This window comes from Sphingorhabdus sp. (assembly GCF_035329025.1).
Taxonomy (GTDB): Bacteria; Pseudomonadota; Alphaproteobacteria; order Sphingomonadales; family Sphingomonadaceae; genus Sphingorhabdus_B.
On the sequence record NZ_DAOLHN010000019.1, the window covers coordinates 1 to 53,058 of the forward strand.

The 53,058-nt window shown below is 58.0% G+C and carries 65 protein-coding genes; 40 read left to right on the top strand and 25 right to left on the bottom strand.

All coding sequences use genetic code 11. The features are described 5' to 3' along the window. The 26 genes from rplB to rplQ form a co-directional block, all read left to right on the top strand. A partial coding sequence (gene rplB / locus PKC81_RS06885; protein WP_324334438.1) for a 50S ribosomal protein L2 occupies nucleotides 1-403 on the top strand: 403 nt, incomplete at its 5' end. 3 nt (nucleotides 404-406) lie between these two features. Next, nucleotides 407-682, top strand: a complete 276-nt coding sequence (gene rpsS / locus PKC81_RS06890; RefSeq protein WP_324334440.1) for a 30S ribosomal protein S19 — start codon at nucleotides 407-409, stop codon at nucleotides 680-682. Further along, entirely contained in the window at nucleotides 682-1,062 is a 381-nt protein-coding gene (rplV, locus tag PKC81_RS06895) for a 50S ribosomal protein L22 (RefSeq protein WP_298605454.1), read from the top strand. Before rpsS ends, rplV begins: the two co-directional genes overlap by 1 nt. Before the next feature lie 2 nt (nucleotides 1,063-1,064). After that, the gene (gene rpsC / locus PKC81_RS06900) at nucleotides 1,065-1,772 is read left to right on the top strand and encodes a 30S ribosomal protein S3 (protein WP_298605452.1); all 708 of its coding nucleotides are present in this window, start codon (nucleotides 1,065-1,067) and stop codon (nucleotides 1,770-1,772) included. A 20-nt stretch (nucleotides 1,773-1,792) separates the two neighbouring features. Continuing rightward, nucleotides 1,793-2,230 carry a 50S ribosomal protein L16 gene (gene rplP, locus PKC81_RS06905; protein WP_298605449.1) on the top strand — a complete coding sequence of 146 codons (438 nt, stop codon included), beginning with the start codon at nucleotides 1,793-1,795 and terminating at the stop codon, nucleotides 2,228-2,230. Next, nucleotides 2,227-2,436, top strand: a complete 210-nt coding sequence (rpmC, locus tag PKC81_RS06910; RefSeq protein WP_298605447.1) for a 50S ribosomal protein L29 — start codon at nucleotides 2,227-2,229, stop codon at nucleotides 2,434-2,436. Before rplP ends, rpmC begins: the two co-directional genes overlap by 4 nt. A 12-nt stretch (nucleotides 2,437-2,448) precedes the next feature. Further along, on the top strand, nucleotides 2,449-2,721 hold the full coding sequence (rpsQ, locus tag PKC81_RS06915) for a 30S ribosomal protein S17 (RefSeq protein WP_298605445.1): 273 nt from the start codon (nucleotides 2,449-2,451) through the stop codon (nucleotides 2,719-2,721). 3 nt (nucleotides 2,722-2,724) lie between these two features. Next, a complete protein-coding gene (gene rplN / locus PKC81_RS06920; protein ID WP_298605444.1) occupies nucleotides 2,725-3,093 on the top strand; it encodes a 50S ribosomal protein L14 in 369 nt (122 codons plus the stop codon). A gap of 2 nt (nucleotides 3,094-3,095) precedes the next feature. Then, a complete protein-coding gene (gene rplX / locus PKC81_RS06925; RefSeq protein ID WP_298605442.1) occupies nucleotides 3,096-3,416 on the top strand; it encodes a 50S ribosomal protein L24 in 321 nt (106 codons plus the stop codon). Continuing rightward, on the top strand, nucleotides 3,409-3,993 hold the full coding sequence (rplE, locus tag PKC81_RS06930) for a 50S ribosomal protein L5 (protein WP_324334449.1): 585 nt from the start codon (nucleotides 3,409-3,411) through the stop codon (nucleotides 3,991-3,993). The genes rplX and rplE overlap by 8 nt, the downstream gene beginning before the upstream one ends. A 46-nt stretch (nucleotides 3,994-4,039) precedes the next feature. Beyond that, on the top strand, nucleotides 4,040-4,345 hold the full coding sequence (gene rpsN, locus PKC81_RS06935) for a 30S ribosomal protein S14 (RefSeq protein ID WP_115547718.1): 306 nt from the start codon (nucleotides 4,040-4,042) through the stop codon (nucleotides 4,343-4,345). 12 nt (nucleotides 4,346-4,357) lie between these two features. Further along, entirely contained in the window at nucleotides 4,358-4,753 is a 396-nt protein-coding gene (rpsH, locus tag PKC81_RS06940; RefSeq protein ID WP_298605437.1) for a 30S ribosomal protein S8, read from the top strand. Continuing rightward, complete coding sequence (gene rplF / locus PKC81_RS06945) at nucleotides 4,753-5,286, top strand: 50S ribosomal protein L6 (protein WP_298605435.1); 534 nt, start codon at nucleotides 4,753-4,755, stop codon at nucleotides 5,284-5,286. Before rpsH ends, rplF begins: the two co-directional genes overlap by 1 nt. Nucleotides 5,287-5,289: 3 nt before the next feature. Further along, complete coding sequence (rplR, locus tag PKC81_RS06950) at nucleotides 5,290-5,643, top strand: 50S ribosomal protein L18 (protein WP_298605433.1); 354 nt, start codon at nucleotides 5,290-5,292, stop codon at nucleotides 5,641-5,643. 2 nt (nucleotides 5,644-5,645) lie between these two features. After that, nucleotides 5,646-6,335, top strand: coding sequence for a 30S ribosomal protein S5 (gene rpsE / locus PKC81_RS06955; protein ID WP_298605470.1), 690 nt, complete (start codon nucleotides 5,646-5,648; stop codon nucleotides 6,333-6,335). Nucleotides 6,336-6,341: 6 nt separating this feature from the next. Continuing rightward, nucleotides 6,342-6,518 carry a 50S ribosomal protein L30 gene (gene rpmD / locus PKC81_RS06960; RefSeq protein WP_115547722.1) on the top strand — a complete coding sequence of 59 codons (177 nt, stop codon included), beginning with the start codon at nucleotides 6,342-6,344 and terminating at the stop codon, nucleotides 6,516-6,518. A gap of 88 nt (nucleotides 6,519-6,606) precedes the next feature. Beyond that, complete coding sequence (gene rplO, locus PKC81_RS06965; RefSeq protein WP_298605430.1) at nucleotides 6,607-7,122, top strand: 50S ribosomal protein L15; 516 nt, start codon at nucleotides 6,607-6,609, stop codon at nucleotides 7,120-7,122. 178 nt (nucleotides 7,123-7,300) lie between these two features. Next, complete coding sequence (gene secY, locus PKC81_RS06970) at nucleotides 7,301-8,677, top strand: preprotein translocase subunit SecY (protein ID WP_324334455.1); 1,377 nt, start codon at nucleotides 7,301-7,303, stop codon at nucleotides 8,675-8,677. Between the two features lie 48 nt (nucleotides 8,678-8,725). Beyond that, nucleotides 8,726-9,370, top strand: a complete 645-nt coding sequence (locus PKC81_RS06975; RefSeq protein WP_324334545.1) for an adenylate kinase — start codon at nucleotides 8,726-8,728, stop codon at nucleotides 9,368-9,370. A 60-nt stretch (nucleotides 9,371-9,430) separates the two neighbouring features. Beyond that, nucleotides 9,431-10,183: a hypothetical protein gene (locus PKC81_RS06980; RefSeq protein WP_324334457.1), complete on the top strand. Its 753-nt coding sequence runs from the start codon at nucleotides 9,431-9,433 to the stop codon at nucleotides 10,181-10,183. 36 nt (nucleotides 10,184-10,219) lie between these two features. After that, nucleotides 10,220-10,684, top strand: a complete 465-nt coding sequence (locus PKC81_RS06985; protein ID WP_324334459.1) for an ATP-dependent zinc protease — start codon at nucleotides 10,220-10,222, stop codon at nucleotides 10,682-10,684. Then, the gene (gene rimK, locus PKC81_RS06990) at nucleotides 10,681-11,586 is read left to right on the top strand and encodes a 30S ribosomal protein S6--L-glutamate ligase (protein ID WP_324334461.1); all 906 of its coding nucleotides are present in this window, start codon (nucleotides 10,681-10,683) and stop codon (nucleotides 11,584-11,586) included. The genes PKC81_RS06985 and rimK overlap by 4 nt, the downstream gene beginning before the upstream one ends. Nucleotides 11,587-11,772: 186 nt before the next feature. Continuing rightward, nucleotides 11,773-12,141, top strand: coding sequence for a 30S ribosomal protein S13 (gene rpsM, locus PKC81_RS06995; protein ID WP_298605420.1), 369 nt, complete (start codon nucleotides 11,773-11,775; stop codon nucleotides 12,139-12,141). Between the two features lie 47 nt (nucleotides 12,142-12,188). Beyond that, the gene (rpsK, locus tag PKC81_RS07000; RefSeq protein ID WP_298605419.1) at nucleotides 12,189-12,578 is read left to right on the top strand and encodes a 30S ribosomal protein S11; all 390 of its coding nucleotides are present in this window, start codon (nucleotides 12,189-12,191) and stop codon (nucleotides 12,576-12,578) included. 103 nt (nucleotides 12,579-12,681) lie between these two features. After that, complete coding sequence (locus PKC81_RS07005; protein ID WP_324334464.1) at nucleotides 12,682-13,743, top strand: DNA-directed RNA polymerase subunit alpha; 1,062 nt, start codon at nucleotides 12,682-12,684, stop codon at nucleotides 13,741-13,743. A gap of 162 nt (nucleotides 13,744-13,905) precedes the next feature. Next, a complete protein-coding gene (gene rplQ / locus PKC81_RS07010; protein ID WP_324334466.1) occupies nucleotides 13,906-14,322 on the top strand; it encodes a 50S ribosomal protein L17 in 417 nt (138 codons plus the stop codon). A 71-nt stretch (nucleotides 14,323-14,393) separates the two neighbouring features. Here rplQ and PKC81_RS07015 read toward each other — a convergent pair whose 3' ends face one another. Beyond that, on the bottom strand, nucleotides 14,394-16,298 hold the full coding sequence (locus PKC81_RS07015; protein ID WP_324334468.1) for a hypothetical protein: 1,905 nt from the start codon (nucleotides 16,296-16,298) through the stop codon (nucleotides 14,394-14,396). A 276-nt stretch (nucleotides 16,299-16,574) separates the two neighbouring features. Here PKC81_RS07015 and PKC81_RS07020 point away from each other — a divergent pair, with 276 nt between their 5' ends. From PKC81_RS07020 to PKC81_RS07040, 5 genes are all read left to right on the top strand, one after another. After that, nucleotides 16,575-18,698, top strand: a complete 2,124-nt coding sequence (locus tag PKC81_RS07020; protein ID WP_324334470.1) for a prolyl oligopeptidase family serine peptidase — start codon at nucleotides 16,575-16,577, stop codon at nucleotides 18,696-18,698. Next, a complete protein-coding gene (locus tag PKC81_RS07025) occupies nucleotides 18,682-19,335 on the top strand; it encodes a class I SAM-dependent methyltransferase (protein ID WP_324334472.1) in 654 nt (217 codons plus the stop codon). The genes PKC81_RS07020 and PKC81_RS07025 overlap by 17 nt, the downstream gene beginning before the upstream one ends. 97 nt (nucleotides 19,336-19,432) lie before the next feature. Next, nucleotides 19,433-20,305, top strand: coding sequence for a diacylglycerol kinase family protein (locus PKC81_RS07030; RefSeq protein WP_324334474.1), 873 nt, complete (start codon nucleotides 19,433-19,435; stop codon nucleotides 20,303-20,305). 131 nt (nucleotides 20,306-20,436) lie between these two features. Next, nucleotides 20,437-21,003, top strand: coding sequence for a hypothetical protein (locus PKC81_RS07035; protein WP_324334476.1), 567 nt, complete (start codon nucleotides 20,437-20,439; stop codon nucleotides 21,001-21,003). Nucleotides 21,004-21,117: 114 nt separating this feature from the next. After that, nucleotides 21,118-21,654 carry a hypothetical protein gene (locus PKC81_RS07040; protein ID WP_324334478.1) on the top strand — a complete coding sequence of 179 codons (537 nt, stop codon included), beginning with the start codon at nucleotides 21,118-21,120 and terminating at the stop codon, nucleotides 21,652-21,654. Nucleotides 21,655-21,763: 109 nt separating this feature from the next. Here PKC81_RS07040 and PKC81_RS07045 read toward each other — a convergent pair whose 3' ends face one another. From PKC81_RS07045 to PKC81_RS07075, 7 genes are all read right to left on the bottom strand, one after another. Then, nucleotides 21,764-22,546 (bottom strand): phosphoadenylyl-sulfate reductase, encoded by a 783-nt coding sequence (locus PKC81_RS07045; RefSeq protein WP_324334480.1) that lies wholly within the window; start codon nucleotides 22,544-22,546, stop codon nucleotides 21,764-21,766. Continuing rightward, nucleotides 22,539-22,952: a DUF934 domain-containing protein gene (locus PKC81_RS07050; protein ID WP_324334482.1), complete on the bottom strand. Its 414-nt coding sequence runs from the start codon at nucleotides 22,950-22,952 to the stop codon at nucleotides 22,539-22,541. Before PKC81_RS07050 ends, PKC81_RS07045 begins: the two co-directional genes overlap by 8 nt. After that, nucleotides 22,945-24,576: a nitrite/sulfite reductase gene (locus tag PKC81_RS07055; protein ID WP_324334484.1), complete on the bottom strand. Its 1,632-nt coding sequence runs from the start codon at nucleotides 24,574-24,576 to the stop codon at nucleotides 22,945-22,947. The genes PKC81_RS07050 and PKC81_RS07055 overlap by 8 nt, the downstream gene beginning before the upstream one ends. Nucleotide 24,577: 1 nt before the next feature. Beyond that, the gene (locus PKC81_RS07060; RefSeq protein ID WP_324334486.1) at nucleotides 24,578-24,874 is read right to left on the bottom strand and encodes a DUF2849 domain-containing protein; all 297 of its coding nucleotides are present in this window, start codon (nucleotides 24,872-24,874) and stop codon (nucleotides 24,578-24,580) included. Next, on the bottom strand, nucleotides 24,871-25,638 hold the full coding sequence (cobA, locus tag PKC81_RS07065; RefSeq protein WP_324334488.1) for a uroporphyrinogen-III C-methyltransferase: 768 nt from the start codon (nucleotides 25,636-25,638) through the stop codon (nucleotides 24,871-24,873). Before cobA ends, PKC81_RS07060 begins: the two co-directional genes overlap by 4 nt. Nucleotides 25,639-25,811: 173 nt before the next feature. Beyond that, nucleotides 25,812-28,142 (bottom strand): ATP-dependent Clp protease ATP-binding subunit ClpA, encoded by a 2,331-nt coding sequence (gene clpA / locus PKC81_RS07070; RefSeq protein ID WP_324334490.1) that lies wholly within the window; start codon nucleotides 28,140-28,142, stop codon nucleotides 25,812-25,814. Between the two features lie 156 nt (nucleotides 28,143-28,298). After that, nucleotides 28,299-28,499, bottom strand: a complete 201-nt coding sequence (locus PKC81_RS07075) for a DUF1192 domain-containing protein (RefSeq protein WP_324334492.1) — start codon at nucleotides 28,497-28,499, stop codon at nucleotides 28,299-28,301. Between the two features lie 69 nt (nucleotides 28,500-28,568). Here PKC81_RS07075 and PKC81_RS07080 point away from each other — a divergent pair, with 69 nt between their 5' ends. Then, nucleotides 28,569-29,570 carry an NAD(P)H-quinone oxidoreductase gene (locus PKC81_RS07080; protein WP_324334494.1) on the top strand — a complete coding sequence of 334 codons (1,002 nt, stop codon included), beginning with the start codon at nucleotides 28,569-28,571 and terminating at the stop codon, nucleotides 29,568-29,570. Nucleotides 29,571-29,628: 58 nt separating this feature from the next. Here the strand turns inward: PKC81_RS07080 and PKC81_RS07085 are convergent, their stop codons facing one another. Further along, complete coding sequence (locus PKC81_RS07085; RefSeq protein ID WP_324334496.1) at nucleotides 29,629-32,577, bottom strand: TonB-dependent receptor; 2,949 nt, start codon at nucleotides 32,575-32,577, stop codon at nucleotides 29,629-29,631. A gap of 276 nt (nucleotides 32,578-32,853) precedes the next feature. Here PKC81_RS07085 and PKC81_RS07090 point away from each other — a divergent pair, with 276 nt between their 5' ends. The 4 genes from PKC81_RS07090 (at nucleotide 32,854) to PKC81_RS07105 (ending at nucleotide 38,076) form a co-directional block, all read left to right on the top strand. Then, nucleotides 32,854-33,534 (top strand): DUF1013 domain-containing protein, encoded by a 681-nt coding sequence (locus tag PKC81_RS07090; RefSeq protein ID WP_298603954.1) that lies wholly within the window; start codon nucleotides 32,854-32,856, stop codon nucleotides 33,532-33,534. A gap of 63 nt (nucleotides 33,535-33,597) precedes the next feature. Further along, complete coding sequence (locus tag PKC81_RS07095; RefSeq protein WP_324334498.1) at nucleotides 33,598-34,707, top strand: MBL fold metallo-hydrolase; 1,110 nt, start codon at nucleotides 33,598-33,600, stop codon at nucleotides 34,705-34,707. Nucleotides 34,708-34,716: 9 nt separating this feature from the next. After that, nucleotides 34,717-36,399, top strand: coding sequence for an AMP-binding protein (locus PKC81_RS07100; RefSeq protein ID WP_324334500.1), 1,683 nt, complete (start codon nucleotides 34,717-34,719; stop codon nucleotides 36,397-36,399). Between the two features lie 21 nt (nucleotides 36,400-36,420). Continuing rightward, nucleotides 36,421-38,076 (top strand): alkaline phosphatase family protein, encoded by a 1,656-nt coding sequence (locus PKC81_RS07105; RefSeq protein WP_324334502.1) that lies wholly within the window; start codon nucleotides 36,421-36,423, stop codon nucleotides 38,074-38,076. Between the two features lie 16 nt (nucleotides 38,077-38,092). On the opposite strand, the gene PKC81_RS07110 is transcribed toward PKC81_RS07105, so the two are convergent. From PKC81_RS07110 to lipB, 3 genes are all read right to left on the bottom strand, one after another. Further along, a complete protein-coding gene (locus tag PKC81_RS07110; RefSeq protein ID WP_324334504.1) occupies nucleotides 38,093-39,391 on the bottom strand; it encodes an NADH:flavin oxidoreductase/NADH oxidase family protein in 1,299 nt (432 codons plus the stop codon). An 8-nt stretch (nucleotides 39,392-39,399) separates the two neighbouring features. Further along, the gene (locus PKC81_RS07115) at nucleotides 39,400-39,663 is read right to left on the bottom strand and encodes a hypothetical protein (RefSeq protein ID WP_324334506.1); all 264 of its coding nucleotides are present in this window, start codon (nucleotides 39,661-39,663) and stop codon (nucleotides 39,400-39,402) included. Between the two features lie 119 nt (nucleotides 39,664-39,782). Further along, the gene (lipB, locus tag PKC81_RS07120; RefSeq protein WP_324334508.1) at nucleotides 39,783-40,463 is read right to left on the bottom strand and encodes a lipoyl(octanoyl) transferase LipB; all 681 of its coding nucleotides are present in this window, start codon (nucleotides 40,461-40,463) and stop codon (nucleotides 39,783-39,785) included. Nucleotides 40,464-40,665: 202 nt separating this feature from the next. Between lipB and PKC81_RS07125 the strand changes: the two genes are divergently transcribed. Then, on the top strand, nucleotides 40,666-41,400 hold the full coding sequence (locus PKC81_RS07125; RefSeq protein ID WP_324334510.1) for a hypothetical protein: 735 nt from the start codon (nucleotides 40,666-40,668) through the stop codon (nucleotides 41,398-41,400). A gap of 106 nt (nucleotides 41,401-41,506) precedes the next feature. Here the strand turns inward: PKC81_RS07125 and PKC81_RS07130 are convergent, their stop codons facing one another. Genes PKC81_RS07130 through PKC81_RS07140 form a run of 3 tightly spaced genes read right to left on the bottom strand, consistent with a single transcriptional unit; the run spans nucleotide 41,507 to nucleotide 43,944 of the window. Next, nucleotides 41,507-42,802, bottom strand: a complete 1,296-nt coding sequence (locus PKC81_RS07130) for a hypothetical protein (RefSeq protein WP_324334512.1) — start codon at nucleotides 42,800-42,802, stop codon at nucleotides 41,507-41,509. A 39-nt stretch (nucleotides 42,803-42,841) separates the two neighbouring features. Further along, a complete protein-coding gene (locus tag PKC81_RS07135) occupies nucleotides 42,842-43,159 on the bottom strand; it encodes a hypothetical protein (RefSeq protein ID WP_324334514.1) in 318 nt (105 codons plus the stop codon). A gap of 5 nt (nucleotides 43,160-43,164) precedes the next feature. Further along, entirely contained in the window at nucleotides 43,165-43,944 is a 780-nt protein-coding gene (locus tag PKC81_RS07140) for a MauE/DoxX family redox-associated membrane protein (RefSeq protein WP_324334516.1), read from the bottom strand. 73 nt (nucleotides 43,945-44,017) lie between these two features. Here PKC81_RS07140 and PKC81_RS07145 point away from each other — a divergent pair, with 73 nt between their 5' ends. Beyond that, the gene (locus PKC81_RS07145) at nucleotides 44,018-44,407 is read left to right on the top strand and encodes a MerR family DNA-binding protein (protein ID WP_324334518.1); all 390 of its coding nucleotides are present in this window, start codon (nucleotides 44,018-44,020) and stop codon (nucleotides 44,405-44,407) included. Here the strand turns inward: PKC81_RS07145 and PKC81_RS07150 are convergent. Both PKC81_RS07150 and ychF read right to left on the bottom strand, forming a co-directional pair. Further along, a complete protein-coding gene (locus PKC81_RS07150; protein ID WP_324334520.1) occupies nucleotides 44,404-44,832 on the bottom strand; it encodes a group II truncated hemoglobin in 429 nt (142 codons plus the stop codon). The genes PKC81_RS07145 and PKC81_RS07150 overlap by 4 nt on opposite strands. Nucleotides 44,833-44,877: 45 nt before the next feature. Next, a complete protein-coding gene (gene ychF / locus PKC81_RS07155) occupies nucleotides 44,878-45,978 on the bottom strand; it encodes a redox-regulated ATPase YchF (protein ID WP_324334522.1) in 1,101 nt (366 codons plus the stop codon). A gap of 185 nt (nucleotides 45,979-46,163) precedes the next feature. On the opposite strand from ychF, the gene PKC81_RS07160 reads away from it, so the two are divergent. After that, nucleotides 46,164-46,772 (top strand): CAP domain-containing protein, encoded by a 609-nt coding sequence (locus tag PKC81_RS07160; RefSeq protein WP_324334524.1) that lies wholly within the window; start codon nucleotides 46,164-46,166, stop codon nucleotides 46,770-46,772. 5 nt (nucleotides 46,773-46,777) lie between these two features. On the opposite strand, the gene PKC81_RS07165 is transcribed toward PKC81_RS07160, so the two are convergent. The 8 genes from PKC81_RS07165 to PKC81_RS07200 all read right to left on the bottom strand — a co-directional run bounded on the left by PKC81_RS07165 (nucleotide 46,778) and on the right by PKC81_RS07200 (nucleotide 52,038). After that, nucleotides 46,778-47,758 (bottom strand): SDR family oxidoreductase, encoded by a 981-nt coding sequence (locus tag PKC81_RS07165; protein WP_324334526.1) that lies wholly within the window; start codon nucleotides 47,756-47,758, stop codon nucleotides 46,778-46,780. 34 nt (nucleotides 47,759-47,792) lie between these two features. Next, nucleotides 47,793-48,296: a topology modulation protein gene (locus PKC81_RS07170; RefSeq protein ID WP_324334528.1), complete on the bottom strand. Its 504-nt coding sequence runs from the start codon at nucleotides 48,294-48,296 to the stop codon at nucleotides 47,793-47,795. Between the two features lie 3 nt (nucleotides 48,297-48,299). Next, nucleotides 48,300-48,758: a DUF1330 domain-containing protein gene (locus PKC81_RS07175; protein WP_324334530.1), complete on the bottom strand. Its 459-nt coding sequence runs from the start codon at nucleotides 48,756-48,758 to the stop codon at nucleotides 48,300-48,302. Continuing rightward, nucleotides 48,748-49,320, bottom strand: coding sequence for an aminoacyl-tRNA hydrolase (gene pth, locus PKC81_RS07180; RefSeq protein ID WP_324334532.1), 573 nt, complete (start codon nucleotides 49,318-49,320; stop codon nucleotides 48,748-48,750). The genes PKC81_RS07175 and pth overlap by 11 nt, the downstream gene beginning before the upstream one ends. A 119-nt stretch (nucleotides 49,321-49,439) precedes the next feature. Continuing rightward, complete coding sequence (locus PKC81_RS07185; protein ID WP_324334534.1) at nucleotides 49,440-50,054, bottom strand: 50S ribosomal protein L25/general stress protein Ctc; 615 nt, start codon at nucleotides 50,052-50,054, stop codon at nucleotides 49,440-49,442. Between the two features lie 139 nt (nucleotides 50,055-50,193). Continuing rightward, nucleotides 50,194-51,120 (bottom strand): TraB/GumN family protein, encoded by a 927-nt coding sequence (locus PKC81_RS07190; RefSeq protein WP_324334536.1) that lies wholly within the window; start codon nucleotides 51,118-51,120, stop codon nucleotides 50,194-50,196. A gap of 47 nt (nucleotides 51,121-51,167) precedes the next feature. Next, nucleotides 51,168-51,833: a hypothetical protein gene (locus tag PKC81_RS07195; RefSeq protein WP_324334538.1), complete on the bottom strand. Its 666-nt coding sequence runs from the start codon at nucleotides 51,831-51,833 to the stop codon at nucleotides 51,168-51,170. Further along, nucleotides 51,826-52,038, bottom strand: a complete 213-nt coding sequence (locus PKC81_RS07200; RefSeq protein WP_324334540.1) for a helix-turn-helix transcriptional regulator — start codon at nucleotides 52,036-52,038, stop codon at nucleotides 51,826-51,828. Before PKC81_RS07200 ends, PKC81_RS07195 begins: the two co-directional genes overlap by 8 nt. Before the next feature lie 190 nt (nucleotides 52,039-52,228). Here PKC81_RS07200 and PKC81_RS07205 point away from each other — a divergent pair. After that, nucleotides 52,229-53,058, top strand: an 830-nt coding sequence (locus tag PKC81_RS07205; protein ID WP_324334542.1) for a glycine--tRNA ligase subunit alpha, incomplete at its 3' end; no start/stop codon positions are given.

The following is a 53,058-nucleotide window of genomic DNA, read 5'->3' on the forward strand; positions in this document are numbered from 1 at the left end:
GATGAAGCCGGGCAAGGGCGGTCAGATCGCCCGTTCGGCAGGCACTTATGTGCAGCTCGTCGGACGTGATGGCGGCAAGGTCATCGTTCGCCTGAATTCGGGTGAACAGCGTTACATCCTGGGCAGCTGCATGGGCACGGTTGGCGCGGTTTCAAACCCCGACAACTCGAACACCACGCTCGCCAAGGCTGGTCGCAACCGCTGGAAGGGCATCAAGCCCCTGACCCGCGGTGTTGCGAAGAACCCGGTCGACCACCCGCACGGCGGTGGTGAAGGCCGTACCTCTGGCGGTCGCCATCCGGTGACGCCATGGGGCAAGCCGACCAAGGGTGCACGTACTCGCTCCAACAAGTCGACCGACAAGATGATCATCCGGTCGCGTCATGCGAAGAAGAAGAGGTAAGTCATGGCTCGTTCCGTCTGGAAAGGTCCCTTTGTCGACCTGTATCTGCTGAAAAAAGCAGAAACCGCGCAGGATGCGAACAGCGCAGCGCCGATCAAGACCTGGTCGCGCCGCTCGACGATCCTCCCGCAGTTCGTCGGCCTGACGTTCAACGTCTATAACGGCCACAAGTTCGTCCCTGTCTCGGTCAACGAAGACATGGTCGGCCACAAGCTGGGCGAGTTCGCGCCCACCCGTACCTATCACGGTCACGGCGCAGACAAGAAGGGCAAACGCTAATGGGTAAGCAAGCCGCCCCCCGCCGCGTTGGCGAAAAGGAAGCTTTGGCTGTTGGCACCACGATCCGTGGTTCCGCGCAGAAGCTCAACCTTGTTGCTGCGCTGATCCGTGGCCGCAAGGTCGAAGAAGCGCTCAACATCCTCACCTTCTCGAAGCGTGCAATGGCTGTTGATGCGAAGAAGGTGCTGGCTTCGGCCATCGCCAATGCGGAAAACAACCACAATCTCGACGTCGACAGCCTTGTCGTTGCCGAGGCAAGTGTCGGCAAGGCGCTGACCATGAAGCGTTTCCACGCTCGTGGCCGCGGCAAGTCGACCCGCATCCTGAAACCGTTCAGCCGCCTGCGCATCGTCGTTCGCGAACAGGAAGAAGAGGCTTAATCATGGGTCAGAAGAGCAATCCGATCGGCCTCCGCCTGCAGATCAACCGCACGTGGGACAGCCGCTGGTACGCCGAAGGTGCGGACTATGGCCGCATGTTGCTGGAAGATATCAACATCCGCAAGTTCATCATGAAGACGCTGCCCCAGGCTGCGATCTCCAAGGTGGTGATTGAGCGTCCGGCGAAGCTGTGCCGCGTTTCGATCTATGCGGCGCGCCCCGGCGTGATCATCGGCAAAAAGGGTGCCGACATCGAGAAGCTGAAAAAGGCCATTGGTAAGTACACCGATGCCGACGTCAGCCTCAACATCGTCGAAATCCGCAAGCCTGAAATCGACGCCAAGCTCGTCGCTCAGGGTGTTGCTGATCAGCTCATCCGTCGTATCGCCTTCCGCCGCGCCATGAAGCGTGCGGTGCAGTCGGCGCTTCGTTTGGGTGCAGAAGGCATCAAGATCACCTGCGGTGGTCGTTTGGGCGGTGCTGAAATTGCGCGCGTCGAATGGTATCGCGAAGGTCGTGTTCCGCTGCACACTCTGCGCGCCAATGTCGACTATGCCGAGGCCGAAGCGCTAACCGCTTATGGCATCATCGGTATCAAGGTCTGGATCTTCAAGGGTGAAATCCTTGGTCATGACCCGATGGCGACCGACCGCTTGATGATGGAAGCGCAGACCTCGGGCGTTCGCCCGCAGTCTGATCACCGTCGCTGATAAGGGAATAGGCAAGCATCATGTTGCAACCTAAGAAAACCAAGTTCCGCAAGCAGTTCAAGGGCCGCATCTCTGGCAATGCCAAGGGTGGTACCGATCTGAACTTCGGTTCGTATGGCCTCAAGGCGCTGGAGCCGGAACGCATCACTGCGCGCCAGATCGAAGCGGCCCGTCGTGCGATCACCCGTCACATCAAGCGTCAGGGACGTTTGTGGATCCGAGTGTTCCCGGATGTTCCCGTATCGAAAAAGCCTGCCGAAGTCCGTCAGGGTAAGGGCAAGGGTTCCGTCGAATATTGGGCAGCCAAGGTTAAGCCTGGCCGCATCCTGTTTGAACTCGACGGTGTTCCGGGCCAGATTGCTGCCGTGGCATTCAGCCGCGCGGCGATGAAGCTGCCCATCAAGACCAAGGTTGTTGCCCGTCTTGGCGACACCTCGCATCTGGGAGCCGAAGGATGAGCAAGACTGAAGACCTGCGCGTCAAGACCGACGACCAGCTGGCAGCCCAGCTTGGCGAACTGAAGCGTGAGCAGTTCAATCTGCGCTTCCAGGGCGCTACCGGTCAGCTGGAAAAGCCGGCTCGCATCCGCGAAGTGCGCCGAGATATCGCGCGCATCAAAACCCTGCAGAGCGAGCGTGCAAGCGCCGCGAAGCAATCGGCATAAGGAGCACAACCGATGCCTAAACGTATTCTTACCGGCACCGTGGTGTCCGACAAGAACGACAAGACGGTCGTTGTGCTCGTTGAGCGCAAGGTGAAGCACCCGCTTTACGGCAAGATCATCCGTCGTTCGAAGAAGTATCACGCGCATGATGAAGCCAACACCGCGAAAGCCGGTGAAGTGGTTCGCATCCAGGAATGTGCGCCGATCTCGAAGAACAAGACCTGGACTCTGGTGGAGCGCGTTGGTGCCGCACCCGAGGCTGCAGCCGAACTCGCGGAGGGTTGATCCATGATTCAGATGCAATCCAATCTCGATGTGGCTGACAACAGCGGCGCCAAGCGCGTCCAGTGCATCAAGGTTCTCGGCGGTTCCAAGCGTCGTACCGCTGGCGTTGGCGACATCATCGTGGTGTCGATAAAGGAAGCCCAGCCGCGCGGCAAGGTGAAGAAGGGCGACGTGCACAAGGCCGTCATCGTTCGCACCCGCAAGGACATCCGCCGTCCCGACGGTTCGGTTATCCGTTTCGACTCCAACGCTGCCGTGCTTATCGGTAACAACAAGGAGCCGATCGGCACCCGTATCTTTGGCCCCGTAGTTCGTGAACTGCGTGCCAAGAACCACATGAAAATCATCAGCTTGGCACCGGAGGTGCTGTAATCATGGCTATGGCGAAAATCAAAAAGGGCGACACGGTTGTCGTGCTCGCCGGCAAGGACAAGGGCAAGACTGGTGAAGTCACCCGCGTCGATCCGAAGGCGTCGAAAGTCGTCGTGTCGGGCGTCAATGTTGCCGTGCGTCACCGCAAGCCGAGCCAGGCAAACCCGCAGGGCGGCCTCGACCGTTTCGAAGCCCCGCTGCATATCTCGAACGTTGCGATTGCCGACAAGAATGGCAAGCCGAGCCGCGTTCGCATTGAAACCGGCAAAGACGGCAAGAAGACTCGCGTCGCCGTGAAAACCGGGGAGAAGATCGATGGCTGATCAAAAATACACCCCGCGCATGAAGCAGCGCTATGACGATGCCGTCGTCAAGGCCCTGACCGAAAAGTTCGGCTATACCAACCGCATGGCTGTTCCGAAGATCGAAAAGATCACGCTCAACATGGGCGTCGGCGAAGGCTCGCAAGACAAGAAGAAGGTTACGACCGCTCTTGAGGAAATGAAGCTGATTGCTGGCCAACAGCCGGTTGTCACGCGTGCCCGCAAGTCGATCGCAGGCTTCAAACTGCGCGAAGGCATGCCGATTGGCGTCAAGGTGACGCTGCGCGGTGCCCGCATGTACGAATTTCTGGACCGTCTCGTCACGATCGCAATGCCCCGCATCCGCGACTTCCGTGGCCTGAACCCGAAGAGCTTTGACGGCGCCGGCAACTTTGCCATGGGCCTGAAAGAGCAGATCATCTTCCCGGAAATCAGCTATGATTCGATCGATACCGTTCGCGGTATGGACGTAATCGTAACCACCACCGCAAACAGCGACGATGAGGCCCGTGAGCTTCTTCGCCTGTTTGGTTTCCCCTTCCCGCAAGAACAAGCAGAGGAAAAGGAAGCAGCGTAAAATCGCAGCTCCCGCCCTCTTGTCAGAAAGGACGAGAACTTAAGTCATGGCGAAACTGAGTTCCATTAATAAAAATGAGCGTCGTAAGAAGCTCGTCAAGAAATATGCCGGTCAATATGCTCGGCTGAAGGCAATAGCCAATGACGAGTCGAAGGACGAAAGCGAGCGTCTGATCGCGCGCCTGAAACTGGCCGAGATCCCGCGCAATGGCAACCCGACCCGCGTTCGCAACCGTTGCGAAACCACGGGCCGTCCGCGCGCTTACTACCGCAAATTCCGGCTCTGCCGTATCCAGTTGCGCGATCTGGCCAATAAGGGCCTGATCCCCGGCGTGACGAAATCGAGCTGGTAAGGGATAGAGAAAATGGCATTGACCGATCCTTTGGGTGATATGCTCACCCGCATCCGCAACGGCCAGCGCGCGAAGAAAGACTCTGTGCTTTCGCCCGCGTCGAAGCTGCGTGCCCGCGTCCTCGACGTGCTGCAGCGCGAAGGCTATATCCGTGGTTACAGCGAAGAAGCACTGGGCGCCCACAAGGGCCTGCGCATCGAGCTGAAATATTTCGAAGGCCAGCCTGCGATCCAGCATGTTGCACGCGTTTCGAAGCCCGGCCGCCGCGTCTATTCGGGCAGCACCGAGCTTCCCGTTGTCCGCAATGGCCTAGGCATCACCATCGTTTCCACACCGAAGGGTGTGCTTTCGGACGCCGAAGCACGCGCCCAAAATGTCGGCGGTGAAATCCTGGCGGAGGTGTTCTGATGAGCCGCATTGGTAAGAAACCCGTTGCCATTCCGGCTGGCGTGACCGCCAGCATCGGTGATGGCACCTTGTCGGTGAAGGGCCCGAAGGGCGAACTCACCATGCCGATGAGCGACCTGATTTCCTATGAAATCAAGGACGAAGGCGTGTCAGTTATGCCTGCGAACAAGAGCAAGGAAGCTCGCGCATTCTGGGGCATGCAGCGCACGCTGGTGCAGAACCTGGTCACGGGCGTGACCGATGGTTTCACCAAGGTGCTCGAAATCACCGGCGTTGGCTATCGTGCAACAGCCCAGGGCAAGATCCTGAAGCTGCAACTCGGTTACAGCCATGACGTGAACTTCGACGTTCCGGAAGGCATTGAAATCAAGACCCCGGATAACACCACGGTGGAAATCATCGGGATCGACAAGCAGAAGGTTGGGCAGGTTGCTGCCGAAATCCGTCGCTGGCGCAAGCCGGAACCCTATAAGGGCAAGGGCATCAAGTACCGCGGCGAATATATCTTCCGCAAAGAAGGGAAGAAGAAATAAGCCATGGCTAAACTGTCTCTCTTTGAAAAGCGCCGCCAGCGCGTTCGTTCGAAACTGCGTGCGCAGGTTGCCGGACGTCCCCGTCTTTCGGTGCACCGCACCGGTCGCCACATCTATGCCCAGGTCATCGATGACTCCAAGGGTGTGACCGTGGCTTCGGCTTCGACCAACGACAAGGCGGTCAAGACCAAGAACGGTTCGACCTCTGCTGCCGCCGCCGAAGTCGGTAAGCGCGTTGCAGAAGCTGCGAAGAAGGCTGGCGTGACCAGCGTCGTCTTCGACCGTGGTGGTTTCCTGTTCCATGGCCGCGTCAAGGCGCTGGCCGATGCTGCCCGCGAAGGTGGGCTGGAGTTCTGATGATGGCTGACGAAAACAACACCAACGAAGACGTCGTCGTCGACGCAGCTGCTCCGGAAGCGGTTGAAGCAGAAGGCGGCCGTCGCGGCCGTGGTCGTGGACGTGGCGAAGGTGGCGGCCGTGGCCGTCGCGATGATCGTCGTCCGCGCGAGGAAAAGGAAGATGATGGCACGATCGAAAAGCTCGTCCACATCAACCGCGTTTCGAAAACCGTCAAGGGCGGTAAGCGCTTCGGTTTTGCCGCTCTCGTCGTGGTCGGCGATGGCCAGGGCCGCGTTGGCTTTGGCCATGGCAAGGCGCGCGAAGTGCCGGAAGCCATCAACAAGGCGACCGCTGCTGCGAAAAAGAAAATGATCCGCGTTCCGTTGAAAGATGGTCGCACGCTGCATCATGACGGCACCGGTCGTTTCGGCGCAGGCAATGTCTATGTCCGTTCGGCACCTGCCGGTACCGGTATCATTGCTGGCGGTCCGATGCGCGCCGTGTTCGAAAGCCTTGGTGTTGCCGATGTGGTGACCAAGTCAATCGGCACGTCGAACCCGTATAACATGGTCCGCGCCACTTTTGCGGCCCTGTCCGAACAGACCAGCCCCAAATCGGTGGCGCAGCGTCGCGGCAAGAAAATCGCCGACCTTCTCGGCCGCGGTGGCAGCAAGACTGCCGAAGCCGACGCCGAAGCTATTACGGAGTAATTCGACATGGCGAAAATCAAGATCAAGCAGACCGGTTCGCCGATCCGCCGCCCCGCCGTTCAGCGCAAGACGCTGCAGGGTCTGGGCCTCGACAAGATGCACAAGGTGGTCGAACTTGAAGACACCGCCGAAGTGCGCGGCATGATCCGCTCCGTGCGGCACATGGTCGAAGTAATCGGCTAAAATAATACCCTCTCCCGCTTGCGGGGGAGGGAAAATAGAGACAGTCCCTATTTTCAGGCGCGAAACAAAGCGAAAGCGAGTGCAAGACATGAAACTGAATGACATCCGTGATAATGAAGGCGCACGTCATCGCAAGATGCGCGTTGGCCGTGGTATCGGTTCGGGCAAAGGCAAGACCTCTGGCCGCGGCCAAAAGGGTCAGAAGAGCCGTTCGGGCGTAGCCGTCAAGGGCTTTGAAGGTGGTCAGATGCCCCTTCACATGCGCATTCCGAAGCGTGGCTTCAACAACATCTTCGCCAAGGATTATGCCGAAGTGAATTTGGGCATGATTCAGAAGTTCATCGACGCGAAGAAGCTCGACACCAAGGCTGTCATTGATCAGGCTGCGCTTAAGGCTGCTGGCCTGTCGCGTGGTGGCAAGGACGGCGTCCGTATTCTCGCCAAGGGTACTCTGACTGCGAAGGTCAATCTTTCGGTTGCCGGCGCATCGAAGGCTGCTGTCGAAGCTGTCGAAAAGGCTGGCGGCAAGGTTGAAATCCTGACCGTGAAGCCTGCGGCCGAAAAAGCTGCCGAGAAGAAGGGCAGCGCCAAGAAGGCCAAGTGATTAAAGAGGCATAGTCCTCTTGTGCAATAGACCCCGCGTCCCGATATTGGCTCTGGCCGATATGGGCTGCGGGGTTTGGTGTTTCCGGGCTTCGGAAACATCGACATGTGAATTCGGGGTAGATTGCTCCCGCCGCAACGGCTAGCGCAGCAATCGGGAATCAAGGGAAAGTTATTTCATGGCATCGCGAGCCGACAAAATGGCATCCGGCGTAAATTTTTCGAACTTCGGAAAAGCCACCGATCTTAAGAGCCGCATCTGGTTCACCATCGGTGCGCTGATCGTGTTTCGTCTGTTGAGCTTCGTCCCGCTGCCGGGCGTTGATCCGATCGCACAGGCTGCGCTTTATGCGAACAACGCCGCCGGCGGCGTACTCGATATCTTCAACACTTTCTCGGGCGGTTCGCTTGAGCGCATGAGCCTCATCGCGCTCGGCGTGATGCCCTATATTACTGCGTCGATCGTTGTGCAGTTGGCTGCTTCGCTGTCGCCTACGCTCGCGGCGATCAAGAAAGAAGGCGAAAGCGGGCGCAAGAAGCTCAACCAGTACACGCGTTATGGCACTGTATTGCTGACCGCCGTACAGGGCTATTTCTTGGCCGCTGGCCTTGAATCGTTGTCGGCTGCGAATGGTATCAGCGCGGTTGTTGAACCGGGCCTGATGTTCCGCATCGTTGCAACCATCAGCCTGATTGGTGGTACATTGTTCCTGATGTGGCTGGGCGAACAGATTACCTCGCGGGGTATCGGCAATGGTATTTCGCTGATCATCATGGCGGGTATCGTCGCGCAGATGCCGCGCCTTGTCGCCAATTTGCTTGAAGGCGGACGTACTGGCTCGATCAGTGGGGTGATCGTTGTTGGCTTCATCGCGATGTTCGTTGGCTTGACACTGCTCATCTGCTTCTTTGAACGTGCCCAGCGGCGTGTGTTGGTGCAATATCCCAAGCGGGCAACGCAGCGCGGCATGATGCAGGCGGATCGCAGCCACCTGCCGCTGAAGTTGAACACCGCAGGCGTCATCCCGCCGATCTTTGCATCGTCGCTTCTGCTGCTGCCGGTGACGATCAGCCAGTTGGGCGGTAATCAGGTCGCGGGCGAAAGCGCGAGCGGCGATTTCATCATCCAGTTGCTGCAATGGCTGCAGCATGGCCAGCCCGTCTATCTGCTGCTTTATGGCCTCGGCATTGTCTTCTTCTGCTTCTTCTACACCGCGGTTGTCTTCAACCCCGAAGAAACGGCTGAAAATCTGAAAAAGGCCGGTGGGTTCATTCCTGGCATCCGCCCTGGCAAGAATACGCAGGACTATCTGGATTATGTGCTGACGCGCATCACCGTTTTGGGCGCTGCCTATCTGACTTTGGTCTGTCTGCTTCCTGACTTCATGATGGGGCAGACCGGCCAGACGCAGTTTTTCGTTCTGGGCGGGACCAGCCTGCTGATTCTCGTGAACGTTACGGTTGACACGATCGCACAGATCCAGGGCCATCTGATGGCGCACCAATATGGCGATCTGCTGAAAAAAGCGAAACTCAAGGGCAATCGCGGACGCTGATTCAGCAAGCGCAATGAAAACAAGGGACGGGGCAAAGTGAGCAAAACGCTGAACATCATTCTTCTCGGCCCTCCGGGTGCCGGCAAGGGCACGCAGGCAGGTATTTTGGTCGACACCCGCGCCATGGTGCAGCTGTCGACCGGTGACATGCTCCGGGCTGCGGTCAAGGCTGGAACGCCAACAGGCCTGAAGGCCAAGGCGGTGATGGATGCGGGTGAGCTGGTTTCGGACGAAATCGTCTCTGGTATCATCGGCGACGCGCTTGATAAATTGGCACCCGAAACCGGCGTGATCTTTGACGGTTATCCGCGGACCGATGCGCAAGCGCATTCGCTGGACAGCATTTTGCAAGAGCGCAATCGCACCCTGCACCATGTTATCGAACTTGCGGTCAACGAAGACGCGCTGGTCGAGCGCATCGTCGGTCGTTTCACCTGCGCCAATTGCGGCGAAGGCTATCACGACACGTTCAAGAAGCCTGCCAAAGACGGCGTCTGCGACAAGTGCGGATCGAGCGAATTCAAGCGCCGACCGGATGATAATGAAGAAACCGTCCGCACGCGCATGGCTGAGTATCGCGTCAAGACCGAACCGATACTGCCGATCTACGAAGCCCGTGGGTTGGTTAGCAAGGTCGACGGCATGGCTGATATCGACGACGTAACCAAGGCGATCGCCGCCATATTGGGCTGAGCCCGCATTTCCATCGCAATCTACATTGCCGAGCAGGGGGCTGCACGGCTATCAGGGCGCATGATCAAACCTATTATATCTGGCGCTACCTTGCTGGCGCTTTTCGCGACCCCTGCACAGGCAGAGGTCAAAACCATGACCGAACAGGGCTTTTCGACATTGCATGCTGCCGATGTGTTGGCGAAGCCGGAAGATGTCTGGAAACGCCTACTCGCCCCCAAAGACTGGTGGAACCCGGCGCACAGCTGGTCTGGCAGCACTGAAGGTTTTTACATCGATCCACAAGCCGGCGGCTGTTTCTGCGAACTGTTTCAGGAAAAGGACAAGGACGGCAAAGTCGCCACCAAGGGCAGCGTCGAGCATATGCGCGTCCTGTTCTCGCAACCCGGCAAGGTCCTTAGGATGCGCGGCAGTCTCGGTCCGCTGCAGGCCGAGGCGGCGACAGGAACTTTGACTATTGCCATGGAACCTTTGAAGAGCGGATCCGGAACGCGGGTCAGTTTCTCCTATGTTGTCGGTGGCTATATGCGTTTTAAAACCGCAGACATCGGGCCTGCCGTGGATGCGGTGCTGCGCGAACAGTTTGACCGGATGATCAAGCCGCTTGGTAAGGTTGTCGGCAATGAAACGGGTGAGGCACCGGAAGAAACCAAGAAGGCCGATGCCAAGGCACCTACCAAAGCCGACCCCAAAAAAGCCGGGGAAAAAACTGATCTTGACGCGGCAGTCGATGCTATCGAGCCTGAGCCCAAGCTTGGCAAACCCGAGCAAGTCGAGGCAGACGACGCCGAAAGCGCCGATCAGCCAGAATAATCCCTGATCATGGTCGATCCATCCTCACCGCCCCGCATGCGGCGCAAAAAGCCAGTGCGCGCGAAAGCCGAAATCGGTTGGTGTGAACTGGTCGACCTGCCGGGCCTTGGTCTCTCCGCAATCCATGCCAAGATGGATACAGGGGCCGCCACATCGTCGATCCATGCCACACGGGTGAGGCCATTCGAACGCGAGGGCAGGGAATGGGTTGAATTCTGGTTTCGTCCCTTTCCGGGCGACACACCGCGCCGCTTCGAAGCCCCCTTGGTAGACCGGCGCCAGGTGCGCAGCTCGAACGGGGAAAAGCAGCACCGCTTTGTCATCGAAACGCAAATCTGCCTGGGTAAATTATGTTGGAAATCTGAACTGACACTGGCGAACCGGCGGTCGATGGCCTTTCCCGTCTTGATCGGGCGACGGGCTTTAAGGCGCGGGTTGATGCTGGTGAACAGCGGACGAAAATGGGTGCTGGGAAAGCCCGCACCATTGGAGGAAAAATGAAAATCGCAATGCTCGCGCGCAATGCCGGGCTTTATTCGCACCAACGCCTTGCCGAAGCGGCTCGGGCGCGGGGGCACGACATCGATATATTGAACACGTTGCGGGTGACGATGAACATCACCTCGCACCGGCCCGAAGCCTATTATCAGGGTGAGAAGATCAAGCGCTACGACGCGGTCATCCCGCGTATCGGGGCTTCGGTGACATTTTACGGTCTTGCCGTGTTGCGCCAGTTCGAGATGATGAAGATCTGGTCGCTCAATGAAAGCGTTGCGATCGGCCGGTCGCGCGACAAGCTGCGCAGCCTGCAGATTTTGGCGCGCAAGGGACTCGGACTGCCTGTAACAGCTTTCGCACATGATCCGCGCCAGACCGGTGAAGTTATCCAGATGGTCGGCGGTGCGCCGGTGGTTATCAAACTGCTCGAAGGAACGCAGGGTATCGGGGTGGTATTAGCCGAAACCGAAAACAGCGCACGTTCGGTGATCGAAGCCTTTCGCGGCGCGAATGTGAACATCCTCGTTCAGGAATTCATCAAGGAAGCCAAAGGCGCCGACATTCGCGCCTTTGTTATCGGCAACAAGGTTGTCGCGGCGATGGAACGGCAAGGTGCGGATGATGATTTCCGGTCTAACCTGCATCGCGGCGGGACGGCCAGTGCGATCAAGATTACACCCGAGGAGCGTTCGACCGCTGTCCGCGCCGCGCGGGCGTTGGGCCTTAATGTAGCCGGTGTCGACATGTTGCGGTCGAACCACGGCCCCGTGATCATGGAAGTGAACAGCTCGCCCGGTCTTGAGGGTATCGAAAAGGCAACCAACAAGGATATCGCGACCAAAATAATCCAGTTCATCGAAGATAATGCCGAGGCTGGAAAGACACGGACCAAGGGCACCGGCTGAGTAGTGAAAAGCGCGGTAGCGGGCGGCTTGACACCCTGCCCGACTCACCGTAAAGGGGGTGCATCCGACACACTGGTAAAACCAGCAGCGCTTTTTTGCGCCCGCTGGTTTTTTCTGCGTTGTCGGCCCAACACTTTCGCGTTGAGATAAAACCTTTCGGGGTTTTGTGGAGCAAGGAGCAAGAAATTGGCACGTATTGCCGGGGTTAACCTACCTACCAATAAGCGCGTTATCATTGCGCTCACCTACATCCATGGCATTGGCCGCACCAAGGCGGTCGAAATTGCCGACAAGCTGGGAATCGATCACACCCGCCGGGTGCAGGATCTTTCGGACGCTGAAGTCCTGAAGATCCGCGAAACGATCGATGCCGACCACACCGTCGAAGGTGACCTTCGCCGTAACACTGCGATGAACATCAAGCGTTTGATGGACCTCGCATGCTATCGCGGCCTGCGTCATCGTAAGGGTCTTCCTGTCCGCGGTCAGCGCACGCACACCAATGCGCGCACCCGCAAGGGCAAGGCGAAGCCCATCGCCGGCAAGAAGAAGTAAGCGCGGGTCTCCGCAGCTTTTCCCAGATACAGACAGGATAGAGCAAAATGGCACGCGAACCACAGCGCATCAAACGGCGCGAACGCAAGAATATCTCGGCAGGTGTTGCCCACGTCAACGCCAGCTTCAACAACACGATGATCACCATCACCGACGCACAGGGCAATGCCATCAGCTGGTCGTCGGCAGGCATGATGGGCTTCAAGGGCAGCCGCAAGTCGACTCCCTATGCTGCCCAGGTAGCTGCAGAAGACGCTGGCAAGAAGGCTGCGGAACATGGCGTCCGCACGCTCGAAGTCGAAGTGAAGGGTCCCGGTTCGGGCCGCGAGAGCGCCCTGCGCGCTTTGCAGGCCGTCGGCTTCACCATCACTTCGATCCGCGATGTGACGCCGATTCCGCACAATGGCGTGCGTCCTTCCAAGCGTCGCCGCGTCTGAAGCCGTTTCAAGGGTGCGGGCCATCCGGTTCGCGTCCTTTATTTTCAAGGCGGTTCGGTAAGGTGCACCAATACACCGATCCCGCCCAACCTAGGGGAAATCCATGTCCGTCAACATGAAGAACTGGCAGGAACTGAAAAAGCCCATGGGCCTCGAAGTGAAGCCCGCTGGCGACGCACGTCGCAAGGCAACCTTCGTCGCCGAACCTCTCGAGCGTGGCTTCGGCCTGACGCTCGGCAACGCGCTGCGCCGCGTGCTGCTCTCGTCGCTGCAGGGCGCAGCGATCACCTCGATCAAGATCGAAAATGTCCTTCACGAATTCTCGTCGCTTGCCGGCGTGCGTGAAGACGTGACCGATATCGTTCTGAACATCAAGCAGGTTGCCCTGAAGATGGAGGGCGAAGGCCCGAAGCGCATGCAGCTTTCGGCTACCGGCCCCGCTACCGTGAAGGCTGGCGACATCGCTGTCACCGGTGACATCCAGGTGATGAACCCTGATCTGGTCATCTGCCACCTCGACGAAGGTGCAACGCTGAACATGGAAATCACTGCTGACACCGGCAAGGGTTATGTTCCTGCTGTTGCCAACCGTCCGGCAGACGCTCCGATCGGCCTCATCCCGGTTGACTCGCTTTACTCGCCGGTCCGCCAGGTCGCTTACAAGATCGACAATGCGCGTATTGGCCAGGAACTGGACTTCGATAAGCTGAACCTGACCGTTGAAACCGACGGCACGGTAACCCCGGAAGATGCCGTCGCTTATGCAGCGCGCATCCTTCAGGACCAGCTGCAGGTCTTCGTCCACTTCGAAGAGTCGATGGCTGCTTCGTCGCCGATGATCGGTCTCGCTGCCGCTCCGGCCTCGAGCGAGGAATCGGACGCCAACCAGCTCAACCGTTACCTCCTCAAGAAGGTCGACGAGCTGGAGCTTTCGGTCCGTTCGGCCAACTGCCTCAAGAACGACAACATCATCTATATCGGCGACCTCGTTCAGAAGAGCGAAGCCGAGATGCTGCGCACGCCGAATTTCGGCCGCAAGTCGCTCAACGAAATCAAGGAAGTCCTTTCGTCGATGGGTCTGCGCCTCGGCATGGACATCCCCGGCTGGCCGCCTGAGAATATCGAAGAAATGGCCAAGAAGCTCGAGCAAGAGCTTTTGGGTTAAGAAGGCGTCGCCCCTGCGAATGCAGGGGCCGCTTTATGTTTACGCCATGCCTCCAGCGGCCCCTGCCTTCGCAGGGGTGACGGGGCAGGGAAAAGGGCCACCCGTCAAACGGCCTGGACTGGGGTACCTTGCACGGCCCCCTTACGAACGAAGGAATGAAATATGCGCCATAAAGTAGGCCAACGTAAACTGAACCGCACCGGCAGCCATCGCATCGCGATGTTGCGCAACATGGCGGCTTCGCTGATCAAGCACGAACAGATCACCACCGGCGTTGCCAAGGCGAAAGAACTTCGCCCCTATGTTGAAAAGCTGATTACGCTTGCCAAGAAGGGCGGCCTTTCGAACCGCCGTCTGGCGCAGAGCCGCCTGATGGACGACGTCCAACTCGCCAAGTTGTTCGACGTGCTTGCCACGCGCTATGCAGACCGCAACGGCGGTTACACCCGTATCATCAAGGCCGGTTACCGCGCTTCGGACGCTTCGCCGATGGCGATCATTGAATTGGTCGACCGCGACACCAGCGCCAAGGGTCAGGATTCGGGCCCGGTTGATGTGGATATGGACGAAGCGGCCTAGTCGGCGATTCATTTTGAGCTTTTAGAAAGGGGGACGGAAACGGTTGTTTTCGTCCCCTTTTGTATGTGGCATCAATGTTCTCGTGGTGGGCGGCCACCGGCTGTCGCGGGTTCATCGCCTTGTGCGGGTTCACGCGGTGCGGGTGTTGGAACCGTGACGCGCCGGGCCGGTTTGGCCACGACTGGAACATTTGGCGCAGTTGCTGGGTCAGCAGGGGCCATCTGACCACTGCCCACCGAAGCCGATAACGGGCGCTGGGGAGTAGTAGGCGTGGGACCTTGCAGAGGCTGCGGTGCCAGCCGAGGCGGGGCGGACCCGGTTACAGGGCTGCTCCCTACCGGCTTCTTGCCTGCACGGTTCAGCGAAGCGACAATGTAACCGCGAGCCGTAGTATCTGCGGATGCGTACAAACTACCCATGCTGGCATAAGTCGCGTTAGGCTTCGTTTTGTGCTGACCAGTCACGGTCTGCAAAATTGTATCGCGCAATGTTGCGATCTCGTTGCGACATTGCTGGTCAAGGCATTGGTTCTGGCCGCGCAAATCCATATTTCCTGCCCATATGGACGGCAGCAGGCGAAAGCGCGCTTCTTCGACGGCAGCAAACCCTGCCTTCTCTGCTTCCGCTTTAGCTATAGCGCTTGCTTGAAAATAGCTGACTATTTCATCCGGTTTTGCATCGAACTGCGCGCGCGCTTTATTACGCACCGCCCCGCCTGCATTGGCAATGGCGTTGCGACACAGGCTATCAAAAGCAGGGCATAGTGGTTGCCAACGGGCGATAAAACTTTTTGTCCATTGATTCAGCTTACCATTTCCATTTGGCGATAAGTCGTCGAGAACCAATTGACGGCGCTGTGCATCATTGGCTTTCTTTTCGTCACCGGTCACGCACTGCAGTTGGGTGTTGGGAAGTTTCTGGCATTCGGACTTGTCGTTGCAGCGAAAGCCAAAATCCGAAGCAGATTTGAGCCAGAATCCCCCAAATGCTATGCCGCCGTGTGTGGAGCAATATTGAGTAGCGGTGTTGAGGCTCATCGTTTCAGCATTGGGTTTTGGTGCGCTGCTGCAACCGCTGCCGACCAGCGAATATACCGCACAGAAACCGCTTTTCCCACCTTCCCAAATGTAGGAAACACCTTTTTCGGCTAGACCTACGCCGCCATGAATGATGCCTTTTGCACCGTCGATTACTTTGCCCGCAAAGCCCCTACACGCCTTCTTTGCTATGTCGCCCAGCAATGGCGTCCGTCCAACCAGTGACTGATCCACCAGTCCGTCGGTCAGGCTGCACACCGCTTGACCGCTCACGCCAAGGGATAGCAAAGTGCTGACCGCGCTGACATAATCGCCCTCGTCGAATGCGCGATAAACTTTTACTATATCCCCAGTTGTGCCGCCAATCGCCTTTTGCAGGTTCTTTTCCATAATAAAATCGGTCTCGAACGCAAAGGAGCAGATGGTCTTGATTTCTCCGAAATAAGGTACTGCGCTATTCAACTGGTCGACCAATTGTTGCTTGGCATCAGCGGACGAGCTTTTTGCATAATCTGCAGCAAAAGCTGAAGCCGAACCCATCATGGAGTTCGTTGCGCTTTTTCCTTTGGTATCATCAATATAGCCATCAGCTTTGCCAAAAACGACGTCTATCGCAGTTATCGGCGTTTCACACTTTGCCTGCGTAAAGGTTCCTATACCGGGATAGTTTTTTCCCTTTGCGGCTTTCACCGCGCCCACCAGTCCAAAGAACGGGTAATCCTGCGCTACAGCATGGCTATAGACAATTCCGGCATGCTGCGTTTGATTGACGGTGTAGCGCGCCATTTCGATGCTGTCGCGATCAACCCCCGCCTTGCTCAAAACAGAGGCGATACTCTCAAATGTCGCATTTTTCGCTGATGCCGGCGTTCCCATGAACGGCGTTATTGCAATCAGGTACGCCAATGTGGCCGTTGTTCGGACCGCAAGACGATGCATCACTACCCCTCCCCAGGTGGCTTCTCGATGCGACCGATAGTTCTAATTTTTCCGATAGCTAGAAGGGTGACAGATTGCCGTCAAGTTGGAATTGCCGTGCCGAAATCCAATGTCAATTCACTTGCAGGCGGTCGAGTTAACGTTACTGATAGACCAAGGCAAATTCCAGTTCAGGGATATAATATTGTGCATTGTGCGATTGTTCGAATTCTCCAGTCTACAGCAATTTCGGTAATACTCAGTTGGTCACCTGCATTCGCGGCGGATAAGGAAAATATGGAAGTTGCAACCGAAACCAGCGTCGCAAATCTGGCTTATCCCGAAACGCGAAAAGTTGATCTGGTCGAGGAGCAATTCGGCGTGAAAGTCGCCGATCCCTATCGCTGGCTGGAAGATGATGTTCGGAACAGCAAGGAAGTCGCGGATTGGGTTGCCGCGCAAAAGGCGGTGGCAGACCCATATCTCGGAAGCCTTCCCGGCAAACAGACGCTCGCTGCGCGTATGAAGGCGCTTTATGATTATGAACGCTTCAGCCTTCCGCAAAAGGCCGGTGGGAATTATTTCTTCACCAAGAATGACGGGTTGCAGAACCAGTCGCCCCTTTATGTACGCAAGGGTCTCAAAGGTAAGGACCGCGTCCTGATAGATCCCAATACATGGTCGAAGGACGGGGCGACCGCGCTTGATCAATATGAGTCTTCGCCCAACGGCAAATTGCTCGCTTATTCGATCCAGGATGGCGGCTCTGACTGGCGCACAATCAAGGTGATTGACGTAAAAACCGGCCAGCCCGTCGGCGATGAGATCAAATGGGCCAAATTCACCAACATCGCCTGGGTGGGCAATGAAGGCTTCCTTTATTCGCGCTTTGCCGAACCGGTCAAAGGGCAGGAGTTTCAGGCGCTGAACGAAAACCAGCAGTTGATGTTCCATCGTATCGGCACAAGCCAGTCGGAGGACCGACTGGTCTATGCTACGCCGGACCGGCCGAAGCTTGGTCACACCGCGCAAGTGACACATGACAATCGCTGGGTGGTGATCACATCGGCACAGGGGACTGATGAGAAATATGAGATCAGCCTGATCCCCATTGCAAAGGGTAAGGGCCAGGTTCTGCCCGTCGAAAAATGGAAGCCGCAAACGCTTATCCCCGGCCTCGACCATGACTGGCAACTGATTGAGGGCATGGGTGATGAATTGTGGTTCGTCACCAACAAGGACGCGCCCAAGCTGAAGGTCGTCAAAGCTGATTTGCGCGGCAAGCAGCCGGTCTTTTCGGACATAATTGCCGAACGCAGCGAGCCTTTGGCACGGGCACAGATTGTGGGTAGCAGACTGGTCCTGTCTTATTTGAAAGATGCGGCATCAGTCGCTGAAATGGTGAGCCTTGATGGCAAGCCCTTGCAGCGTATCCAGCTCAACGCCATCGGCACCGCGTCCGGCTTTTCGGGAAAGCCCGGCGATCCGGAAACTTATTATGCCTTTTCGAGCTTCAACCAGCCGGGCGCGATTTACCGGTTTGATTCCACCACGGGCAAGAGCAGCATCTTCGCGCAGTCGAAACTGAGCTTTGACCCTGCCAGCATCAGCATCGAACAGCGCTTCTACGCCTCGAAGGATGGTACCAAGGTGCCGATGTTCATTGTGCGTCGGAAAGATCTGGACCTCTCCAAAGGCGCGCCGACGCTGCTTTATGCCTATGGCGGGTTCAACCTTGCGCAATTGCCCGCCTATGACCCGCGCAAAATGGCGTGGATCCAGTCGGGCGGGGTCTATGTGCTCGCAAACATTCGCGGCGGTTCCGAATATGGCAAAGCTTGGCACGATGCCGGGCGGTTGCTCAACAAGCAGAATGTCTTCGACGATTTCATCGCAGCGGGCGAATATCTGATCAAGGAAGGCATCACCGCCAAGGAAAAGCTGGCGATCGAGGGCCGGTCCAATGGCGGGCTGCTGGTGGGGGCTGTGGTCAACCAACGCCCCGATCTGTTCGCCGCCGGCCACGCCGCGGTAGGGGTGATGGATATGCTCCGCTTTGATCGCTTCACCGCTGGGCGTTATTGGGTCGATGATTATGGCTACCCCAATAAGGAGGCCGATTTCAAAAATCTGCTGAGCTATTCACCCTACCACAATATCAAGACGGGCGTGCATTACCCCGCGGTTATCGTCACCACCGCTGATACCGACGACCGCGTGGTCCCCGGCCATAGCTTTAAATATACGGCAGCCTTGCAAGCCGCAGATACCGGGCCAAAGCCGAAAATCATCCGTATCGAAACCCGGGCCGGTCACGGTTCCGGAAAACCCACCGCCAAACTGATCGAGGAATATTCCGAAATCTATGGCTTTCTTGCCAAATGGACCGGATTGGAGCTGGAAAATGACGCAGCAAAGTGAATGGCATCCCCGACCCGCCAGTTGGTGGGAGCGGGTCATGGTTCCCAAACTGATCGGCTGTGCCTGCGCGCAACCGCAGATCATGAAGGCACGCAGCCGCATCGTGCCGAAGGCCGAGGGCGATGTGCTCGAACTGGGCTGTGGTGGCGGGATCAATATGGCCTTTTACGATCCGGCAAAGGTCAAAAGCTTTTCGGGCGTTGATCCGTCCGCCGGTTTGCTTGACCGTTCGCGGGAAGCCGCACAGGCTATCGGTATCGAAGCCGATATACGTGGCGGCATAGGCGAGGCTATTCCCTTTGCAGATGCGAGCTTCGATACCGTGCTGTGCACCTTCACGCTGTGTTCGGTTGATGAGCAGAAGCAGGTCTTGGCCGAAATGCGCAGAGTTCTCCGACCGGGCGGCAAGGTGCTGTTCCTGGAACATGGCAGCGCGCCGGACGAGGATGTGCGCAAATGGCAGCGCCGCATCGAACCGATCTGGAAACGCATCGGCGGCAATTGCCACCTGACCCGTCCGATCACCAGCGCCTATGAAGCGGCGGGCTTCAAGGTATCAGGAGGCGATAAGGGCTATATGCCCAAATCCCCCCGCCCGTTCAGCTGGATCGAATGGGGCGAAGCGCGGCTTGGTTAACCCTATTTTACCGGCTGTAGGCTAGGTCTTTTGCGCTATGGTGATGGCGCGCGCTGACTTTCGATTGGCTCAACCCTGTCCTGCTCCGCAGGAAGCCATGTCCCATGCTCCTGCCGCGTTTGGCAAGCCGCTGGTTCAGATTGTCAGCAACCCGGCATCGGGCGGTCATTCGCTGCGGCGGCTGGAGCAATTGCGCGACGCCTATGTTCGTAACGGCTATGACGCCATCTTTTCTGAAAGCTCTCCTGTCACTCCGTTCGAACTGGCGACAGGCGTGGCACGTGTGTGCATTGCAGGAGGTGATGGCACCGTGCGACACGTGCTGGAAAATCCCGAAATGCGCACATCCGGCGTTGCAGTGGACATTTATCCAGCGGGAACGATCAACCTGATCGCGCGTGAATGGGGCGTTCCGTCTGATCCCGATAGCTTTGTGCAGCAAGCCGCCGATCGTCCAGCCAGATGCCTGTTTCCCGTCGGGCTGAACGACACTTGCTTTCTGGCCTGCGCCAGCATTGGGCCTGATGCTCGGGCCGTCGCCGGGCTGTCAGTGGCTTTGAAACGTCGCATCGGCCGGTTGGCCTATGTGGTTGCGATGCTGAATGTCATGGCGAACTGGCAACGTCCCAGCGTGCAGCTTGTCGTCGATGGCCGGCGGATCGATTGCGAGGCAGTGTTTGTTGCCAAGGGCCGCTTTTATGCCGGACCGTGGAGCTTTGCACCCGAAGCGCGACTGGAGAGCCCTGAATTGCACATCGTTGCACTGCGCCGCGCGCGCCGTCGTGACATGGCGATATTCTGGTTGGCCATGATGATTGGGAAGGTAGATCGCCTGAAGAACGTCGAATTTGCCAAAGGTCGAGAGCTGTCGATTGCTAGTGATATTTCCCAGCCAATCCAGGCAGACGGCGATATTGCGGCGTGTACGCCCGCATTTCTGGCAGTAAGGGACGATCCGCTTTTTCTCTGACGGATTGTTCATGAAAAATGCCTTTAACATGAACGGCGACTGACAAGTCGATTCAGCAACGCATCATTTCGAATCGCCTAATCCTCCTTTTGACGGCGGGAATCATCCCACCGCCATAAAGGAGAAGTTCGATGAAGATTTTGACCAAGAACCTGCTCAGCGCCGGGGCCGCAGCTGCGGCCCTGGTCAGCGTTGCCGCCCCTGCCCAGGCCCGTGACCGCCATCGGGACAATGATGGCATCAGCGCTGGCGAAGTGATTGCTGGCGCAGTGATCCTTGGCGGCCTTGCAGCGGTGATCGCCAGCGATAATGACGATCGGCGTTACAATGACGGTCGCTACAACGACAATCGTTATGGCGATCGCTACAATGGCGGCTATGGCTATAACAATCGCTATGGTGGCAGCCGCGCGGCGGTCAGCCAGTGCGTCAACGCCGTCGAGAATTGGGGCAATCGCTACAGCCGTACCGATGTAACCAAGATCCATGACATTGATCGCACGCGCAATGGCTATCGCATCTCTGGCAACATTGTTGTGAAGGATGGCTGGCGCGGGCGTGACCGTTACGATAACCGCTACGACAACCGTTATGATCAGGGCTATAGTCGTGGTTACGATAAGGGCCGCTTCACCTGCTATATCGAACGTGGACGGGTGGTCGATGTCGACTATCGCGGGCTCGATCGCTGGCGTTGAGCCGTGATGCATAGCCATATGTAAATTCTTCGGGTGGTTCAGCCTGCTGTCAGGCTGGGCCGCCCATATTCACAGCATACAGGGGTGTATCCCCTCCTATATCAGGAGGTTTGAATGAACAAATTTGGAAAGGCAGCCCTGGCTGCCGGATTGACCGCGATGGTCGCCACAACGCCGCTACCTGCTATGGCCGCCTATGGCAGCCGTGAAGTGGCGGCCCAACGTCAAGAAGCATCGCCTTTTGATGACGCGTCGGATTACCACCGTCGCCGCTGGCGCAACCGTCGGCTCGATGTTGATGCAGGCGATGTCATATTGGGCATCGGCCTGATCGCAGCCATCGCTGCCGTCGCGGATGCGGGAAACAAGAACCGCCGCAGCGAACCCCGCAATGAGGATGAGCCGCGCTATCGTGACTATGATCCGACACCGGCACCCAGCTATAATGGTGGAGACGATGTCGGCAGCGCGGTGACCGCCTGCACCGAAGCCGCCGAACGCACCTCCAATGGTCGGGTTGATGAAATCGGTTCGGTAACGCGTGAAGGCAATGGCTGGCGCGTCATGGGCGAAATCGGAAACGATGGCTTCACTTGCACGGTCGACAATGGCCGCGTCGACGATATCCGGATCGGCGACCGCGAAATCTGAATGAAAATATGGCATCGTCCCTGCGAAAGCAGGGACCGTTGGACGTTTAATCCGCGCGTAAAGTATAAACTTCTAGCGGCCCCAGCTTTCGCTGGGGCGACGCCAAAATTCAGAATACCGGGTCGTTGGCGCCGTTGTCATCCTCGCCAATCGGCGTGACGGTTGTGTGGATTCCACATTCAGTTTTGTCCCAGCCCTTCCAGCGACCGGAGCGCGGGTCTTCGCCCGGTGCGACCTTGCTGGTGCAGGGGGAGCAGCCGATTGACGGATAGCCCAGTTCGACCAGCGGGTGCGCGGGCAGATTGTGCTCCGCCATATAGGTGTCGAGCCGTTCCTTGCTCCAGTCCGCGAGCGGATTGACCTTCAACCGGCCCTCCTCGACCTCAAAGCGGGGCAGTGCGCTGCGGGTAGAGGACTGGAACGCCTTGCGCCCGGTGAACTGCGCATCGAAACCCGCCAATGCCTGCTTGAGCGGCAGAACCTTTCGGATCTCGCAGCAGCCATCTGGATCGTAGGACCAGCGCAGGCCGTTGCCATCCTTTTGACGCAGCAAGTCCGCGTCGGGTTTCAGATCACGCAGGTCCTTGAGGCCAAGCTGCTGGCGCAGCTCTTCCTTATAGGTGATCGTTTCGGGGAAATGCTTTCCGGTATCGAGGAACAGCACGGGCACCGTTGGATCAACGCCGGCGATGAGGTGAAGCAAAATCGCGCTTTCGGCCCCGAAACTGGAGACGATGGCAACATCACCCAGCATATTCTCTTTCAGCAGAACTTCCAGCATCTCGACCGTATCGCGCCCGCGGAACATGTGGTTCAGGCGGATTGCGTCGGTCTCGCTATAGCGAGGTGCAGCGTTGATTCGGTCGGGCGTGCGGAGTTTCTGTTCAGCCATGACGCAGTTTCCACACCGGCACCGCCGCATCGGCGGCACCCTGATAGACGTGATCGTAACGCGACAAAGCCGCTTCAACATCGGCTTGATTCAGCGGCGCTTCGGGCGAGAAGCTGTCAAAGCCGCAGCGCTTCATGAACGCAATCTGGTCTACCAGCACGTCACCCTGTGCACGCAATTCGCCGGTATAGCCTGCCTCGCGCAGGATGCGGGCGGAGGAATAGCCACGCCCGTCGCGATATTTGGGGAAGGCGATTTCGATCAGCGCCAGCCGGTCAAGATGCGGGATCAGCGCGCGCGCGTCATCATCGGGTTCCAACCGCACTGCCGTGGCGTTGGACTGGTCGAGAAAGGCGTCGAGCGTGACCGAAGGTTCTTCACCCTCTGCTGTATGATGCTCAACCATAAATCGCCTCCTTGAACGGTTCCATGCCTACGCGGCGATAGGTGTCGACGAAGCGTTCACCGGGTTCACGCAGCTCTTTGTACTTATTGGTCGCGCGTTCGACTGCGTCGACAATGCCGTCTTCGTCGAAACCGGGGCCGGTGATCTTGCCGATGCTGACATCTTCCGCGCCCGAGCCGCCGAGGGTGAGCTGGTAATTTTCAACACCTTTGCGGTCGACGCCCAATATGCCGATATGCCCTGCATGGTGATGCCCGCAGGCGTTGATGCAGCCCGAAATCTTGAGCTTTAACTCGCCCAGATCGCGCTGGCGTGCTGGGTCGGCAAAGCGGGTCGCGATTTTCTGCGCGATTGGAATCGAACGGGCATTGGCAAGGCTGCAATAATCGAGGCCGGGGCAGGCGATGATATCGCTGATCAGGTCCAGATTGGCATTGGCCAGCTCGGCTGCGTTGAGCGCCTGCCACACCGCGTAGAGATCGCGCTTGGCGACATGCGGCAGCACGATGTTCTGCGCATGGGTGACGCGCAGTTCATCAAAGCTGTATTTCTCGGCAAGGTCAGCCATCACATCGATCTGGGGAGACGATGCGTCGCCCGGGATGCCGCCAATCGGTTTCAGGCTGATATTGACGATGGCATAGCCCGCTTGTTTGTGCGGCTTCACATTCTGGTCGAGCCAGACCGCGAAATCGGGATCGCTGCGGTCGATATCGTCGCTGAGGCCAGCTTCGAACGCTGGCGGTGCGAAATAGGCCGAAATGCGCTCAAGCTCTGCAGCGGGAGGATCAATGCCCAGCGTCTTCACATGCGCGAACTCTTCTTCGACCTGGCGGCGATATTCGTCGGCACCGATTTCGTGGACGAGAATCTTGATACGCGCCTTGTAGATATTGTCGCGGCGGCCATAGCGGTTGTAGACGCGCAGGCAGGCCTCGGCATAGCTGAGGAAATCCTCGATCGGGACATAGTCCTTGATGAGCGGAGCGATCATCGGGGTACGGCCCATGCCACCGCCGACATAGAATGCCGCGCCCAGCTTGCCATCGCGATTGACCAACTGGATGCCGATATCGTGCAGGCGCATCGCGGCTCGATCTTCATCGGCTGCAATGACAGCAATCTTGAACTTACGCGGCAGATAGCTGAACTCGGGATGGAAGGTGCTCCACTGGCGCATCAACTCGGCCCAGGGGCGAGGATCGGCGACTTCGTCCGCGGCTGCGCCGGCATATTGGTCCGAACTGATATTGCGGATGCAATTACCGCTGGTCTGGATGGCGTGCATCTCGACCGTCGCCAGTTCAGCCAGCAGATCTGCGCATTCTTCCAGCTTGATCCAGTTATACTGGATATTCTGGCGCGTGGTGAAATGGCCGTAATCGCGGTCATATTTGCGGGCGATGTGGGCGAGCATCCGCATCTGGCGGCTGTCGAGTGTGCCGTAAGGAATGGCAACGCGCAGCATATAGGCATGCAGCTGCAGATAGAGGCCGTTCATCAGGCGCAGCGGCTTGAACTGGTCCTCTGTAATTTCGCCAGCGAGGCGGCGCTTCACCTGGTCGCGGAACTCCTCGACGCGTGCATCGACGATCGCTTGGTCGTAATTGTCATATTTATACATTTCAAATCACCCAATCGCCGGCAGCAGGGTCGGCAGGTTTCAAGGTAAGGTCAGGGCGCACAGTGGGGCCGAGTGCGCGCACGCGATCCTTGATATGCGCAGGGCGCGGGCCTTCGGGGGTTGGGATTGCCTCGATGATGTAAGGCGCATTTACACGACGCGCGCCTTCTTCAGCATGCAATATGGCATCGCCGCTTTCGCCCACATCGACGGCATCCTCGACATGGATCGACCAACCATTGCCGGTCCACCAGGTCACCGCGCCCGAGGCTAGATCATTTCCGGTCAACAATTTCACGCAAGATACTCCGCTTCACGGGCAAGGGCAGCCAGCCGATCTTCGGCATTGGACATCAGCACCACATCGCCCACAATGATGATGGCGGGGGAGCGCACGGCTTCGCGTGTGATCATACCGCCAAGGTCGGTCAGGATCGTGCGGAGCGCGCGGCCGTCTTTACGGCCCACACGCTCCAGCACGGCGACGGGCGTGTCGGGGGAAAGCCCGTCGGCAATCAATTTCTCGGATATGTCGTCGGCAGTCGCGACGCCCATATAGATAACGAGCGTGCGGCCCTTGCCAGCGAGACCGGCCCAATTCTGGTCGGTCAGTCCTTTGCACTGGCCGGCAACGAAGGTGACGGCGCTGGATGCATCGCGGTGGGTAAGGGGGAGCAAGGCTTCCGCTCCACCAGCAACAGCCGCCGAAATGCCGGGGATGACTTCGACCGGAACGCCCGCTTCACGGCAAGCATCAACCTCTTCACCGCCACGCCCGAAGATAAAGGGATCGCCGCCCTTCAGGCGCACCACAGTGTATCCAGCGAGCGCCTCACGCACGAGTATGGCGTTGATGTCTTGCTGCGGCACCGAATGGCGGCTGCGTTGCTTGGCGACCGAAATCAGCCGTGCATCGGCGCGAGTCAGCGCGAGGATTGCATCATCGACCAAGCCGTCATGCACCACGACATCCGCCGCAGCGATCAGCCGCGCGGCCTTTACCGTGAGCAAATCGGGGTCACCCGGGCCTGCGCCGACCAGATAGACTGTGCCTTTTTCCATGCTGCCAAGATGCGCCTTGGCGCGGCAAAGGCCAAATCAGGATATGTTGGCGGGGGGATAGGGCGGCTTTAGGGGTATCGTCGCCCCGGCGTTGGCCGGGGCCGCGGGAGGTTTTTTCTACAGCTTTTGAAAAGCGGATAACGGCCCCTGCCTGCGCAGGGGCGACGCCACTCTCAGTCGGTCTTGACCTTTTTCTTCGGCTTCTTCGGTTTCCCGGCCTTGGGTGCAGCGGGCGTTACTTCAAACACCGGCTGATTGTCTTTGATATGGACCGCCACTTCGCCGCCATTGACCAGCTTGCCGAACAGCAGTTCATCGGCGAGCGGTTGCTTGATCTTTTCCTGAATCACACGGCCCATCGGGCGGGCACCGTAGAGCTTGTCATAGCCACGCTCGGTGAGCCATGCGCGCGCCTCGTCGTCGAGCTTGATATGGACATTCTGGTCCGCAAGCTGGAGCTCGAGCTGCAGGATGAACTTGTCGACCACCATCGCGACAACCTCTGGCGGCAGATAACCGAAGGGCACTGTCGCATCGAGGCGGTTGCGGAACTCGGGGGCGAACATTGCCTTGACCGCTTCCTCGCCTGCATCTTCCTTGCTGATATTGGTACCGAAACCGATGCCTTCCTTGGCCATGTCGCTGGCCCCGGCATTGGTCGTCATGATCAGGATGACATTGCGGAAATCGACCGTCTTGCCGTGATGGTCGGTCAGGCGGCCATTATCCATCACCTGCAACAGGATGTTGAACAGATCCGGATGCGCCTTTTCGATTTCGTCGAGCAGCAGCACGCAATGCGGGTTCTGGTCGACGGCATCGGTCAGCAAACCACCCTGATCGAAACCGACATAACCCGGAGGCGCACCGATGAGGCGGCTGACCGAGTGCCGCTCCATATATTCTGACATGTCGAAACGCTTCAGCGGAATGCCCATGATGCTTGCCAACTGACGTGCCACTTCGGTCTTGCCGACTCCGGTCGGGCCGCTGAACAGATAGTTGCCAATCGGCTTGTCCGGATCGCGCAGGCCAGCGCGGCTCAGCTTGATGGCCGAGGACAGCACTTCGATGGCTTTATCCTGCCCGAAAACAACGCGCTTCAGATCAGCTTCCAGATTGCCAAGCGCAGCACGATCATCGGTCGAAACATTTTTCGGCGGGATGCGCGCAATGGTGGCGATCACAGCCTCGATTTCCTTGGGGGTAATCAGCTTGCGGCGTTTTGACGGCGGCACCAGCATCTGCATCGCGCCAACCTCGTCGATCACATCGATCGCCTTGTCGGGCAGCTTGCGGTCGTTGATGTAGCGTGCAGACAGCTCAACCGCCGCCTTCAAAGCATCAGGCGTATATTTCACCTTGTGGTGATCCTCAAACGCGCTGCGCAGTCCGGCGAGAATCTTGATGGTATCGTCGATGGTTGGCTCGTTGACGTCGATCTTCTGGAAGCGACGCAGCAGCGCGCGGTCCTTTTCGAAATGGTTGCGGAATTCCTTGTAAGTCGTTGAACCAATACAACGAATGGTACCGCCCGATAGAGCAGGCTTTAGAAGGTTAGACGCATCCATCGCCCCGCCACTGGTTGCGCCAGCGCCGATCACGGTATGGATTTCGTCGATGAACAGGATTGCGTCGGGTAGCTTTTCGAGTTCCGAAACAACCGCTTTCAATCTCTCTTCGAAGTCGCCGCGATAGCGAGTACCTGCGAGCAGCGCGCCCATATCGAGCGAATAGATGACCGCAGGCAGCAGCACTTCGGGCACCTGCTTCTCGACGATGCGGCGGGCGAGACCCTCGGCGATCGCTGTTTTACCGACGCCGGGTTCACCCACATAAAGCGGGTTGTTCTTTGAACGGCGGCAAAGAATCTGCACCGTGCGATCCACCTCTTCGCTGCGCCCGATCAGCGGATCGATGCGGCCCTGTTTGGCCTTCTCGTTGAGGTTGACGGTGAACTGCTCAAGTGCGGTTTCCTTGCCGCCCTTCTTGTCTTTTGCATCGGGCGCCGCCTCTTCCTTGCGTTCCTCGCTGCCTTCGACCGGGCGTTGCTCGATCAGTTTGCCATCCTTGCCGATACCGTGGCTGATATAGCTGACGGCGTCGAGGCGGCTCATATCCTGCTGTTGCAGGAAATAGACGGCATAGCTTTCGCGCTCGGAGAACAGCGCAACCAGCACATTGGCACCGGTAACGACATCCTTGCCCGAGCTTTGCACATGCAGGATTGCGCGCTGCACGACGCGCTGAAATCCGCTTGTGGGGGAGGGGTCGACATTGCCGCCGACCTTCAGGCTTTCGAGCTCATTGTCGAGATACTGGATCACGGTGTCGCTCAGCTCGCCCAAGTCAACTCCGCACGCTTGCATCACCTTGGATGCGTCGGGGTCGTCGATCAGCGCCAGCAACAAATGCTCCAGCGTTGCATATTCATGCGCACGCTCCGCAGCGTTTTTCAACGCGTTGTGCAGCGTGGCTTCAAGCGATTCGGCAAAACTGGGCATTCAGATACACTCCGTGGCGAAGCCACCGACCGCCGGTTACCCCGCTGATACAATGTCGCCCTTTTAACGGCGCATTTCAACCGCGCTTGCGGTGCTTTTCGAATTTTCCCGAAAATGGTTGCCGAAATGTTGCGGATAAACGCTTAACGGGCCAGCTCAACCCTTGCGAAACAGCGCATCGGCGGCACTGCGATGGCTTGATGCCGCATTTATTTTGGACTCGCAGCGGGCGATTTCGCTTTTCAGCTGCTCGATACGCTCCTTGAGCTCGTCGATTGACAAGGGGTCCAGGTCTTCGCGCAGCAATTGCTTGAGGGGCTCGGTGCCACGGAGCGGTAAATTCTCATCGATATCCATGGCGCGAGTGTTGACTGGACCTTCGTCGCTGTCAATATGCCGCCGTTTTCCAGCGACCGGCAAGGGGGAATGGCCGTGGCTCTGCCCGATATGATGGCTGCAATCGAAATCTCGACACCGGGCGGGCCCGAAATGCTGCTCCCTTGCCAACGGCCAGTTCCCGTTCCGGGCGCGGGTGAAGTGCTGGTAAAGGTTGCGGCCGCTGGCGTGAATCAGCCCGATGTGGTGCAGCGCATGGGGCTTTATCCGGCACCGCCCGGTGCCAGCGACCTGCCGGGGCTTGAAATTTCAGGAACTGTCGAGGCGATAGGACCCGGGGTTGAAACCGAGCATATGGGGCAGAGAGTCTGCGCTCTCGTCGCTGGCGGCGGCTATGCCGAATATTGCGTCGCTCGTGCCGATGTTTGCTGGCCGGTTCCGCCCAGCCTGTCGATGGAGGAGGCCGCTGCCATTCCCGAAACACTGATGACGGTGTGGCACAATGTCTTCGAACGCGGCTACGCCTCTGAAGGCGAAACGATACTGGTGCATGGCGGCACCAGTGGCATTGGTACAATGGCGATCAAACTCGGCAAGCTGTTCGGGCTGGAGGTTATTGTAACTTGCGGTTCGGCGGAAAAATGCGCAGCTGCTTTGGCCATCGGCGCGGACCATGCCATAGACTACAAGGCGAGCGATTTTGTCGAGGAGGTCGGCAAGATTACCAGCGGCAAGGGCGTGCATCTGGTGCTCGATATGGTCGCCGGAAGCTATGTTCCGCGCAACCTCAAATGTTTGCGCGAGGATGGGCGGCATGTGACGATTGCCGTGCAGGGCGGGCTGGTTGCTGAAATCAACATGGCGCAGGTGATGGGCCGCCGGCTGACCTTGACCGGATCAACGCTGCGTCCGCGGTCCAATGAATTCAAGGGGCTGCTGGCGCAGGAGATTTACGAAAATGTTTGGCCCGATGTCGTCGAAGGGCGCCTTCGCCCCGAAATGGCGCGGTCCTTTCCGCTGGTGGAAGCCGCCGCAGCCCACCGCCTGATGGAAAGCGGCAATTTTGTCGGCAAGATTATCTTGCTCGCGTAACCCAACAAAAAACCCCGGAGTTTCCTCCGGGGTTTGATGTTTGCGCTACCGGCTCAGGTCAGAACCGGAAACCTACCGCAACGCCGTAGGTGCGCGGATCCAGCGTGTAGATATTTGTGAACAGGCCCGATGACGGGTCTGTAATATACTTGCCTGTGATCGCCTGCGAGTTGAACAAGTTCGATACAAATGCCCGCGCATAAAACTTGTCTTCTGGTCCAGAGACAGTCAGCTGTGTGCTGACAATTTCATATGACTTAATACGATCGCGGACTGTATTAAAATTGCTGCCCCATGCATTACCCGTGAAGTACAGGTCTGCACGCGGCGTAATGGTCCAGCCACTGTTGGTTTTAATGTCATACTGAGCGCCAACAGAGAATTTAAAGTTTGGCGAGTTGGCTAGTTCATTACCTTTCAGGTTGCGTTCCACACCGCCAGGCAGGAAGAAGCCACCGCCCGCGCCCGCGTCAAACAGGTAGGTACCTGCGGGAGTATTGGCGTGAATGAAGCTGCCCAATGCGCCGCAAAGTGAGAAGGCACCAAAGGAGTTTGTTCCGGGTACCTGGACTGCAGGCCTGATCAGGCCGCCTCCGGCAACAGCATTGAACCCGTTTACAAGCGCCAGCGTGTTGGCAATGGGAACACTTCCAGCGACAGCGGGAGCAACGACGCAGTTAGCAGCGCTTTGCAGATCCTTGATGATCACCACATCGCTACGTCCATTGGAAGGATTTCGCGTGTCTACTGTATTAAAGTCGGCGATTTCGGTTTTGAGATAGGAAAGGCTGGCATTGACCGTGAATTCCCTTACCGGTCTAACGATTGCTTCCAGTTCGACCCCGTAGATCGTTGCGTTCGTATTGTCATTGAACGATGTGCGGTTGATGATCCGGCTGACTTGAAAGCCATTATATTTGTAATAGAAACCGGTTGCATTGAGCTGCAGATGACCGCCAATGAAGCTGTTTTTGGTCCCGATTTCGAAAGCATCGATAAGCTCTCCGTCGAATGTCAACGGAATGGGCGGGAACAAGTTTGGATCGTAAGGCGGATTAAATCCACCGGGCTTATAACCCCGCGTGTAACTTGCATAAACCAGTGTGTCGTCCGTGAAGGAGACATCAGGTTTCCAGTCAACAACAACGCGTCCCGTTATTTCGTCGAACGTGCCAGATTGTATGGCAAATTCCTGTTGTCCTGGTTTCGAACTGTCTCCGTCGAAGTTTGCCAGTATCGAATTAACGTCGGTCGTTCCATAAGGGACGAGTACGTTTAGGAAAGGCTGGCGAGCCCGAATGTATTTTTTGTCATTCGAGTATCTCAGGCCACCCGTCACCTTCAAATTGTCAGCCAAGTCAAAATAGACCTCACCGAACAGACCGTAGGTTTTCAAATGGGCTTTGTCCGTATCGCTGTGATAGAATGGCGGTGCCATAGCGTAATCTAGCGATGGAAGGCCGGCACCCAGCGCTGTGACGACACCGAGGAACGTTGACATGTAGTCGAAGCCAGAGGCCAAGACCGCATAATCAATATTTCGCCCTGTGCTCTCAAGATACAGACCGCCCAACAGGAAGTTGAAGGGACCATCAAAATCAGATGCCAGACGTCCTTCAATCGACCATTGTTTGTTCTTGCCCCCGGAATAATCGAACTCGGTCGTATTATCTGCGCACGATTGCACTCGTCCGCCGATCGAGCCTGCATGCAACGGGTCAAACGCTGAAGCGCAAAGCTGGTTTCCTCGGAATGCACCTGACCTCAATATTGCTTGCGCAATGGGGTTTCCGCCAGCACCGGCGGCCCGCAATGCAACTAGGCCAGGATTATTGGCGAGGCTGCGCGTCGTTGTCAGGTTATAGTCAAGGCTGGATGAATATTCGTTCTCAGAATAGCCACCGGTCAATGTGGCCGTCAGGTCTCCGAAGCTCTGCTCCAGTTCTGCACTGATCGTCAACTGGTCGGATTTCCAGAAGGGCTCGAAGTCAACTGCGACTCGCCGAACATTGGTCGGGTTGATCGCCGTATCGTAGGAGTGTCCATCGTCTCCGTAAACACTTCCCAGTCCGAAAGCCGCCAAGGGACCAAATCCTGCGATCGTCAGGAACTCACGGCTTCCCAATGTCCCGACAGCCGTAGAGTCGCCATTGATGACCTGAAAGGCTTCCTGGTCGGGGCGACAACCGAGAATGGCAGTGACATCCGTAGCGCAAAGCTGTTTCTGACCACGTGAGCGGTTGCTGTCTTCCTTAAAATACTGGGCCGTTACGGTGAATTTCGTTGAATCGCTGGGTTCCAGCTTGAAGGAACCGCGAACGGAATAATAATCTCGGCCGTCAATGTCATTTCCGGTGTTGAAATTCTTCGTATACCCGTCGCGTTTCAGGTACATGCCAGCCAGCCTGACACCGGCGATATCGCCGATCGGCACATTGACCATGCCCTTGGCCTGTATCGTGTTATATTTTCCGTAGGAGGCTTCGCCAGCGGCCGCAAATGCGTTCAGATCCGGCTTGGCGGTGATGATGTTGAAAACGCCCGCTGTCGCGTTGCGTCCAAATAGAGTCCCTTGAGGGCCGCGTAATACTTCGAGGCGTTCCAGATCATAAAATTCGGAATCGAAGATGCGACTGCCGATCAACGGCATATCGTTGAAGTGGATGGCGACACCTGCGTCTCCAGACGCTGCAACCACCGGCGAACCGATGCCGCGAATGGTGATGTTGGTGCCCGAGAAGTTGCCGTATGTGATCGACGTGCTCGGCAGTGCAAGTTGCAATTCTTGCGGATTGTCGATCTGCTGTCGCTCCAGCGCTTCGGTTGTAAATGCCGATACGGCAATTGGAACGTCTTGCAGGCTTTGTGCCTGTCGCTGTGCCGTGACAACGATTTCGTCCCCGAAGCCGGTGCCTTCATCATCGGCTTGCGGCGCAGTTTGTGCAAAGGCTGGCATTGCCATCGAAATGGCAAGCGCAGTCGCACTGACTAGATGTAGCTTACGCATGGTCCTCTCCCTCCATTAATTGCTACGAGATAGTGATGTAGTGAAATCAAATTACGTCTTCGAAGGTCTCCTCAAACCTTTGGCAATGCGCAGTGTTAAGTGCGCAATTAATGCAGTCAAGCCTTTCCTGCATAGCTATGCAGAGTTTTCCGACGAATGATGCTTGCCGTAAGGGCGGCTTTGGCCTAAGCGGGCGCCATATTCAGGCCGCTCCGGTAAGGGGCGGCCCTATTTATTGGAGAATCAGACATGGCCCAGAACGGACTTGTTCCCCTGATGCCGCACGCGACCGCAGCATGGCTGGTCGACAATACAGCGCTCGCATTTCACCAGATTGCCGAATTCTGCGGCCTGCACATTTTGGAAGTGCAGGCGATGGCTGATGACATGACGGGTACCAAATATACCGGCCGCGATCCCGTCCGTGCGGGTGAACTTTCGATGGAAGAAATCGAAAAGGGACAGGCAGATAGCGACTATTCCCTGAAAATCAGCAAGGGACCGGAACAGGTGCGCCGTACCAAGGGCCCGCGCTATACGCCGGTATCGAAGCGTCAGGATAAGCCGGATGGCATCGCTTGGCTGCTGCGCAACCACCCTGAAATTTCCGACGGTGCGATTTGCAAGATCATCGGTACCACGCGCAACACGATCCAGGCGATCCGTGAGCGCAGCCATTGGAATATCAGCGAGATCCAGCCGAAGGACCCGGTGACGCTCGGGCTGTGCTCGCAGCGCGAGCTGGACGCGATTGTTGCGCGTGCGGCCAAAAAGGCCGGCCTTGAAGACAAGGCTGCAGATGACAGCCGTTTCGCTGGCGACAAGGAAGCCTTGCTGACACAGCTGCGCAACGAACGCGACGAAGCCAAGCGCGCTGCCGAAGAAGCGCTGCATGGCGAAGAAGAAGCGCCTGCCGAACTCACTGCGGAAACGCTGTTCAAGAAATCGGGCGAGTAATCTCGCCGACCTTCCCTAACGTCACCATTGCGCTGTGGTGACGTATGGGGCAGGCAGTCGGTCATGACTGCTGAAACCCTGCCCGCCTATGACATGTCGCTTGCCGACCATGGCTTTGAACCGATCGAAATCAAAGGGCTGACCTATCCGCTGGGCGAGCATGTGCCCGGCTATGGCGAAATCTATCCGCTGGCGCCGGACATGGGCTGGACGCGGATGCCGGTGCCAGGCAACCTCAACCATATCAACATCTGGCTGCTCGACGACCTTGACGAGCAGGGCGAGGGCTTTGCCATTGCCGATACCGGCCTGTTCATGCCGGTGGTGATCGAAGAGTGGAAGAAGCTGCTTGAAGGCACGTTGGGTGACCGGCGGATGACGCGCATTTTTGTGACGCACTTCCACCCCGACCATGTCGGCTGCGCAGGCTGGCTTGCCAATCGCTGCAAGGTCCAGCTGTGGATGAATCGCACCGAATGGTTGATGGCGCGCATGCTGACCGCCGACCAGCGCGATGAGCCGCCCAAGGAGATTCTCGATCGTCGGCGGTATCAGGGATATAATGAAGCCCAGGTCGAGGATATGCGCAAACGCGGCTTTGGTGGTTTTGCCCGTGCCGTTTCGCAATTGCCGACTGGCCACCGTCGACTCGAAGATGGCCAGCATGTCCGCATCGGCGGCCGTGTGTGGGAGGCGATGACCGGAGGTGGTCATACGCCAGAGCATACCTGCCTTATCGACCATCATAATGGCGTAATTATTGCCGGTGACCAGATCCTGCCGCGCATCACCAGCAATGTTTCGATCATGGATAGCGAACCCGATGCCGATCCGCTCGGCGAATGGCTCGATTCAATTGCCAAATTCCGCCGAAAGTTGCCGGGCGACATGCTGGTGCTTCCGGCGCATGGGTCTCCCTTCCGCGGTGTGCATGTGCGCCTCGACAAGCTCGCTGAAGGGCATCACGATCGTCTCGACAAGCTTGAGGTTGCGTTGCGTGAAAAACCGATGCGCGCGGTAGATACTTTCGCACTTCTATTTGATCGGCCGATTGACGAGAGCGTTTTCGGCCTCGCCACCGGGGAATCGCATGCACATCTGGTGCATCTGGTCGCAACCGGTCGCGCTAAGGTAGAGACAATCGACGGGGTTGGCTGGTATAGCGCCGTTTAGAGGAGAGTTATGAACGCGACGCCCTGGGCCAATAATTACCTGCACCCTTCAAAATGGGAGCAGGTTTTTGCACCATTGTCGGTGCACGATATGTTTTTCAACTCGGCAGAGCGGCGTGGCAATGCCGCAATTGCCGACTTCATGGGTCGCAAATTCAGCTATGCCGAAATGGCCGAGCAGGTGCGCCGCTTTGCCCGCGGATTGCAATTGCAGGGGATCGGGAAGGGCGATCATATCGGCCTGTTTCTGCCCAATGTTCCGCATTACATCGCGGCGTATTACGGTGCACTTGCCGCCGGGGCGACTGTGGTCAATTTCTCGCCGCTCTACACCGTCGACGAATTGTCGCATCAGGTGGCCGACAGCGGTACTTCGATTTTGGTGACGGTGTCTGCCGCAGCATTGCTGCCGACCGCTATTAAAGTGCTCAACCAATCGAGCCTCAAACAGTTGATCGTCGGAAGCGTGGCCGAGGCTTTGCCGAAAATGAAGGGGCTGGCGTACAAGCTGTTCAAGCGCGGCGAGATTGCCGAGGTGCCCGACGATGGCCGGATAACCCATTATGCGCGCTTCATGGCGAATGACGGGCAATATGCACCTGTGCCCTGCAATCCCGAAACCGATGTCGCGCAGTTGCAATATACCGGCGGCACGACAGGCACGCCAAAGGGTGCCATGCTTACACATCAGAATATCAGTGCCAATGCGCGGCAGATCAACTGCATTGATCCGCACAGTCGCGCCAACCGGCCCGATAGCCCTGCGGAGGACCGCATATTGGGTGTGCTGCCCTTCTTCCACGTTTTCGCCAATGCCACTGTGCTCAACCGCACGATCGACAATGGCGGCGAGATTGTCATGCTTCCCCGTTTCGAGGCGGCCGCGGCGTTGAAGGCAGTCAACCGGACCAAGGTGACATCGATGCCCGGCGTGCCAACCATGTATCAGGCGCTGCTCGACAATGCCGAACTGCCCAACACGGATTTCAGTTCACTACGCGCCTGCATTTCGGGCGGCGCACCTTTGGCAGCCGAACTCAAGGCTCGCTTTGAGGGCGTATCGCATGCCGCGGTGATAGAGGGCTATGGCCTCACCGAGAGCTCGGGGGTGATTTCGTGTAACCCCTATGAAGGGACGAACAAGGTTGGCAGCATCGGGCAGCCCATTCCCGGAACCGACGTGCGTTTGGCTGACAAGGAAGATCCCAGCAAGCCAGCTCCTGTTGGCGAGCCGGGCGAATTGCTCGCCAAGGGGCCGCAAATCATGGCCGGTTACTGGAACAAGCCGGTGGCGACGGCAGAAGTCTTCGTCGACGGCTGGTTACGAACCGGCGATGTGGCGACCATCGATGAAGACGGTTTCATCTTCATCGTCGACCGTTTGAAAGACATGATTGCGGTTGGTGGTTTCAAGGTTTTCCCAAGCCAGATCGAAGATATTCTCTACAAGCATCCGGCGGTCAAAGAAGCTTTGGTGATCGGCGTACCCGATACGTATTCGGGTGAGCGACCTAAGGCTTTTGTCACATTGAACGATGGACAGTCGGTGTCTGACGAGGAGTTGACCAAATGGCTCAATCCGCAATTGGGCAAGCATGAACGGGTGCTGGGCGTGGTCGTGCGCGATGCTTTACCGAAGACTATGATCGGCAAGCTCGACCGCAAGGCGCTGCGCGCAGAAGTTGGCGTTTAAACAGATTTCAGGATGAAACAGATGAACAGGTTCACTGCATTATTGCTGGGCGCGACCGCGCTTGTTTCGACTTCGGCCTTCGCCGAGGATGGCGCGCCAAAAGCCCCGGAGCCCAAGCTGATTGTGGCGATCTCGGTTGACCAATTCTCGACCGATCTGTTCAACGAGTATCGCGAGGATTTTACCGGCGGCCTCAAGCGGCTGGCGGGCGGTATCGCCTTTCCCAACGGCTATCAAAGCCATGCAGCCACCGAAACCTGCCCTGGCCATTCGACGATCCTGACTGGTAGCCGCCCGGCACGTACAGGCATCATTGCCAACAGCTGGTTCGATCCGTCGACCGGCCGCGCTGGCAAGGACGGTAAAACCGACTATGGCGTCTATTGCTCCGAAGACACTTCGGTAGAGGGCAGCAACAGTTCCAATTACACCGTCTCGCCCAAATTGCTGAAGGTCCCCACTTTGGGTGACCGGATGCGAGCGGTGAACCCTGCGTCGAGGGTTGTTGCCATATCGGGCAAGGATCGCGGCGCGGTGATGATGGGCGGACACAATACGTCTCTGACGATGTGGTGGGACGGCAAGCAGTTTCGCAATCTGACCGGGGCCAATGGCGGTGATCCGCGCGCCACCAGCATGATAAACGCGCGGGCACGCGCCGCGATAGACAAGCCCGCCAAGGTCAAACTACCTGCCATGTGCACCACCCATTCGCGCGCAGTTGGTATCGGCGGTGATGCAACGGTTGGTACGCTGCAACAACGTAAGGCGGGTGACGCCCGTGCCTTCCGCGCCTCGGGCGAATTTGACGCACTGACGATGGATCTTGCATTGGCTGCTTTTGGGGAGCGGGGGCTCGGTAAGGGCCCTGCGACCGATGTGCTGGCCATCAGCCTTTCGGCGACTGACTATATTGGCCACACTTTCGGCACATCAGGCGCAGAAACCTGCGCCCAGATTGCTTCGCTCGACGCGACACTGGGCCGGATGTTCACCGTACTCGACAAGAGCAAGGTGCCTTATGTGGCAATGCTCACGGCTGACCATGGCGGCCATGACCTGCCTGAACGGAACAGCATTCAGGGCCTGCCCGCCGCCGAACGCGCAGACATCAAGCTGATGCCGCAGGGCGTCGGGCCGGTGCTGGCCAAAGCGTTTGACCTGCCCGAGCCTGCCATCATGGGCGACGCTCCCTTCGGCGACATGTATCTTTCGACCAAAATCCCGTCGGCCAAGCGGTCCGCAGTTTTGGATGCTGCGCTCAAGCATTATCGCACCCATCCGCAGGTAGAGGCCGTCATCACCAAGGATGAAATTGCCGCCACCCCATCACCCTCTGGCCCGCCCGAGGATTGGAGCCTTATCCAGCGCGTGCGGGCCAATTTCGATCCGTCGCGTTCGGGCGATTTTTATGTCGCGCTGAAACGCTATGTGACGCCGATCCCCAATACCAGTTTCGGCTATGTCGCCACGCATGGTTCACCCTGGGGCTATGACCGCCGCGTACCGATCCTGTTCTGGTGGAAGGGCGTCGCGCCGTACGAGCAGCCCAATGGCATTGAGACCGTCGATATCATGCCGACGCTGGCCAGCCTGATCGGGCTGGATGTGCCCAAGGATGAAATCGACGGCCGCTGTGTGGATTTGATTGCTGGTGCAGGGAGCAATTGCAAATAAACAGAGACGATAGCGCCTATTTTAGAGCCGCCCGCCTGTCCTTCAACCAGCGCTTATGCGTGCTCTCGACTTCGCGCATCGCCTGGAACACAGTCATGTCAGGGGCAGGGCGTCCGGTTTTGCCTAGCGCGTAAAGCTGGCTGTAAAACCAATATTGGCAGGCAAAACTGTCGATTGCCCGCATCGCCTTCCAGCGCTTGAGCCACTGCAGCGACGGTGGAAACAGCGCCAGCTCATTCTCCTTGCGCGGTAGCATCTCCATCCCGCCGAGCAACCTTTTGGCTGCGTCCGGGAAATAGCACATCGGGCGTCCGATGCCGATGACATCGGCAGCCCCCTGTTTCAGCGCCTGCTCCATTGCGGAGCGGGTGCGGAAGCCGCCGGTGACCATCAACGGCACTTTGACCTCGCTCCGCATCGCCTTGGCGAAATCGACGAAATAGGCTTCGCGTTGCAAGGTAGAGGTAGCAACATTCTGCTCTTCGGGTTCTTCCATCCCTTCCATGCCGAGCAGCTTGGGCTGTTCATAAGTGCCGCCCGAAATCTCGATCAGGTCGACACCCGCATCCTGCAACCATTTGGCGACCTGCAAACTGTCTTCAAAGGCAAAGCCGCCCTTCTGGAAATCGGCGCTGTTGAGCTTGACCGAAATCGGGAAACTGGGCCCAACCAAAGTGCGCATGGTGTTGACCGTGAAAAGCAATATGCGTGCGCGGTTCTCAAGGCTGCCGCCCCAGCGATCGTCGCGCAGATTGGCGCGCGGGCTCAAAAATTGCGAAATCAGATAGCCATGCGCGGCGTGGATCTGCACCCCGGTAAAGCCCGTTTCCTTGCACACACGCGCCGCCGTGCCGAAGCGGGCGATGATGTTGAGAATCTCCTCCTCGGTCAGCGCGACTGGCTGGCCGAATTGCCCACCGGGCAGGCCGAGCTTGACGGCAGATGGAGCCTTGGGATGCGGGTTGACTGCCTTTTGCGTCTGGCGACCGGCATGGCTGATTTGCGCCCAGAAATGGTTGCCGTTGCGCGTTGCCGCCGCGGCCCAGTGCGATAATGCGCGCTTGGCATCATCATCAGGCTCGCGGTCGATAATGACATTGCCGGGCCGCTCAAGATGGTCGGCATCGATATGGATATTGCCCGACAGCAGCATCCCCGAGCCACCCTCGCTCCAAGCCAGATAGAGCCGGTCAAGTTCGCCGGTCGCGCGGCCATAGATATCGGCAAGCCCTTCGGTCATCGCGGCCTTGGAGATACGGTTGGGAAGTGTCGCGCCACAGGGCAGCGTCAAGGGTTCAGCGAGTAGGGATGCCATGGTCGCGGTTACTCGCCTGCCTTGGGTGCCGGTTCGGTGGTCGGCGGTACAGCTGGCTTGTCAGCAGCGGCCTTTTCATCAGCCTTCGGCGTTACTGTTGCTGGCGCAGCACTCGCCTCAACCGGTGCCATTTCGGTCACCTCGTCGGTCGGGATCATCTCGTCGCTGATCGTGCCTTCGACGCTGTCGATATCGTCCATACGGGTTTCGGTAACCTTGCTGTCGGCATCATTGCCGCCACAGGCCGAAAGCGCGGGAAGGGCGAATGCCAATAAGATCAGGGCGCGACGCATATGTTCCTCTCAAGTCGAAATTTCACCGTAGTGCTGAGCCTGTCGAAGTACGCCCAGTGGCTAAGCGCCCTTCGACAGGCTCAGGGCTACGGTATTGATTATTGTTGCGCAACAGCCTCGCAAGAGCCACCGGTTTTTGCAAGCGCGTTCAGGAATTCCGGCAAAGTCGCCTCCAGCGCCGCATCGAAATCGGCGAGGCTGGCAGTGATGCCAAGATCGGCCAGGCTGGTGACCGGATATTCGGCGATACCGCACGGTACGATGCCGCCGAAATGGGACAGGTCGGGCGCGACGTTGACGGCAAAGCCATGCGCAGTCACCCAGCGGCGGACACGCACGCCGATTGCGCCGATTTTTGCCTCTTGCCCCGATCTTGTATCGCACCAGATGCCAATGCGCCCTTCGGCACGCCGCGCCTCAACATCAAAACGGGCTAGCGCATTTATCACCCAGCCTTCGATCGAATGGACGTAGCAGCGTACATCCTTGCAGCGTTTGGCGAGGTCGAGCATCACATAGCCAACGCGTTGCCCCGGCCCGTGATAGGTATAGCGCCCGCCGCGCCCGGTATCGTAAACCGGGAATTGCTGGCTCAACAGCTCGGCCGGATCGGCGCTTGTGCCTCCGGTGTAGAGCGGCGGATGTTCGAGCAGCCAAATCAGCTCGCGCTCGCTGCCTTCATGGATGGCCGCCTGCCGCGCCTCCATCCGGGCGAGCGCTTCGGGATAGGGCACATGCCCTTCCGAAACGTGCCAGTCTATATCGCCTATGGCTTTCATTTTGCGGCCTTAGAGCAAGCTAAGTAATTATTTAATCCCTTTCGTCACCCCCGCGAAGGCGGGGGCCCATCACCTGATGCATAAATTTAAGCGGCCGGTGATGGATTCCCGCCTGCGCGGGAATGACGAAGATTTGGAGATTGTGAATTTCTTGCCAGCCCTGTGGCTTGCCTCTAACTCCCGAATACAAACTGGAGGCCCCATGAACCGTAAACTCGATTATTCCAGCGTCTGGAAAGACACACAGGCGCAACTCAACGCCCATCGCGAAGGCGTAGGGGCGATTTCGGGGCTGTTCCTGTTCGTGCCGGATTGGGTGTCGCGCCTGTTTGCAGGGCAACCCGATCTGGTCGATGCCTCGACTCCTGCAGAAATACTCGCCGCGTTTCAGGTCTATTATGCCGAAAATTGGCTGACCTTGCTGCCCACCGGGCTGCTCAGCTTTTTTGGCGCGGTGGCCATCTACGTACTGCTGACACGCAAAGAACTGGCGACCATCGGTTCGGCGCTGGGCAAGGCTTTAGCGCTTTTGCCCTTTTACTTCGTTGTCCAGCTTGCCGGCGGCGTGGCTACGCTCGCCGGGTTCTTGGCACTGATCCTGCCGGGCATGTATCTTGCCGGCCGTTTGACGCCTTTGGGCGCAGTGGCGGTCGCTGAGACCGAACGCGGCTTTTCCGGCACCATCACGCGCGCCTGGGATCTGACACGCGGCAATGGCTGGTCGATCTTTTTCCTGACGCTTGTGGTCGCGTTGGTGGCGAGCCTGACCGCGATGATAATCGGAATGGTCGTCGGCCTCGCCTGCCGTTTGCTTGCTGGGGCGCAGGGCGTGCCCTTTGTCGAAACCGGCGTAGATGCCGCCTTGGGTGCGGTGATCGCGACTTTGATGGTTTCCCTCTCGGTCGCGATCTACCGGAATTTGGCTGCGGAGGCCTAGTTTCCCCTCCCGTTTACGGGAAGGGTTAGGGGAGGGTGTGTGCGAAGCTAGCCTTGTCTCTTTCAGGCCCTCCCCCAGCCCCTCCCGCAAGCGGGAGGGGAGACAGTCACAGCCCCAGCGACAGTCTGGCGAACAGCGTATAGCCAATCGGGTTCTTGCCATAAGCCGCGTCTAGCGCATCGGGCTTGGCAAAGGCCGAAACCGTGCCACCCAGCGCAAGGTTGAACTGCTCGCCCAGCGGCAAGCGATAGGCATAGCCCGCCTGGAACTTGCTCACGCGGAACGGCATGTCGTGCAGCGGATCGGTGTGCTCCGGGAACAATTCATCATTCTTCACATTTTCGAAGCGACCGAAAATCGTGTGATGATCGTCAACGTCCCAATTCGCCTCTGCAATCCATGCAGTCAGCGTTTCACCTGGCTTGCGGTCTTTGGCGCTGAAAGCGAGCATCGCGGAGAGGCCCTTGCCATTTGCGTAATGGACCGAAGCGGTGGTGCGCTGCTCGTCTTCACCGGGATGCAGCGATTCCGGCTCCTTCAACCGTCCGGTTGACGCCTGCACTGCCCAGTTTGGCGTCGGGTTCCAAGTCGCGCGCACCGACCAGCTGTCGAAGCGGGGCTTTTCGATATCCCAGCGATCCTCGTCGGGCTCTTGACCGGTAAAGATTGACCCCTCGATCTGGAACTGGCGTGAGGCAAAGCCTGCGGTTGCGACGCCATAAGTGATATGTCCGCTGTCAAACCAATGGTGCGTGATCGGCGCTTCCGGATTGTAGCGGGCCGAACCACGGTGCATGAAGGCACTCGGGCCGAGTGCTGGCTCGCCGACCGGGCCGCCATAGAGGAAGACTCTGCCATCCGCTCCAACGTTGATGTCGACGCGGGCTGCCAGTTCCATGAACAGGTCGTGCGGATGCTGCCGGTCAACCAATGCCTCACCACCGGCGGTCTCGCCAGAGGCAAACAGGTTCGGATAACCCCGATTTTTCATCAACGGTTCAAGGCTGAACATCGATTTCAGCTGCACTTTACCCCAGCCGGTTGCCTTCTCGGCATTGAGCATCGCCATCGACTGGATATAGGCCTTGTCATCGCCGCGCGGGCCGCTCTGGTCGGTGTAAACACCCCAGGCATAGCCATGGGTCATGATCATCCAGTCGTCGCCGGCATCGATGTGCAGGCCAGAATGTCCACCACCCTCGGCAGCGGGAAGGCGAGAGGTTCCCGAGCCCTCGGCCGGGGCGTCCGAAGCCATTTCATGGCCTTCATGGTTTTGCGCTTCAGTTGCTGCGGTCTGGTGCTGCGAATGATCCATTTGCGAATGATCATGTTCTTGCGCCTGTGCCGATTGCGCAGACATAATGAGCGCCAGCGCGCTCGCGCCGGAAAAATACATCTTCATTTTAAGTGTCCCGTGAAAATTGGTTGAAATGTGAAGAGGTCACATTCCATTTCGCGGAGGCGGGTCATGCGGTTTCGGGGCAAAGCCGGACAATGCCGCCGTCAGCCCGGGCAATGGCGGAGTAACCAGCACCGCTGCCCGCATTGCCAATATTGCTGGCGCATAGGACGCGACGCAGCCGATACAGCCATGATGCATGGCTTGCTCGCCTGCCGGTGCTTTATCGTCACGCTCCATCGGCATGCCATGACAGTCTTCCGCCATCGCCATCGCACTATCATCCGCAAGCGCAGGCATCGCCACGGCGGGCAAAGCGAGCGCAATCAGGAAAAGCAAGGCAATCAGGTTGCGGAGCATGGGCGTCAGATAGTCCCAAAGAGCGTCGCGGTCCAGAGCGGCGCTTCGCGCATGCCCATCCACAGTGCCATTGCCACCATCATCACATTTTCGGTGAGCGAGACAAAGCCCAGCGGTACATTGCTGTTTCCGCCTACGCAGGCGCATTTCAGTTCGCGCTGCTCAATATAGACCGCCTTGAATACCGAAACCGTCCCGATGGAGCCAATGAACAGCGCGATTGGTATTGAAAGCCAGGGAAGCAGGTGCCCCGCCATCAACACGCCTGCCAATCCTTCGGCGAACGGATAGATGCGGCCATAGGGCACCCATTTTCGTGCCAGCAGGTCGTAATTGAGGAACATCGTCGCAAAGTGCTCTACATCCTGCAGCTTGAGCAGCGCCAGGATCGCCATGCTGATGGCAATGAAGCGCTCAAGCGTCGGGACGAACAATAGCCCGTGGTCGCTGCCAAGCCCGAACGAGATTGCCAGTGTCGCCGCCATTGCGAAAACTGCGATAACCGGCCGGTAGGTCAGCTTGTTGGGATCGGCTACTGCCAGCCCAAGATGGCGGCGCAAATCGTCATGGCCGCCGATGCGTTCGTTGTCGATGAAGATTTGCGGCGTGGTCGCGACGCCATGCTGCTCCTTGAAAGCATCGACTTCGCCGCGTGAGGTGAGCAGTCGATCATCGACCTGATAGCCCTTGCTGCGCAACAGATACTGCGCTTTCAACCCATAAGGGCAAATATGGTCGGGCAAGACCATGCGGTAAAGCACCGCCGTTTTTTCTGGAGAGGGCATGACATTGTTCCTTTCATTATCGTCGTGCCGAACCTATCTAGCATCCGTACTATAGTACGGAGTCAAGCGATCAATGTTGACGATTTCGCAATTGGGCAAGGCGGGTGGCGTAGGTGTTGAAACCATACGCTTTTACCAGCGCAAAAAACTGCTCGAAGTTCCTGCTGATTTGCGCCGGAGCAAAGGTATCCGGCATTATGGCGACTCGGATGTGCGGCAGTTGCGCTTCATTCGCACCGCGCAACAGGCAGGTTTCACGCTTTCCGAAATCGCTGAACTGCTGGCGCTCGATAAAGGAAGAGATCGCCGACGGGTGCGTGAAATGGCACGGGCGCGCATAGCTGCGCTGGACGACGAAATCGCCCGGTTGCAAAGGGCGCAGAAGTCTTTGTCCAGCCTTGCACAGATCTGTGCGCATGGCGATGACGGGCCATGCCCGATCATCGAGGCTTTTTCGTCCTAGTGGGTATCATTCTTCCCGGCATTGGCCGCCATGCCCTTCGACATGCTGGCAAAGGCGGAGACCATCGAATCCACGAAATCCGGATCGCCGGGAATCGTTTCCTTCGCCGCCTGCTGCATTGCCAGCACCCACTGTGTTGCTACAGCGAAGTTCATGCCCTCCAGCGCGCGGTGGGCGGACATGATGCAGGCACCGGGCCGCTTTTCGAACCAGTCGCGCGGCCCACCCATCCAGGCCATCAGGAAATCGGTTAGCGATTCGCGCATCGGGGCAAGGTCCGGCGCGTGCATCGCGCGCAGCTCGGCGAAATCGGGCTCGCTCTCCATCAGGTCGTAAAAGCGGTTTACCATGCGCGCGATGGGTTCGCGCCCGCCTATGCGGTCAAACGGGAGTTGTGGTTTGGATTGGGGGTCGGATTCGCTCATGCTCTGATTGCTGCGGCTATTTTACCAGACTGTCCTTGAGCGAAATCAAACGTTGAAGCGGAACAGCATGATGTCGCCGTCTTTCACTTCATATTCCTTGCCTTCCGAACGCCACTTGCCCGCTTCCTTGGCCCCGACCTCGCCATTGAACTGGACATAATCGTCATAGGCCATGGTTTCGGCGCGAATGAAGCCCTTCTCGAAATCGCTGTGGATCACGCCGGCTGCCTGCGGGGCTTTGGCACCTTTGAACACCGTCCAGGCGCGCGCTTCCTTGGGGCCAACGGTGAAGAAGGTGATGAGGTGCAGCAGTTCATATCCCGCACGAATCACGCGGGCTAGCCCGGTTTCTTCCAGCCCCAGATCGGCAAGGAAGACTTCGCGGTCTTCGGCTGGCATGGTCGATATCTCGGCTTCGATCGCGGCGGAAACGACAACCGCCTCGGCACCTTCAGCCTTCGCCTTTTCAAACACCTTGGCCGAAAGCGCGTTGCCATTTGCAGCCGAGGCTTCCTCGACGTTGCAGACATAGAGAACAGGCTTTGAAGTCAGCAATTGGGCTTGTTGGAATATGCGCGCTTCTTCGGGATCGTTGGGCGTCAGCAAGCGCGCGGGCTTGCCATCGCGCAACAGGTCGAGCGCGCGACCCAGCACGGCGGCCGCAACCTTCGCTTCCTTGTCGCCGCCGGTGGCCTTTTTCTGGAAGGCGGGCACGCGCTTTTCGAGGGATTCGAGGTCGGAAAGCATGAGTTCGGTCTCGACCGTTTCGGCGTCCGAAATCGGATCAATCTTATTGTCGACATGCTGGATGTCGTCATTTTCGAAACAACGCAGCACATGGACGATGGCGTCAACCTCACGGATATTGGCGAGGAACTGGTTGCCCAGCCCTTCACCCTTGGAGGCACCGCGCACGAGGCCCGCAATGTCGACAAAGCTCAACTGCGTCTCGATAATCTTCTGGCTGCCGCCAATCTTCGCGATCACATGCAGCCGCGGATCGGGCACGGCGACTGCGCCGACATTGGGCTCGATCGTGCAAAAGGGATAATTCGCCGCCTGCGCCGCCTGCGTCTCGGTCAGCGCGTTGAACAGGGTGGACTTGCCCACATTGGGCAGCCCGACAATACCGCATTTGAAACCCATAATATCCTCGTTGGGAATGAATTGCGCGCGCCTTAGCGGGAGTGGGGGCGAAAGGCCAGCCTTGCCATGGTTCAACTGTTTGTAGCCTGCTGTTCAGGCAAGTGTTGCTAGGTCGGCAACCACAAATAATTCATTCGGGTTGCAAGATGACAGCAGGATTCAAATCGAAAATCCTCCTAATTTCTATGCTTGGTATCTTGGCAGCGCCTTCATCTGGTCGAAGCGGCGTCGAGGCAGACATCCTCGAAGAGGTCAACTTCCTTCGCAGCAATCCAAGCGCCTTTGCGCTTGAACTGGATGATTTGAGAGGGCGCTTCGATGGCAATATCCTTTTGGGAGAGGGAGATGGCCCCGACTTCACAACCCATGAAGGTCCGCGTGCGGTTTCCGAAGCAGCGCGCGAGTTACGCCGCAGGCGCGCGGTTAATACCTTGATGCCCAGCGACTTATTGGCCCGCGCCGCCGCCGATCATGTGCGTGCGCAGGGGGCCAGCGGTCAGACTGGGCACTATTCCAATGGCAAGGGACCCGGACAGCGTGTCAAGGCCCGCGGTGGCAATGTATATGTCGGCGAGGTAATCGTTTACAATTACACCAGCGCGCAAAATGCTGTCCAGCAACTGGTGATTGATGATGGCGTGCCCGATCGCGGGCATCGCAAACAGCTGTTTTTGGCGGAGTATCGTTATGCTGGCGTCGCTTGCGGCAGCCATCGGCAATGGCGCAACATGTGCGTCATCGTCCTCGCCCAAACCCGCGATGGAGCGCCGATCATGCCACCCAGAGGGAAATGATCGGGTTAGTCATGCACCGCCTTCACCCAAGGTCCGAAGGGCGAATTGCCCAGCATCGCTAGTTGCGTCTCTGCCGACACCTTGTTGATCGCTTCCTGCGGTTTCATGCCTGGGTGCACCGCGCGGCGCAGCGGGCGGGTGCCGGCTGGCATGGCGGCGATTTCGGCGATGGCGCGGGGCACGTCCATCGGATCGGCGCTACGGCGGGTGCCGTCTTCCTTGCCCATGCTGTTGACCAGTGCCAGATAGGCAGCAGCCTGATCTTCGGTCAGCCTTGATTTGAGTTCGCTCGCCAATTGATTGCGGTTCACCCAAACCTTGGTCGGATAGCCGCCCGGCTGGATAACGCAGACCTCGACATTGTGCGGCACCAGTTCATAGGCCATCGCCTCGCTCATCGCCTCCAGCGCGAACTTGGTCGGCGAATAATGACCGGCAGATGGCACGATCACACGCCCAAGCTGAGAGGAAATGTTGAAGATCAACCCGCGCTTCGCCTTGCGCATCCCGGGCAACACCGCGCGCGCCATGCGGTGCGGGCCGTAAACATTGGTGTCGAAAATGAGCTTGGTGGCCGCCATATCCTGCAGCTCGATTGGCCCGGCATAACCGACACCAGCATTGTTGATGAGGATATCGAGAGGCCCGCCGGCAATCTTCTCAGCTTCGGCAACGCCCTTTGCGACCTGTTCGTCAGAGGTGACGTCGATCTCTATGATATGGATGTCGAGCTTTTCCTTGGTCGCCTCGGCCTTGAGTTCGTCCGCCTCCTTGCGTGGCAATCCTCGCATCGAGGCGATTACCTTTGCGCCAAGGCGGGCATAATGCAGGGCGCCTAGATACCCAAAGCCAGAAGAAGCACCGGTGATCAGCACCGATTTGCCCGCGAGCGGTTTGTCAGCGGCTGATGCGGCGGAGGGAATCGCTGCAGCGGCTCCTACGGCCAATGCTGTTTTGATTACAGCGCGGCGTTCAATATCGGTCATCCTGGCTCTCCTTAATTCGCCAAGATAACTGGCTTTACGCCGATTGCGAGTCCAGCCAGCGTTTCAGCTGTATCGGGTCGCCAAAGCGGATGATCTTATCTTCATGGCCTTTCAGTCGTCGCTCAAGCCGAATTTTGGGGCCGCTGTTCCACTGCAAAAGGTAAAACAGGAAGCCCAGATCAAAACGCTCCGGACAGCCTTCGGTCATGTCGGGTCGCGCGCGTCCGCGAAACGTCCATATTCGCCGCAGCAGTCGCGTCACACACAGCCGGATCGGATAATCGAGATAGATGACCGTGTCGGCCCGCTCCAGCCTCTCCGCCAGCGTGCCGCCATAGGTGCCGTCGATCAGCCAGCGATCCGTTGTTGTTATCGCGGCGAGCTTTTCGAGGATTTCATCCTTACGGCTTTCCACCCAGCCGGGTTTCCAGTTCAGCTGGTCCATATGGAAGACTGGCAGGCCCAATATCGGGCCCAGTTCAGCAGCCAGTGTCGATTTCCCCGCCCCGCACGGCCCGACGATCAGGACGCGCTGCACGGGTCAGTCTTGCTGCACAGCGCCGGTCGTTTCAACCAGCGGAAGCAGTCTTGAATCGCGCAAGGCGGCCGTGCGGTGGCCGATGCCTCTCAGATAGTCCTCATGGCTGTTCCAGCCGAGGAACGCGGCGACGCTTTCCTGCTCGATCAGCATGGCCATATCCCAAGCTTCGCCTTCCGGGCCGATCAGCCAGCTGCCGCCTTTGCCGAGGAAACGGATGGCGCCACCACTGGCCGTCAAAAATGGTGTCGTATGGTCAATATATCGCTGGAAAGCCTCCGCGCCACTGATTGGTGCGTCGGGCGCAAGTTCGGGCGAAGCGCTGTAATCAGCCAATGCGCGAAAGCGCAGCAGGTTCAGCATGACCACTGGCCCTTGAATGTTGCGCATAAAGAATGCGCGACCTGCCGCATCGGTGACTTCCAGGTAAGAATCGGTGCCCATTTCAATCTCAATCTTCATGAAGACGAAGGGCAACCTCGCTCATGAAACGCGCATCGTCACCCTTTGCCAGCCAATCGGCCTCTGCTGATATTGCACCGAGCATATCGGCAAGTGGATCGATTTCGCTTTTGGAAAATGGTCCCAGTACATATCCGGTAACGCGGTCTTTATGCCCCGGATGGCCGATGCCCAATCGTATGCGCCGGAAATCTGCGCCGATATGGTCGATGGTCGAACGGATGCCATTATGTCCGGCGGCGCCACCGCCGCGCTTCACCTTGATTTTAAAGGGCGCGAGGTCGAGTTCATCGTAAAAGACGGTGACGTCTTCAGGCGTCAATTTGTAGAAATCCATTGCGGCACGGATGCTGCGGCCGCTTTCGTTCATAAAGGTCGCAGGTTTGAGAAGGATGATCTTGTCGCCGCCGATGCGGACTTCCTGCATCCATCCCTGAAATTTCTTGGCGGGCGCCGGAGCTTCATACCGATCGGCAAGCGCGTCCACCGCCATGAAGCCGACATTGTGCCGGTGCATCGCATATTGCGGTCCCGGATTGCCAAGGCCTGCCCAGATTTGCACGAAATTGCGCCCTCCAAAAACACGTCGCCCCCGCAAAGGCGGGGGCCGCTGGAGGTTTATTCAGCCAAGAAGGCCTAAACCGGTTGCGGTCCCTGCCTGCGCAGGGACGACGTTTTATCTCAAGCTTCGCCTTCAGACTTGGTCGTGTCGCCTTCAGCGGACTTCATGCCCGAAGGTGCAACGACGGTCGCGATGGTGAAGTCGCGGTCGGTGATCGCGCTCTTCGAACCTTCGGGCAGCTTCACATGGCTGATGTGGATCGAATCGCCCACGTCGAAACCGGTCACGTCGATGACAATTTCGTCGGGGATCAGGTTGGCGTCGCAGATCAGTTCGAGTTCGTGACGAACGATGTTGAGCACGCCACCGCGCTTCAGGCCCGGCGAAGCTTCTTCGTTGGCGAAGACGACGGGGACTTCAACATGGACCGTTGCGTCCTTTGACAGGCGCATGAAGTCGACATGGATCGGGCGGTCGCTGACCGGATGGAATGCCACATCCTTGGGTAGGGTACGCTCGGTCTTGCCATTGACGGTGACTTCAACAATCGAGTTGCTGAAATGGCCGGTCATCAGCGCCTTGACGAGGGCTTTTTCCTCGACATGGATGGCTTCCGGAGCCTTGTTGTCGCCGTAAATTACGGCAGGTACACGGCCTTCGCGACGCAATGCACGGGAGGCTCCCTTGCCAGCCCGTTCGCGCGGCTCGGCCGACAGAGTCAGCTGATCGCTCATAATAAATCTCCAATAAGTTCAATTCTTGCCGCCACGCCTCCAGGGATGACCATCACGGCAAGCGGGCGCCAATAGGCGGAAAGCCGCATAAATGCAAGCGTTGCTTGCTAACCCTCCCCGCGCGGGGAGGGTAGCACTTTTAATATTCTACGCGTTGGGCCTGTACGCCATAGGCCGTCAGCAGATGCGGCACGCTGGTGGAGCCTGAAAGATGGCCTGCACCCACCGCCATGAAGGTGGTGCCTGGCTTTTCAAGTTGCTTGCTGATCCACGCTGCCCAATTGGCGTTGCGGTTGGTCAATAACGCAGCATGCAGTTTTGGATCGGAAAGTCCCTCATTCATCACCTGAGCGAGGCCTTCGGGATCGGGTTTCGCCCAAAGCGCGACCATATTGTCCATGCTGGCTGTCATGTCATCAACGCTTTTGGCTGATTCGACGAGGAAACGGACTTGCGTTTCCTGTGACAGCGTATCGAATATCGCCAGTTGTGATTCCATCGTTTCTACACCCGCGATCGGCTTTCCAGAGGCCTTGGCTGCAGCGGTCAGTTGGGTTTCGACACCGCTGTTCACATCATAGCCACCCTTTTGCAGGCCCATGATCTGCATCGTTACCGCAGCTGCCCAGGGGTCGAGAGGTTCGAATGCCGCGACTGGTAGACCAACCTTTTCCATCGCCTTGGCGTAAATGGCTTTCTCGTCTTCCATCATCTTGGAAGTTAACGGCTTCCCGCTGGTGTCGAGGCCATATTTGGCGAACAATTGCTGCGCGGTGGCGGCATCCGGCTCGACCATTTCAAGCACCAGCCGGTCCGATTTGTCGAACGCGGATTTCACCGCCTCGTCGAACCAGGCCATTCCCGGCTTCAGGATATGGACAGTACCGAAAAGATAGACCGTCGTGTCGGCATCTTTCACCACCCAAAGTGCCGGATCGACATCGACTGTCTCGACCTCAGCCGCCGGGGCCTGCTGCGCGAGGGCTGGCGTTGCCATTGGCGTACCAAAGGCGGAGAGCGCGAGCGCGACCGTGGTGAGGGCACAATTCAGGAGAAGGTTTTTCATCGTTCGTTCCTTGGGTTGAAAGCGTCTGGGATTGGATGCAGCAGGGTTCACCGGTATTTTTTCCAGTACCAGACTGCGGTCCAGATGATTGCGAAGGTGCTGAAAATTGCGATTCCATTTGGCTCTGGAAGTAAACCGCCACGCCACAGGAACCACCATGTCGGTGCACCGATAAGGTAAGCATAGGCCGCATAATGGCCTCCGTCACGATAGGCTTCGGCTTCCTGTTCGTCGATGGCGCGGGTGTGCCAGAACCAGGCAATGACAGGCATGATGATGGCCCAAAAGACTGCAAGCAGTACTGCGATGGCCAGTGGCAAAGGGCCATCCTTGAAAATCGTCATCGGATCGGATGGCATGATGCCGTCTACGGCCACCAGCAGCGCGCCGATAAGGGCGCCCAATACAGCACAACCCACCATGATGTTGCGGTTCAATCTTTCCCGACTGGTCAACGCACCACCGCCGATACGGATGCGGCGCGCCAGATTCCATTGCGTGTAGATCAACGCCCCGATAATCGCGACGAGCACGCCGATGATAGCGATCGCCTTCGCCGAAAGCGCTTCGCCGTCTTCAGTCGCCGCTGCAATCACGCCGACGATCGCGCCTGCGGTAAACACGGTGGCCAAACCGGCAACTGCAATCCACGCGAGCGATTTGCCGACATTGCCTTCAGCTTCGGTCTCATCGAGTTGGGGCAGGTCAGTCATTTTTGTCTCCATCGAAACCATCGTCGAAAATCTCCTCAATCCGCATTTCGAACAGCCGGGCGATCTTGAAAGCGAGCGGGAGCGAGGGATCATATTTCCCCGTCTCGATCGCATTCACCGCCTGCCGCGAAACATCGAGCCTTTCGCCAAGCTCGGCCTGGCTCCATTGGCGCTCTGCGCGCAGCACTCTCAGCCTGTTTTTCATGTCAGCTCTTATTGTCCATGTGTCAGCTTACCCTGACTATATGTACTGATTCGCTGACAATGTCAACAACCCCTTACACATTGCCATCAACACCTTACAAAGACAGGAATTCTACGGCTTTGCGCATGCCATTTGCTGCGCTGCGGCACAGATGCTTGATTTAGGGGCCTCCTTCCGCCAAGGGGCGACCATGTCTGAATCCGGACCCCTAACCTTCCAGGACCTGATCCTGACGCTCCATGATTATTGGGGCAAACAGGGCTGCGTCATCCTGCAACCTTATGACATGCGCATGGGCGCGGGCACCTTCCACCCGGCGACCACGCTGCGCGCGCTTGGCCCCAATCCGTGGAATGCGGCCTATGTGCAGCCCAGCCGCCGCCCGACCGATGGCCGCTATGGCGAAAACCCGAACCGGCTGCAGCATTATTACCAATATCAGGTGATCATGAAGCCCAGCCCTGCGAACCTGCAGGAACTGTATCTGGGGTCATTGGATGCCATCGGCATCGATCCGCTGAAGCATGATATCCGCTTCGTCGAGGATGACTGGGAATCGCCCACCCTCGGCGCATGGGGCCTTGGCTGGGAAGTCTGGTGTGACGGGATGGAAGTGACGCAGTTCACCTACTTCCAGCAGGTCGGCGGCTTTGACTGCAAACCGGTTGCGGGTGAACTGACCTACGGGCTCGAGCGCCTTGCCATGTATATTCAGGGCGTAGACCGCGTGTATGACCTGAAGTTCAACTCGGCGGGCGTCACCTATGGCGACGTCTTCCTCGAGAATGAACGCGAGCATTCGAAGTATAATTTCGAGGTTGCCGATACCGAGCAGCTTTTCAAAGGCTTCCAGCATGCAGAGGCGGAGTGCAAGCGCTGCATCGAGGCCAATGTGCCACTCGCGGCCTATGATCAGGCGATCGAGGCGAGCCATTTGTTCAACCTGTTGCAGGCGCGCGGCGTGATCAGCGTGCAGGAACGCGCCAGCTATATCGGCCGCGTGCGCGATCTGGCGAAGGG

Coding starts and splice junctions, on each gene's coding strand:
- rpsS (WP_324334440.1), top strand. CDS start 407: ATGGCTCGTTCCGTCTGGAAAGGTCCCTTTGTCGACCTGTATCTGCTG.
- rplV (WP_298605454.1), top strand. CDS start 682: ATGGGTAAGCAAGCCGCCCCCCGCCGCGTTGGCGAAAAGGAAGCTTTG.
- rpsC (WP_298605452.1), top strand. CDS start 1,065: ATGGGTCAGAAGAGCAATCCGATCGGCCTCCGCCTGCAGATCAACCGC.
- rplP (WP_298605449.1), top strand. CDS start 1,793: ATGTTGCAACCTAAGAAAACCAAGTTCCGCAAGCAGTTCAAGGGCCGC.
- rpmC (WP_298605447.1), top strand. CDS start 2,227: ATGAGCAAGACTGAAGACCTGCGCGTCAAGACCGACGACCAGCTGGCA.
- rpsQ (WP_298605445.1), top strand. CDS start 2,449: ATGCCTAAACGTATTCTTACCGGCACCGTGGTGTCCGACAAGAACGAC.
- rplN (WP_298605444.1), top strand. CDS start 2,725: ATGATTCAGATGCAATCCAATCTCGATGTGGCTGACAACAGCGGCGCC.
- rplX (WP_298605442.1), top strand. CDS start 3,096: ATGGCTATGGCGAAAATCAAAAAGGGCGACACGGTTGTCGTGCTCGCC.
- rplE (WP_324334449.1), top strand. CDS start 3,409: ATGGCTGATCAAAAATACACCCCGCGCATGAAGCAGCGCTATGACGAT.
- rpsN (WP_115547718.1), top strand. CDS start 4,040: ATGGCGAAACTGAGTTCCATTAATAAAAATGAGCGTCGTAAGAAGCTC.
- rpsH (WP_298605437.1), top strand. CDS start 4,358: ATGGCATTGACCGATCCTTTGGGTGATATGCTCACCCGCATCCGCAAC.
- rplF (WP_298605435.1), top strand. CDS start 4,753: ATGAGCCGCATTGGTAAGAAACCCGTTGCCATTCCGGCTGGCGTGACC.
- rplR (WP_298605433.1), top strand. CDS start 5,290: ATGGCTAAACTGTCTCTCTTTGAAAAGCGCCGCCAGCGCGTTCGTTCG.
- rpsE (WP_298605470.1), top strand. CDS start 5,646: ATGGCTGACGAAAACAACACCAACGAAGACGTCGTCGTCGACGCAGCT.
- rpmD (WP_115547722.1), top strand. CDS start 6,342: ATGGCGAAAATCAAGATCAAGCAGACCGGTTCGCCGATCCGCCGCCCC.
- rplO (WP_298605430.1), top strand. CDS start 6,607: ATGAAACTGAATGACATCCGTGATAATGAAGGCGCACGTCATCGCAAG.
- secY (WP_324334455.1), top strand. CDS start 7,301: ATGGCATCGCGAGCCGACAAAATGGCATCCGGCGTAAATTTTTCGAAC.
- PKC81_RS06980 (WP_324334457.1), top strand. CDS start 9,431: ATGATCAAACCTATTATATCTGGCGCTACCTTGCTGGCGCTTTTCGCG.
- PKC81_RS06985 (WP_324334459.1), top strand. CDS start 10,220: ATGCGGCGCAAAAAGCCAGTGCGCGCGAAAGCCGAAATCGGTTGGTGT.
- rimK (WP_324334461.1), top strand. CDS start 10,681: ATGAAAATCGCAATGCTCGCGCGCAATGCCGGGCTTTATTCGCACCAA.
- rpsK (WP_298605419.1), top strand. CDS start 12,189: ATGGCACGCGAACCACAGCGCATCAAACGGCGCGAACGCAAGAATATC.
- PKC81_RS07005 (WP_324334464.1), top strand. CDS start 12,682: ATGTCCGTCAACATGAAGAACTGGCAGGAACTGAAAAAGCCCATGGGC.
- rplQ (WP_324334466.1), top strand. CDS start 13,906: ATGCGCCATAAAGTAGGCCAACGTAAACTGAACCGCACCGGCAGCCAT.
- PKC81_RS07015 (WP_324334468.1), bottom strand. CDS start 16,298: ATGCATCGTCTTGCGGTCCGAACAACGGCCACATTGGCGTACCTGATT.
- PKC81_RS07020 (WP_324334470.1), top strand. CDS start 16,575: ATGGAAGTTGCAACCGAAACCAGCGTCGCAAATCTGGCTTATCCCGAA.
- PKC81_RS07025 (WP_324334472.1), top strand. CDS start 18,682: ATGACGCAGCAAAGTGAATGGCATCCCCGACCCGCCAGTTGGTGGGAG.
- PKC81_RS07030 (WP_324334474.1), top strand. CDS start 19,433: ATGTCCCATGCTCCTGCCGCGTTTGGCAAGCCGCTGGTTCAGATTGTC.
- PKC81_RS07035 (WP_324334476.1), top strand. CDS start 20,437: ATGAAGATTTTGACCAAGAACCTGCTCAGCGCCGGGGCCGCAGCTGCG.
- PKC81_RS07040 (WP_324334478.1), top strand. CDS start 21,118: ATGAACAAATTTGGAAAGGCAGCCCTGGCTGCCGGATTGACCGCGATG.
- PKC81_RS07045 (WP_324334480.1), bottom strand. CDS start 22,546: ATGGCTGAACAGAAACTCCGCACGCCCGACCGAATCAACGCTGCACCT.
- PKC81_RS07050 (WP_324334482.1), bottom strand. CDS start 22,952: ATGGTTGAGCATCATACAGCAGAGGGTGAAGAACCTTCGGTCACGCTC.
- PKC81_RS07055 (WP_324334484.1), bottom strand. CDS start 24,576: ATGTATAAATATGACAATTACGACCAAGCGATCGTCGATGCACGCGTC.
- cobA (WP_324334488.1), bottom strand. CDS start 25,638: ATGGAAAAAGGCACAGTCTATCTGGTCGGCGCAGGCCCGGGTGACCCC.
- clpA (WP_324334490.1), bottom strand. CDS start 28,142: ATGCCCAGTTTTGCCGAATCGCTTGAAGCCACGCTGCACAACGCGTTG.
- PKC81_RS07075 (WP_324334492.1), bottom strand. CDS start 28,499: ATGGATATCGATGAGAATTTACCGCTCCGTGGCACCGAGCCCCTCAAG.
- PKC81_RS07080 (WP_324334494.1), top strand. CDS start 28,569: ATGGCCGTGGCTCTGCCCGATATGATGGCTGCAATCGAAATCTCGACA.
- PKC81_RS07085 (WP_324334496.1), bottom strand. CDS start 32,577: ATGCGTAAGCTACATCTAGTCAGTGCGACTGCGCTTGCCATTTCGATG.
- PKC81_RS07090 (WP_298603954.1), top strand. CDS start 32,854: ATGCCGCACGCGACCGCAGCATGGCTGGTCGACAATACAGCGCTCGCA.
- PKC81_RS07095 (WP_324334498.1), top strand. CDS start 33,598: ATGACTGCTGAAACCCTGCCCGCCTATGACATGTCGCTTGCCGACCAT.
- PKC81_RS07100 (WP_324334500.1), top strand. CDS start 34,717: ATGAACGCGACGCCCTGGGCCAATAATTACCTGCACCCTTCAAAATGG.
- PKC81_RS07105 (WP_324334502.1), top strand. CDS start 36,421: ATGAACAGGTTCACTGCATTATTGCTGGGCGCGACCGCGCTTGTTTCG.
- PKC81_RS07110 (WP_324334504.1), bottom strand. CDS start 39,391: ATGGCATCCCTACTCGCTGAACCCTTGACGCTGCCCTGTGGCGCGACA.
- lipB (WP_324334508.1), bottom strand. CDS start 40,463: ATGAAAGCCATAGGCGATATAGACTGGCACGTTTCGGAAGGGCATGTG.
- PKC81_RS07125 (WP_324334510.1), top strand. CDS start 40,666: ATGAACCGTAAACTCGATTATTCCAGCGTCTGGAAAGACACACAGGCG.
- PKC81_RS07130 (WP_324334512.1), bottom strand. CDS start 42,802: ATGAAGATGTATTTTTCCGGCGCGAGCGCGCTGGCGCTCATTATGTCT.
- PKC81_RS07135 (WP_324334514.1), bottom strand. CDS start 43,159: ATGCTCCGCAACCTGATTGCCTTGCTTTTCCTGATTGCGCTCGCTTTG.
- PKC81_RS07140 (WP_324334516.1), bottom strand. CDS start 43,944: ATGCCCTCTCCAGAAAAAACGGCGGTGCTTTACCGCATGGTCTTGCCC.
- PKC81_RS07145 (WP_324334518.1), top strand. CDS start 44,018: ATGTTGACGATTTCGCAATTGGGCAAGGCGGGTGGCGTAGGTGTTGAA.
- PKC81_RS07150 (WP_324334520.1), bottom strand. CDS start 44,832: ATGAGCGAATCCGACCCCCAATCCAAACCACAACTCCCGTTTGACCGC.
- ychF (WP_324334522.1), bottom strand. CDS start 45,978: ATGGGTTTCAAATGCGGTATTGTCGGGCTGCCCAATGTGGGCAAGTCC.
- PKC81_RS07160 (WP_324334524.1), top strand. CDS start 46,164: ATGCTTGGTATCTTGGCAGCGCCTTCATCTGGTCGAAGCGGCGTCGAG.
- PKC81_RS07165 (WP_324334526.1), bottom strand. CDS start 47,758: ATGACCGATATTGAACGCCGCGCTGTAATCAAAACAGCATTGGCCGTA.
- PKC81_RS07175 (WP_324334530.1), bottom strand. CDS start 48,758: ATGAAGATTGAGATTGAAATGGGCACCGATTCTTACCTGGAAGTCACC.
- PKC81_RS07185 (WP_324334534.1), bottom strand. CDS start 50,054: ATGAGCGATCAGCTGACTCTGTCGGCCGAGCCGCGCGAACGGGCTGGC.
- PKC81_RS07190 (WP_324334536.1), bottom strand. CDS start 51,120: ATGAAAAACCTTCTCCTGAATTGTGCCCTCACCACGGTCGCGCTCGCG.
- PKC81_RS07195 (WP_324334538.1), bottom strand. CDS start 51,833: ATGACTGACCTGCCCCAACTCGATGAGACCGAAGCTGAAGGCAATGTC.
- PKC81_RS07200 (WP_324334540.1), bottom strand. CDS start 52,038: ATGAAAAACAGGCTGAGAGTGCTGCGCGCAGAGCGCCAATGGAGCCAG.